The sequence below is a fragment of the Curtobacterium sp. C1 genome (genome assembly GCF_021049325.1).
Classification (GTDB): domain Bacteria; phylum Actinomycetota; class Actinomycetes; order Actinomycetales; family Microbacteriaceae; genus Curtobacterium; species Curtobacterium citreum.
In genome coordinates this window covers 2832295-2886740 of the sequence record NZ_CP088076.1, presented here as the reverse complement: position 1 = coordinate 2886740, position 54446 = coordinate 2832295, and the positions used below count along the sequence as shown (strand labels likewise).

The window sequence follows — 54446 nt, the reverse complement described above, 5'->3', positions numbered from 1 at the left end:
GACGTCGGGGAGCAGGCCGACCGGGCTCTCGACCGCGGGGACGGCGCCCTCGACCCGGCGGGCGATCCACTCCAGCACGCGGGCGTTCTCGCGGAAGCCCGGCCACAGGAAGCTGCCGTCCTGGTCCTTGCGGAACCAGTTCACCTGGAAGACCGCGGGGGCACCGGCGCCGAGATGCTCGCCGATGTCGAGCCAGTGCGACCAGTGCTCGGCCATGTCGTAGCCGCAGAACGGCAGCATCGCGAACGGGTCGCGGCGGAGCTCGCCGACCGTCCCCTCGGCCGCGGCGGTGCGCTCGGACGACACGGTCGCGCCCATGAACACGCCCTCGGCCCACGTCGGTGCCTGGGCCACGAGCGGCACGTTCGTCGAGCGTCGGCCGCCGAACACGACGGCGTCGATCGGCACGCTCGTCTCGACGTCGACCGCGAGCGACGGGCAGCGGTCGAGCGCGACGGTGAACCGGGCGTTCGGGTGCGCGGCCGGGGTCCCGCTGGCCGGGGTCCAGTCCGCACCCGTCCAGTCGACGAGGTGCGCGGGCGGCTCCGGCGTCAGACCCTCCCACCAGACGTCGCCGTCGTCGGTCAGGGCGACGTTCGTGAAGATCGTGTCGGCGGCGATCGTCTCGACGGCGACCGGGTTCGTGTCGGCGCCGGTACCGGGTGCGACGCCGAACAGTCCCGCCTCGGGGTTGATCGCGTGGAGCCGGCCGTCGGAACCCGGCCGCAGCCAGGCGATGTCGTCGCCGATGGTCTCGACGGACCACCCGGGCAGCGCGGGCTGGAGCATCGCGAGGTTCGTCTTGCCGCAGGCCGACGGGAACGCCGCTGCGACGTGGAACGCCCGGCCCTCCGGCGAGGTCAACCGGATGAGGAGCATGTGCTCGGCGAGCCAGCCCTCGTCGCGGCCCATCACCGACGCGATCCGGAGCGCGAAGCACTTCTTCGCGAGCAGCGCGTTGCCGCCGTAGCCCGAGCCGTACGACCAGACCTCCCGCGTCTCGGGGAACTGCACGATGTACTTCGTCTCGGCGCAGGGCCACGCCACGTCCGACCGCTCGGTGCCGGCCGCGTCGCGCAGGGGCATCCCGACGCTGTGCACGGTCGCGACCCACGGCACGCCGGCCCCGATCGCGCGGAGCACCTCCGGCCCGAGGCGCGTGGTCTTGCCCATGCTGAGCACGACGTACGCCGAGTCGGTGACCTCGACCCCGAGCTGCGAGATGGGACCGCCCACCGGACCCATCGAGAACGGCACGACGTACATCGTCCGGCCGCGCATGCTCCCGGCGAACAGACCGTCCAGCTCCGCACGCATGGCGTCCGGGTCCCGCCAGAGGTTGGTCGGGCCGGCGTCCTCCGGGGTGCGGGAGCACGTGAAGGTCCGACCCTCGACCCGTGCGACGTCGTCGGGCGCCGAGCGGGCGAGGTAGCTGTTCGGTCGGCGCTCCGGGTCGAGGGCGATCAGCTTGCCCTCGTCGACGAGCTGCTGCGTGAGGCGAGCGGTCTCGTCCGGTGACCCGTCGCACCAGACGACGGCGTCGGGGCAGGTGAGGGACGCGACCCGGGCGACCCACGCCTCCAGGGCGACACGGGGTGAGCCGGGGACGGTGGCGGGGGCGGGCGTCGTGTGGTTGGGGTTCGTGATCATCGTCGATCTCCTCGTGTCGGGGGGACTACCGGCGGGTGGCGGCCTGGCGCTCGGGCTGGACGATGGTGCGGACGGCCTCGGTCGAGATGCGCTCCTGCTGGTCCGCCGCCGACGCCGACGCCGACGCGGCCGGTGCGCCGTGCTCGTCGGCGGACATCGTCCGCTCGTCGAACGGCGCGGCACCGGACAGCACCCGCTCGACCTGCTCCTTGTCGATCTGGCGCGTCCAGGTGCCGACCAGGACGGTCGCGACGGCGTTGCCGGTGAAGTTCGTCAGGGCGCGGGCCTCGGACATGAACCGGTCGATGCCGACGATCAGCCCGACGCCGTTCACCAGGTCGGGACGGTGCGCCTGGAGACCGCCGGCGAGGGTCGCGAGGCCGGCGCCGGTGACGCCCGCCGCGCCCTTCGAAGCGATGATCATGAAGACCAAGAGCGAGATCTGCTCCGGGATGTTCAGCGGGGTCCCGAGGGCGTTCGCGATGAACAGCGACGACATCGTCAGGTAGATGGCCGTGCCGTCGAGGTTGAACGAGTAGCCGGTCGGCACGGTGACGCCGACGACGGGCTTCGAGACGCCGAGGTGCTCCATCTTGGCGATGAGGCGGGGCAGGCTGACCTCGCTCGAGGACGTCGACACGATGAGCAGGTACTCGCGGCCGAGGTACTTCATGAGCCGGAAGATGTTGACGCCGGTGACGAGCCGGAGCAGGAGCCCGAGCACCCCGACGACGAAGACGATGCAGGTGATGTAGAAGGCGACCATGAGCGTGCCGAGGGCGACGAGCGCCGCGACACCGGTGGCACCGACGACCGCCGCGATCGCTCCGAAGGCGCCGACCGGGGCGACCCACATCACCATCGCGAGGATGCGGAACACCAGGGCCTGCAGGTGCCGGATGCCGGTCAGGATCGGCGCACCCTTCTCGCCCATCGCCTGGAGCGCGAAGCCGACGAGCAGGGCGACGAAGAGCGTCTGCAGGATGCTGCCGCTCGTGAGCGACGACACCAGGGTCGCGGGGATGATCCCGAGCAGGAACCCGGACGTCGACGACGCGTCCTCTGTCGAGCCCGACGGCGGGTCGTACTTCGCGGTGGACATGTCGAGGTGGTCGCCGGGGTGGATCAGGTTGCCGACCACGAGGCCGATCGCGAGGGCGAACGTGGACATCGCGATGAAGTACCCGAGCGCGAGCCCACCGACCTTGCCGACCGTCGCCGCCTTGGCGATCGAGCCGACGCCGAGGACGATCGTGCAGAAGATGACGGGGGCGATCATCATCTTGATGAGGGCGATGAAGCCGTCCCCGATGGGCTTGAGGCCGACCGCGAACGTCGGGGCGGTGAGCCCGACCACGATGCCGGCGAGCACGGCCACGATGACCGCGATGTAGAGCCAGTGCGAACGGTCCAGCCCGCGCCGCCGGACGGGGCGTGCGGTGGACGAGTGCGTCGATGCCATGAGACTTCCTTGTCGTCAGGACCGGGGCGTCGTCACCTCGGTCGGCTCGTTCCCCGGGGGGACGGGCCCACCCTGCCGCGGACCGTGGGCCGGGCGTGACTTGCGTTCATTGCGTTCACGGATGCCCCCCACACCGCCGTGCGGTGTCGCAGAATGGTGGTCCCGCGACGAGGCGAGGAGGGTCGGACCGTGGCACCGAGACGGTGGAGCATCGCCAGACGGCTCTTCGCGCTGCAGCTGCTGTTCGTCGTGGTCGGCGTCGCGGTGGGCGGCGCGTGGAGCTGGGCCTCGGCTCGGTCGGACCTGCAGGCCGACGCCGCCGAGAAGAGCACCGCGCTCGCCGTGTCGATCGCCCGGAACCCCTTCGTGGTCGAGCAGGCGGCCACCGCCGATCCCTCGGCGCGGCTCGAGCCCTACGCGCTCGACCTGATGCGCCGCACGCACACGGACTTCATCACGATCATGGCGCCGGACCGCACCAGGTGGACGCACCCGGACCGTGCCGAGATCGGTCGGCCGTTCCGCGGGACGATCGCGCCGGCGCTGGACGGGCAGACCTTCACGGAGACGTTCGCCGGGACGCTCGGCCCCTCCGTCCGGGCCGTCACGCCGATCACCGACCAGGACGGGAAGGTCGTCGGGCTCGTCGCCGCGGGCGTCACCGTCGCGAACATCTCCACCGCGCTCGTCCCGCGGCTCGGGTCCGTCGTGGTGCTTGCCATGGCCGTGGTGGCCGTGTCCGCGATGTTCTCGTGGCTGCTCAGCCGGTACCTCGGCCGGGTGACCGCCGGCCGCGGGCCCGAGGAGCTCGCGCGGGTCTTCGCCTCGTACGAGGGCGTGCTCCACTCGGTGCACGAGGGACTCGTCGTGATCGACCGGAGCGGGGCCGTCGTCCTGCACAACGACCGCGCCGCCGAGCTCCTGCACCTGCCCCCGCCCGCCGAGCGTCAGGAGCCGTTCCCGCTCGCCGCGCTCGACGTCCCGGACGGACTCCGCACGCTGCTGGCGTCGGGGGACCGCGCCGTCGACGAGACCCACGTGACCGCGGACCGGGTGCTCGTCGTGAACCAGGAGCTGGCGTTCCCGCGGGGCTCCGCGAAGCCGATCGGCACGGTCGCGACGATCCGCGACCAGACCGAGCTGCTGCACCTGTCCGGCGAGCTCGCGGCGACCCGGACGCTCACCGGGGCGCTCCGGTCGCAGACGCACGAGTTCGCGAACCGGCTGCACACCGTCGTGGCCCTGCTGGAGCTCGGGCGGGTCGACGAGGCGATCCGGTTCGCGTCCGACGAGATCGACCGGCACCAGGTCGACCGGCAGGCGGTGCAAGCACCTGATCCGGCATGGCACGCCGACGACGACGGCCCCCTGGTCGTGACCCCGGAGGTGCTGGCCGCCGTCCTGCACGCCAAGCGCGCGCAGGCCCACGAGCGCGGGGTCGTGCTCGTGGCCGACACCGACGGCCTGCACGCTCCGGTGGCCGCGCCGGCGAGCGACGTCATCACGGTGCTCGGGAACCTCGTCGACAACGCCGTCGACGCGGTGGCCGAGCACCCCGGCGGTCCGGGTGGGCCGCGGGTTGCCGTCACCGTCACGACGCAGGACGACGGACGCACCCGGATCGTCGTCGCGGACAACGGCCCCGGGATCGCCGACGTCGCCGCGGCCGCCGAGCGGGGCTGGTCGACGAAGCCGTCCGGGCCGGAGGGGCGCGGCCTCGGACTCGACCTCGTCCGCTCCGCGCTCGCCGACATCGGCGGGACGATGACCGTCGACACCGGCCCGACCGGCAGCACCTTCGTGGTCGACGTCGAGCCACGGCAGGTGCCCGCGTGACGGACGTGATCCGCGTCCTGATCGTCGAGGACGAGCCGTTCACCGCCGAGGCCCACGCCGCGTACGTCGGCCGCGTCGACGGCTTCACCGTCGTCGCGTCCGCCGCCACCGGTCGGGAGATGCTCGCCGCGGTCGCTGCGGAGAAGCCGGACCTGGTGCTGCTCGACTTCAACCTGCCCGACGCGCACGGACTCCAGCTCGTCCGCGCGCTGCGCACCGCCGGATCCGCCGTCGACGTCATCGCCGTGACCGCCGCGAACGACGTCCGGGGCGTGCGGAACGCGATCGCGCTCGGGATCGTGCAGTACCTCGTCAAGCCGTTCAGCTTCCGCACCTTCGCGGACCGGCTCACGACGTACCGGGAGTACCGCCGGGGCTTCGAGGACCGGCGGTCGCTCACGCAGGCGGACATCGACGCGCGGCTCGGGACACTGCGACCGGCTGCGCCGGCCGAGTCTGAGAAGGGCATCGCCCCGGAGACGCTCGAGACGGTCCGGTCCGTGCTGATCGGCGCGGACGGAGGCGCGTCCGCCACCGAGGTCGCGCAGGCCACGGGGACCTCGCGCGTCACCGCGCGGCGGTACCTCGAGCACCTGATCGCCGCCGGCCAGGTCGACAAGGACGTGCGGCACAGCGGGCCGGGTCGGCCCGAGTACGAGTACCGCTGGTTGCGCTGACCCGACACCGGCGCTGACGCGCCACGGGACGGACGGGAGGATCGTGGCGGCGCCGCCACGATCCTCCCGTCCGTCGTGCGGTCCCGTCTACAGACCGACGCTGCCCTGCGAGATGCCGCCGTCGATCGTGACGGTGGTGCTCGTCATGTAGGCGGCCTTGCCGGAGGCGAGGAAGACGACCACCTCGGCGATCTCGTGCGGCTTCGCGGGTCGACCGAGCGGGATGGCGTCGTCGAGCTTCCGCAGCTTGTCGGGGTCGGACGTCGTCGCCGTGTTGATCGGGGTGTCGACGGCGCCGGGGGCGATGTTCACGATCCGGACGCCGTGCGGGCCGAGTTCGACGCCGCCGCTCCGGGCGAGCATGCGCATGCCGCCCTTGGCGACGCAGTACGCCAGGTTGCCGGGCATCGGCCAGTCCTCGTGGACGCTCGAGATGTTCAGGACGAGGCCGCCGTGGCCCTGCGCGATGAACTGCTTCGCGGCCGCCTGGGTGCCGAAGAACGCACTCTTCATGTTCACGGCCATGACCTTGTCGTAGCCGTCCTCGGTCTCCTCGAGCAGCGACTTGCGGTCCTCGATCCCGGCGTTGTTCACGAGGACGTCGAGCGAGCCGAAGGCGTCGACGGCCTTCTGGACCATCCGGTGCAGGCCGTCGGCGCGGGTGATGTCCGCGTCGACGCCGACCGCGTGGCCGCCCGCGTGCTCGATGCGGTCGATCAGGGACTCGGTCTCCTCGGGGTGGGCGACGTAGTCGATGACGATGTTCGCGCCCTCGGCTGCGGCGGCGAGGCAGATCTGCTCGCCGATGCCGCTGTTGCCGCCGGTGACGACGATGGTCTTGCCCTCGAGCAGCATGGGTCCTCCTGGTGGGGCGGGGGTCGGGTGTGTCGCCCACGGTGCTCCGGAGTGGCTGGCGGCGTCCGGCGGATGTGCTGAGGTCTCGCGCAGGGTGGGCGGGTGGTCTGGGGCGCCCGGGCCGGGCCGGGGCCGGGCGCCGGGGCCGGGGCCGGGGCCCGTCGATGGAGCAGAAGACGTCGGGTCGCCCGAGCACACCCGACGTCGTCTGCTCACTCGACGGGCGGAGGAACCACGAACGAGCGGTTGAACGCGCTCGTGTCGTACCGGACGAGCCAGGGGCTGGTCCCGTCGAGGAACGCCGGGAGCTCCGACAGGGGCAGCCACGTGCCGTCGACCGGCTGCGGGGCGAACACCCCGCCGTCCCCGCTGCGCAGGAGTGCCTCGACGGCGCGGCCGCTCGGGTGGAAGCTCTTCGACACGTGGACGTCGCGGCCGCCGAGCGCCCGGACACGGTCCAGCGCGTCCCGCTTGCCGTCCGCGACGAGCACGACGGAGACGATGAACGGGTCGAACACGGTCACCTCCACCACGGTGCGGCCGTCGGGCAGCCGCGTGGCGAACTGCGCGAAGGGCTTGCCGGAGCGGGACACGGACCGATCGTACGGCCGCGCGGGCGCCGAGCGGCCGTCGATGGAGCAGCAGACGTCGGGTCGCCCGAGCGCACCCGACTTCGTCTGCTCACTCGACGGCCCTGGGCAGCGAAGCCCCGGGACGCGGACCCCCGGCTACTCGAACATCTCGGCGAGGGCCGCGTGCGGGTCCCCGTCGAACCGGTGGGCCGACGGTGGCGAGGGCCAGTGGGTCGTGCCGTCGTCCGCCCAGCAGGGGACCACGTGGACGTGGAGGTGCTCGACGCTCTGGCCGGCATCCGCTCCGGAGGCCTGCAGCAGCACCGTACCCGTGGCCCCGAGGGCGCCGCGCATCGCCCGGGCGACCCGCTGCGCGAGCGCCGTCGTCGCGGCGAGGGCGACCGGCCCGGCGCTGAGCAGGTCCCGGGTGTGCTCGACCGGGACGACGAGGGTGTGCCCGGGTGCGAGCGACGAGTCGGGCAGGGGAGCGAAGGCGACGGCGTGCTCCTCGCGTTCGACCCAGACGGCGGGTGCGGAGCCCTCGATGATGCGGCAGAACGGGCACGGGTCCATCGGCCCAGTCTGCCGTCGCTCCGGTCAGTCCGCGAGGACGAGGTCGACCGAGCGCTCACCGACGAACCGTTCGACGACCTGGTCGAGCCCAGCGGCGTGCTGCTGGTCGCGTCGGACGGAGGCCAGGCCGTCGGGTGCGCGGGCGCGCGGTTCCTCGGGAACGTCGCGGAGCTCACGAAGGTCTTCGTGTCGCCGACGCGCCGCGGGACGGGCCTGGGCGCCGCACTGCTGCGCGCTGTCGAGGCCGCCTGCCGAGAACAGGGCGTCGCGGTGCTCCGCCTCGACACCCGCGCCGCGCTGGCTGAGGCATGCGCACTCTACGAGCGCTCGGGATTCGAACGGGTCGCGCCCTTCAACGCAGACCCCTACGCGGACCGGTGGTACCGCAAGGTGCTGGAGCCGTGACCCACGACCGGACGGGAGGCACGTGGCGGACCCGCCACGTGCCTCCCGTCCGCTCGTGTCGGCGGGTACGGTGCGGACCATGACGGTGACCGGGATCGGTGGGCTCTTCTTCCGCAGTCGCGACCCGGAGGGTCGCGCCGCGTGGTACCGCGAGCACCTCGGGATCGACGCGGGGTCGGACACGGTGTGGCAGCAGGAGGCGGGTGCGACCGTGTTCGCGCCGTTCCCGGCCGACAGCGGGTACTTCCCCGCCGACAGCCCCTTCATGCTGAACCTGCGCGTGACCGGGCTCGACGACCTGGTGGCGCGGCTCGAGGCCTCGGGCACCGCGGTGGAGCGTCGACCGGAGTGGGACACCGAGTACGGGCGCTTCGTACGGATCCACGACCCGGAGGGGCTGCCGCTCGAGCTGTGGGAGGCCGCCGGCTGACGAGCCCCGTGGCCAGGGTGTCTACCCGCCCTGCTCCTCGCGCCCGACGCCGGCGAACACCTCGGGGTGGTCGTCGAGCCACGACCACCGGGCGACCGGCCACGTCACGGCCACGGCCCGCCCGACGACGTCGGACTCCCGGACGAACCCCTTCGAGGGCAGGTCCTGGTGGAAGCGCGAGTCGGCCGAGCCGTACCGGTTGTCGCCCATCACCCACAGCCGTCCGGCGGGGACCGTGACGTCGAAGGGGACACCCGACGCGGGGTCGCCCTCGGGTGCGAGGACGTACGGCTCGACGAGCGGGACGCCGTTCACCGACATCCGCCCCTGCGCGTCGCAGCACTCGACGTGGTCGCCCGGCAGTCCGATGAGCCGTTTGATCAGGTGGCCGTCGGTGTCCGGCCCGAAGCCGACCGTGCTGAGCGTCCGACCGAGGAGCGTCGGCGTCCGCACGGCGGCCCGCTCGGGGGAACCCGGGGCGTCGAGCCACCCGTCGGCGTCCCGGAAGACGACGACGTCGCCCCGATGCAGACCGGCGAGCTCGTTCACGACGACGTGATCGCCCACCTGCAGGGTGTTCGTCATCGAACCGGAGGGGATCGAGAAGCTGCGGATGACGAAGGTCTTGACCAGGAACGACGCGAGCAGGGCTGCGAGCAGGATCACCACCACGTCCCGGAGGAACCGCAGCACCCCGTTCCGCGGTCCCGCGCGCCGTGCCGTCCGTGCCCCCATGCGAGCAGCGTAGGGCAGCGCGCGGGCGACGAGCGCCACCGTGCGCTGCCCCGTCTCCCTATGCTGACCCGGTGGATCTCGCAGCGTTGGTCGATCGAGCGCGCCAGGCGCGGGACGAGGCCGGGCACCCGATCGTCATCGGCATCTCCGGGTTCTGCGGCGCAGGCAAGTCCACCTTGGCTCGCTCCGTGGTCTCGGCGCTGCCCGGCGCGGTCCGGATCCGCGGGGACGACTTCCTCGATCCGGCGCGGTCTCACCGACGTTCGATCGATTGGGACGGTGTGGAGCGCCGACGACTCGTCGAGACGGTCCTGGAGCCGCACCGATCCGCCCGTCCCGGGGTCTTCCGACGCTTCGACTGGTCGACGCGGGCGCTCGGTCCCGAGGAGGCGCTGCCTCGGGCGGAGGTGATCGTGGTCGACCTGATCGGGCTCTTCCACCCAGAGGCGCTGTCGTCCATCGACCTTGCTGTCTGGTGCGACGTCGACCTGGAGCTCGCCGTCGCGCGTGGTACTGCCCGCGACGCGGCCCTCGGCCGCAGTCATGACACGCTCTGGCGCGAGGTCTGGGTGCCGAACGAACGCGACTTCGTCGCGCGCTTCGCGCCGCGCGACCAGGCCGACGTCCACTGGGTCGGCTGACGCGACCAGGCCGCCTGCGTGACGTGCGCGTCGGGCGCGCACCGCGCCTCCAGGCCGCCTGGGAGGCACGGATCACCGCCGGCCGACGCGTGCGGTGGGTGCAGATGGCCGGTACGTTCGGTGCAAGGGGGTCGCGATGCGCTTCATCAACTGGCTGGTCGGGGTGTTGGGTGTGGTCGCGCGCGGCGTGGACGCGAGCAACGGGGCGGGACCGGGTGTGCCGCCGAACGCGGCGAGCTGGCTCGCGGCCAACGAGAGCGACCACCAGCGGAGGCGCGACTAACGGCCCTGACGCGCGCCCCGGAGGGCCCGCAGGTCGCGGCCCGACAGGGCGTCGCTCCACGTCGCGGTGTCGCCACCGCCGCCCGCGCAGTGCAGGCCGTCGTGACCGGCCTCACGCTGACACCGCCAGCGGTCGAAGGTGCTCTGGCACGGTCCTGTGGTCCGGTCGGTCCGGTCGGTCCGGGAGTCGCGTGAGGTCCTGATCGCACTCATGACACTGCTGGGACGAGTCGAACGCCCGGATCGTCACGCTTCTTCGACGTTTCTTGGGGAACCTGCCGTCGGATGTCCGAGTGACCAGCCCACTGCCCGTGTCCCCAGCCCGTCCGACCCGGCGTCGCGCCGTCGAGCGGGCGGTGGTCGGCGTCGTGCTCCTCGTGGTCGTCGGCTTCGTCCTCCGTGCGCACCCGGTGGACGCCGGCCTCGCCCGGGCGCTCAACAGCCTGCACGTCGGGGTCCTCGGCGCCGTCGGCTCAGCGGTGTACACCGTGTTCGAGCCGGTGCCGGCGGTGCTCCTGACCATGGTCCTGACCGGGCTGGTGTGGGCGCGGACCCGCCGCCTGGTGACGGCGGCGGCGTTCGCCGGCGTCGTCGCGCTGACGTGGATCCCGTCCGACCTGCTCAAGGTGGTCGTCGGGCGGCCGCGACCCGACGGGTCCGTGCTGCCGCACCCGTTCGTCCCCGTGCAGCCCGACGCGTCGTTCCCGAGCGGGCACACCGTCTTCGTGGTGGCGCTCGTGCTCGCCGGACTGATGCTCGTGCCGGCAGGTCCCCGCCGCCGGGTGCTCGCGGTGCTCGGCGGGGTCGTCGTGCTGGTCGTGGCGACGGCGCTCGCCGTGGACGGGGTGCACTGGCCGACGGACGTCGTCGCGTCGGTGGTGTGGGCGCTCGCGGTGGCGCCGGTCGCCCGGATCGTCTGGGTCGACCTGGTGCTGACGCGGGTGGTGCAGCGCGGAGCGGCCCGCGTCGAGCGCTTCCGGACGCCGGACGAGCGCGCGGCGGTCGTGGGGGAGCAGACTGGGCGCCACCGCGCGGACGAGGAGGACGCTTCGTGAAGCCCTGGCTGACCCGGATCGGCACAGCGGTCGGCCTCGGCTCCGACCAGGACCCCGACCGCCGCGAGTACCGACGGTCCGCCGTGCGCATCGGCCTGCGGGTCGCGGTCGTCTCCGCGGCGCTCGTGGTGTCCGTCGTCGCGCTCGTCGTGGCCTACGTGGCGTGGCAGCTCACCCCCGCGCAGCAGCTCGAGCGGCACGGGGCCGAGGACGTCCACGTCTACCTGGACACCGTCGACCTGCTCATCGCGGTCCTGGTCGTCGGCGGTGCGGCCGTCGTGCTCGCAGGGGTGGCGACCTGGCTCATCGCCGCGCGGGCGGTCCGGCCGCTCGCCGAGGCGTACCGGCTGCAGCGGACGTTCGTCGCGGACGCGAGCCACGAGCTGCGGACGCCGCTGACGGTGCTGAGCGCCCGGGTGCAGCAGCTCCAGGCGATGCTCCCCGCGACGAGCACCGAGCGCGCGGTCGCGGACGAGCTCCGCACGGACACCCGCGCCCTGGCCGAGGTCGTCGAGGACCTGCTCGCCACCGCGGCCGGCCGGACCGACGAAGCCGCCGTGGCGGAACTCGACGCCGGTCTCGCGGCGGCGGCGAACGACATGGCGGTCCTGGCCCGCGACCGGCAGGTGCACCTCGTGGTCACCCCGGGCGAGGGCGTCCTGGCCGTCACGCCGACGCAGCTCCGGCGGTGCCTCGTCGCGCTCGTCGACAACGCGGTCGGGCACAGTCCGACGGGCGGCGCGGTGTGGGTGGAGAACGAGGTCGTCGGCGACCGCGTGGTGATCCGGGTCCGCGACGAGGGGCAGGGCATCACCGGGATCGCGCCGCGGCGGGTGTTCGATCGGTTCGCCCACGGCGACGCCCCGGCCACCGGCGGGCCGACCCGGACGAGCAACGGCATCGGACTCGCGCTGGTGAAGGACGTCGCCGTCCGCGCGGGCGGCGACGTGCGGGTGGAGCGCACCGGTCCGTCCGGCACCGTGTTCGCGCTGACCCTGCCGCTCGCCGGCGTGAGCGGACGGCGGCGGCGCGGATGAGCGGCGGACGGGTCCTGCTCGTGGAGGACGACCCGCGCCTCGGGCCGATCGTGCGGGACGTGCTGTCGGCGTCGTGGGAGGTCGAACTCGTCACCACGCGGGTGGACGCGCTCGAGGCCGCGCTGCACCGGCTGTTCGACGTGCTCGTGGTCGACCGTCGCCTGCCGGACGGCGACGGCTTGGACGTGGTCCGGGAGCTCCGGCGCTTCCGGGTCGCCACCCCGGCGCTCGTGCTCACCGCGCTCGGCGAGGTGCACGACCGGGTGTCCGGGCTCGACGCCGGCGCGAACGACTACCTGGTGAAGCCGTTCGACTTCGACGAGCTGAACGCCCGGCTCCGGGCGCTCACCCGCGCGCCGGTGGACCTCGGGCCCGCGTTCGAGATCGGCGGCTGGTCGTTCCGGCCGGACGACCACACCGTGCACTCGCCCTACAGCGGCCGGGTGGCCCTGACCGACCGGGAGTCCGACCTGCTCGCGGTGCTCGCCGCTGAGCCGGACCGGGTGTTCTCGCGCGAGCAGCTGCTGTCCGCGGTGTTCGAGCACGGCGAGCAGCTCGGGACGGTCGACACGTACGTGCACTACCTCCGGAAGAAGACCGAGCGGGACCTCATCGCGACCGTGCGGGGCAAGGGCTACCGGCTCGGCACCCCGGCCTGACGCGGAGCGGACGGCGCCCGCGCGTCCGCGGAGCCCTGCGCTCGGTGCCCGGCACCCTCGTCACTCGGGGTCGAGCAGCCCCTCGCGCTCCGCCTCGACCGCCACCGCGAGCAGGGCGGCCCCCGCACTCACCACACCGAGTACCGCGATCCCCGCCGCTGCCACACCGATCCACACGCCCATGACGCCTCCTCGTCCGACAGCGTGGAGCGGATCGCCCCAGAAAGCAGCAAGGCTGCACGGATCGTCAGCCTTGGTCGTTCCTGGGAGACCCGGTCCGACGCTGGTGCCATGCGCACCACACCACGGACCCGCGAGCGCTGGTTCGACCTGGTCTTCCTGGTCGGCTTCGCGCTCAAGGCGGTCGACGGGCTCGTCGAGCTCCTCGTCGGCCTGCCGCTGCTCGTGCTCCGGCCGGCGCAGGTCGAGGCGGTCGCGCGGCTCCTGACCGCCGGCGAGCTCCGCGAGGACCCGGGCGACCCGGTCGCGCACCTCGTCCGCCACGGGGTCGCGGCGCTGAGCGCGGACGCGACGCTGTTCGCCGCGGTGTACCTGGTCGTGCACGGCCTGGTGAAGCTCGGCATCGTCGCGGCGATCTTCCGCGGGTCACGACGGCTGTACCCGTGGGCGATCGCGGCACTCGGCGGCTTCGTGGTCTGGCAGGGCGTCGAGTTCGTGCAGCACCCCGGCGTCGGGCTCGCACTCCTGACCCTGTTCGACGTCGTCATCGTCGTGCTCACCGTGCGCGAGTGGCGGCACCACCGCAGCCTCGGTGACGCCGTGCGCAGCGTGCTCGGACGGAGCGCCCGTCGAGCCCCGTCCGACCGATCCACCGACCCCGCCTGGAGGACCGCCCAGTGACCCCTGCCGCCCTGCACCTGTTCGACGCCGCCTCGGTCCTGCACGCCTTCGGGCCGTGGGTCCTGGCCGGGATCGCACTCCTCGTCGTCGTGGAGTCCGGCGTCCTGTTCCCGTTCCTGCCCGGGGACTCGCTGCTCGTCACCGCCGCGATCCTCAGTGCCACCGTCGGCGTCACACCCGGCGAGGTCGCGCTCGTCGCCGTGACCGCCGCCGTCGTGGGCGACTTCGTCGGGTACGCCCTCGGCGCGCGTGTCGGCCGGCGGCTGTTCCGCCCCGGCGCGCGGCTGCTCACCCCCGCGCGGCTGCACGAGTCCGAGGCGTTCTTCGCCCGGTGGGGTGCCGCGTCGCTCGTGCTCGGCCGGTTCGTCCCGGTGGTCCGCACCTACGTCCCGCTCGCCGCGGGCACCGCGCGCATGCCGCTCGGGAGCTTCGCCACCTGGAACGTCGTCGGTGCCGTGGCCTGGGTCGGGGTGCTCGTCACCGCCGGGGTCCTGCTCGGTGGTGTCCCGCTCGTGGCGGACCACATCGACGCGGTGATGGTCGTCGTGGTCGTCGTCTCGGTGCTTCCGCTGGTCGTGGGCGCCCTCGTCCGCCGCCGTCGCACGGCCCGGGTCGAACGGTGACCGCCGTGACGCAGGCACCCGGCTGGTGGCGCAGGAAGTTCACCCCGGAGCGCCGGACCGTCGGGCGCACCGAGCGGGCCGTCCTGCTCCGCGGGGCCGTCGTGCTCGCCGTCGTCGGGTCCGCCGTCTTCTCGGCGATGCTCGTCGGGGTGCTCGGCCACGGCGGCGTGCAGCACCTGGACCGACCGGTCGAGCAGTGGTTCGACGCGCACCGCGACCGGGACCTGACCGGGGTGTCGGCGTTCTTCGCGACCGTGTTCGGGCCGGTCGGGATGCCGATCATCGTGCTCGTGGTCACCGTGGTGTGGGCGCTCGTTTCGCAGCACGCGTGGCGGCCGCTGCTGCTGGCGTGCGGGATGGTGCTCGGCGTCGCCACCGCGCAACTGCTCGCACCGATCGTGCGGCACCCGAGGCCGCCCGTCGGGCTCATGCTGCTCGCCCCCGACCACACGTTCTCGTTCCCGTCCGGACACGTGCTCGGGGCGAGTGACTTCTTCCTGATCGGGGCGTTCCTCGTCGCCTCGCGCACGCACCGTCGGTGGGTCACGGTCCTGCTGTTCGCGCTCGCGGCGCTGATGATCACGGCGCAGGTCGTCACCCGGCTGTACCTGGGCTACCACTGGCTGACGGACACGCTCGCGTCGGTCGGGTTGTCGATGATGATCACCGCGCTGGCGATCGCGGTCGACACGCACGTGACGGTGCGCGTCCCCGAGCTGGCGGACGCGACCCGCTGACGGCCTGGAGGCACGTGGCGGGCCCGCCACGTGCCTCCAGTCCGTCGCCTGGTCGCGTGGACGGGGGACAAGCCGCGGACCGCACGCTCCGGACCCCGCAGGGGCCGGAGCCTAGCGTGGACGTGTCATGGCAGCCGAACACCGCAAACCCGTCGAGCCCGATGGGGCTCCCTCCGTCGCACACCACGGCGCGCACCACGTCGCCACCGCCGCCCCCACGGCGACCCCACCGGAAGCCCCGAAGGACACCACCCCGGACCGCGCCCGCCCGTCGGGCGGTGGCGGCGGTGGCGACGAATACGAGCCGGACCCGAACCGCTGGAAGGCGCTCGTCATCTGCCTGCTCGGCGGCGGGATCGTGCTGCTCGACGTGTCGATCGTCAACGTCGCGCTGGAGTCCATCTCGAGCGGCCTGCCCGGTGCCTCGCCCGAGGCCGTGCAGTGGATCCTGTCCGGCTACGCGCTCGCGTTCGGCCTGCTGCTCGTGCCCGGAGGCCGGCTCGGGGACGCCTCCGGCCGGCGACGGATGTTCATCGTCGGCGTCGCGCTCTTCACGCTCGCGAGTGCCCTCTGCGGCTTCGCGCCGAACGGCCTCGTGCTCGTGATCGCCCGCCTGGTGCAGGGCTTCGCTGGTGGTCTGCTCACGCCGCAGGTCACCGCGCTCATCCAGCAGCTGTTCCGCGGGAAGGAGCGCGGCACCGCGTTCGGCCTGTTCGGAGCGACGGTCGGCATCGCCACCGCGATCGGCCCGCTCGTCGGTGGGCTGCTCATCACGGCGTTCGGGACCGAGAACGGCTGGCGGTTCGTCTTCTTCGTGAACCTGCCCGTCGGACTCGTCACGATCCTCCTGTCCTTCCGCTACCTGCCCGCCACCGCGAAGGCCGAGCGCGGGCGGAAGCACGACTTCGACCCCGTGGGGATCGTCCTGCTCGGCGCCGCGGTCGTCGCGCTGCTGCTGCCGTTCGTGCAGTCCGAGGAGTGGAAGAGCAACGCGAAGTGGTGGCTCGTCGTCGCTGCGGTCGTGTTCGCCGTGCTGTTCGTGCTCTGGGAACGGCGGTACGCGCGGACGAAGGAGCCCGTGATCGACCTCGGGCTGTTCCGCCGCCGGTCGTTCTCGCTCGGTGTCGGGCTCGCGACCGTGTACTTCGCGGGCTTCACCCCGCTGTTCTTCGTGCTGACGCTCGCGCTGCAGTCCGGCCTGCACTACTCGGCGCTGCTGGCGGGGGCGTCCTCGGTGCCGTTCGCGATCGGGTCCGGCGTCGCGTCGACGATCGGCGGTCGGGTCGTGTCCCGGTTCGGACGGCAGCTCATCGTGTTCGGCACGATCCTGGTGCTGCTCGGGCTCGGCGGCGTGATCTGGGTGGTCGCGAACCACTACGGGCCGTCGCTCGGCTGGTGGCTCGTGGTGCCGCTGCTCGTCGCCGGCGTCGGCTCCGGCCTGACGATCTCGCCGAACCAGACCCTGACGCTGTCCGAGGTCCCCGTCCAGCAGGGCGGCTCGGCCGGTGGGCTCATCCAGGTCGGTGCCCGGGTCGGGTCGGCCATCGGGATCGCGGCCGTGGGCAGTGTGTTCTACTCGGCGCTCGCCAGCTCGAAGGGCGACTACGCGCAGGGGCTGCCGCTCGGACTCGGGGTGTCGCTCGCGTTCGTGGGGGCGGCGCTGTTGGCCGGGATCGTGGACGTCGTCGTGGGGCGGGTGCGGGGGACGCAGGCGTCGGTGTGAGGCGGGGCGGCGGCTTCGTCGCTCGGCGCTCGGCGCTCGGCGCTCGGCTGGTCGGCTGGTCGGCGCTCGGCTGGTCTGCTGCCGCGGTGACCTTTCGCGCTGAGCGACAGGTCAAGCGCCGCTGCCCGTGAGGTGTCGCTGGGCGCGTGAGGTCGGGCGACGGCGACCGCCACCGACCGCGCTACCGGGACCGGTCGAGCGCGGCGGCGGCGCGTCCGAGCAGCCAGTTCACCGCCCAGCCGACGACGCCGATCACCGGCACCGCCAGGATGACGACCGTCCACACGGCCTTGACGACGTCGCTCCGACGACGATCACGCCACATCTGCACGAGCGCCACCACGTCGAGCGCCAGGATCACGACGATCACCAGCAGGTGCGCCCCACTCATGTTCTGCAGCACGGCTGCCTCCCCTCCTCGCACGGTCGCGCGACGGGTCCACGGTAGGTCGGCGCTCGGGCCCGGGTCGTCAACCGGGAGGACGACATCCAAGCGTCCCGACACCGCCACCCCTACGCTGACGGGATGGCACCGCGCGTCCGACCCGTCCGACCGTCCGACGAGCAGGCGTGGGCGAAACTGTACGCCGGGTACCGCGCCTTCTACCGACTGCCCGACGACCCCGACGCCGCCGCTGCGACGTGGCGATGGGTGTCCGGCGGCGAGCACGGCCTGCTCGGGCTCGTCGCCGTGGACGACGACGACCGCCCGGTCGGACTGGCGAACCTGCGGCGCTTCGCGCGTCCGTCGACCGCCACGATCGGGCTGTACCTCGACGACCTGTTCACCGCACCGACCGCCCGGGGAGCCGGCATCGCGACCGCGCTCCTGCACGAGGCGGCCGCCGTCGCCGCTGCCGAGGGGGCGAGCGTGGTGCGGTGGATCACGGCGCAGGACAACGCGGCGGCACGACGGGTGTACGACGCCGTGGCCACCGCGACGCCGTGGGTGACGTACGACCTCGCCCCCGCTGCTCCCGCCGCCGAGACCGGCGCCGGGTCGCAGGCCACCGCGACCGCCGTCGACTGAGCACGGCGGGCCCGGAGCTGTCGGAGCCCTCATGGACCGCGACGGGTCGTTCGCCATACGATCGTCTTGCGGAAGCGCCCCGCGGTGGGACCGGTTCGGGTCCGGTCCCGCCGCGGGTCCCGCGTCGCCCTTCTCCGCCGTCGTCGTGCCGCCGTGGGCACCTCGTCGCACCGGGCCGACGCGTCCGCGCACCGGTGCCCCGGTCGCCCGTCGCGCGCACCGACGCGGTGGCCGGGGCACTGCCACGACCGGTCCCGAGCGAGCAGGAGGCGCCGTGCACTGGTTCGCGGGAGTCCTCGTCCTGGTCCTCGCCGTCGCCGCGGTCGGCGTGCTCGTCTGGGAGACGCTCCCGATCGACCGGCACCGCCGGGTCGCGATCGCCTGGACGGTGTGCGGCGCCGCTGCGGTGTCCGCCCTGCTCGTGACGATGCTGCTCCTGCGCTGATCCCGTGCCCGCGGATGCACCGCCCGCGGGTTCAGCGCCCCCGGGCGTACGCGCTGCCGTCCCACGTGTGCACGGCGTCGTCGTCCCAGAGCATCCGGAGGTCGTACGCGGCGCAGTCGACGAACGTCCCGATGCTGATCCAGTGCCGCGACCGGCGGAGCTCGCCGCGCGACGGCCCGTCCGAACCGATGCCGGCCCGGTGCACCATCCACTCCAGGTCCCGGGCCTGCTCGTCGAGGTACCGCATCACGGCCTCGTTGTCCCGGTGCTGCCCGTCGTAGGACTTCGCGATCGTGCGGCGGACGATCCGGAGCGGCAGGGCCAGATGTCGCCCGGGCACCGCGCTGAGTCCGCCCGCCTGGTACAGGAACCGCCGTGTGCCGCTGCGGCGCATCGCGGGCACGAGGCGCTGCACGAACTCGGTGTTCACCAGGCGGTCCTGCTGTGTCGCCCGGTCCCCGAGCATCGCGACGACCCCGTCGACCCCGTCGAGCAGCCGGTCGAGGTCGAGTTGGTCGTCGGTGATCGAGCCGGCGACCACCTCGAGCCGCTCGTGCCGGACCGCGAGCTTGGTGGGCGTGCGGGCGAGGGCGCGCACGTGGTGGCCCTGCTCGAGCGCGAGGCGGGTGAGGTGTTGCCCGGTCTGCCCGGTGGCGCCGAGCACGAGGAGGGATCGTCCGCTGGTCATGCCCACAATCTAGACACTGACTACTATCTAGTCAATGCCTGGTTTGGGTACGATGACGGCATGACCGAGCGGCCGTTCCACCACGGGAACCTCCGCGCGGTGCTCCTGGACGAGGCCGTCGCCGTCCTGCGCGACTCGGGCGTCGAGGGGCTGTCGCTCCGGGACCTCGCACGCCGCGCCGGGGTCAGTCACGGTGCGCCGCGGAGCCACTTCGTCGACCGCCAGGCCCTGCTCGACGCCCTCGCGGTGGTCGGCTTCGAACGCCTCCGGACCGCGGTCGAGCGGGCGATGACGGCGTCGACGGACCTGCCCGACCGCTTCCGCCGCGTCGCGCACGCCTACGTCGACTTCGCCATCGACGACGCCGCCCTGATGGACCTGATGTTCCAGGCGAAGTCGAGCCCCCGAACCGGTGCCGTGGGGGAGGCCGCCGGGGCGCTGTTCGGCCTGCTCGACCAGGCGGCGGGGCCCCGGGGCGCCGACACCGACGAGGCCGCCCGCGAATCGTTCAAGATGCTCTTCGCCGCCACGATGCAGGGCCTCGCCGCACTCGTGGTGTCCGGGCGGATCCCGCGTGCGCAGGGCGAGCGGCTCGTCGACGACGCCGCCGACGTGATGCTCGCCTCGGACCTGGCGCGACGCTCCGTCACCGACCGCTGACGGTCCGGCCCGGTAGCGTGCGACCATGAGCCCCGCTGCGCCGGACCTGCCCGGCCTCCCGCCGTTGTCCTGGACGGGCGTCGACGGTGTCGCCATGTACGACGACCGCACCGGCGCGCTGACGCTCGAGTCCGCGCCCGGCGTCGACTGGACGAACGACGCGGGCGGCGGCCCGCAGCAGCACGGCGCCACCGCGCTCGCGTTCGCGGCTCCGGACGGCGACTTCGTGCTGTCGGCCCATGTCCGCGTGCCCGGCGAGCGGACGACCTTCGACGCCGGCGCGCTCGCGCTCTGGGCGGATCCGGACCACTGGGCGAAGCTCTGCGACGAGCACGCTCCGCAGGGTGATGACATGGTCGTCAGCGTCGTCACGAACGACTGGTCGGACGACTGCAACAGCAGGCTGCTCGACGCACCGGCCGTCCACCTCCGGGTCGCACGGGTGGGCAGCGCCTTCGCCTTCCACGCCTCGTCGGACGGTCGGACGTGGGACTTCGTCCGCACGTTCCGCCTGGGGACCGGCTCGGCGCCCCTGTCGGTCGGCTTCCTCGCGCAGGCACCCACCGGCGACGGTTGCACGGCCGTCTTCGACGAGATCGCCTACGCCGAACGCACCCTGCCGGACCTGCGGGACGGTCGCTGACGGCCCGGACGCGACCAGCGGACGGACGGGAGGATCGTGGCTGCCCCGCCACGCGCCTCCCGTCCGGTCCTGGTCGCCACCAGATCCGCGCGCGTCAGACGCCGGCGGGCACCGCCACCCGCGTCAGACGCACCGGGACGGCCTTCGACACCGGGGTGTTGCTGCCCTTCGCCGCGCTGTCCAACGGCACGAGCACGTTCGCCTCGGGGAAGTAGGCGGCGGCGCAGCCGCGCGCACTCGGGTACGCGACGACCCGGTAGTCCCGCAGCACGCGCTCGACGTCGTCGTCCCAGACCGTCTCGACGTCGACGTGGTCGCCGTCGGTCAGCCCGAGCTCGGCCAGGTCGTCGGGGTTGACGAAGACGACGTGCCGGCCCTTCTTGATGCCGCGGTAGCGGTCGTTCAGGCTGTAGATCGTCGTGTTGTACTGGTCGTGCGAGCGCAGGGTCTGCAGCAGCAGCGTGCCCTCGGGGCGCTCGACGTGCTCGAGCTCGTTCACCGTGATCATCGCCTTGCCGGTCTTCGTCGCGAACGTCCGTGAGTCACGCGGGCCGTTCGGCAGCACGAAGCCCTCCTTGCTGCCGGCGCGGCGGGAGTAGTCCTCGAAGCCGGGGACGACGTGGCTGATGTGGTCGCGGATCACGTCGTAGTCGTCCCGCATGGCCTGCCAGTCGATCGACACGCGGTCGCCGAGGGTGGCCTTCGCGAGCTCGCACACGATCGCGACCTCGGAGAGCAGGCCGGGGGCGACCGGCGGGACCTGCCCGTGGCTGCCGTGCACGGAGCAGACGGTGTCCTCGACCGAGACGAACTGCGGGCCGGCAGCCTGGACGTCGATCTCGGTGCGGCCCATCGTCGGCAGGATCAGGGCCTCCCGCCCGACGACGGCGTGCGAGCGGTTGAGCTTCGTGGACACCTGGACGGTCATCTCGGTGCCGCGGAACGCCTGCTCGGCGAGCTGGCTGTCCGAGATCGCGGCGACGAGGTTGCCGCCCATGCCCATCCAGAACCGGATGTCGCCGCGCTGCATCGCGTGGATGCCCTTGAGGGCGTCGACCCCGTGCTCGCGGGGCGGCTCGAAGTGGAACTCCTTCGCCAGGGCGTCGAGGAACGAGTCCGGCATCTGCTCCCAGATGCCCATCGTCCGGTCGCCCTGCACGTTGCTGTGCCCGCGGATCGGCGAGGCGCCGGCGCCGGGTCGGCCGATGTTCCCGCGGAGGAGCAGGAGGTTGATGATCTCCTTGATCGTGTCGACGGCCTTGGTGTGCTGCGTGATGCCCATCGCCCACGTGATGATCGTGCGCTCGGACCGCAGGTACCGCTCCGCGAGCTCGTCGATCTCCTCGATCCTCAGGCCGGTGGCGCGGACGACCTCGTCGTCGTCGACCTGCAGGATGTGCTCGACGAACGCGTCGTACCCACTCGTGTGCTTCTCGATGAACGCGTGGTCCACGACGGACCCGGGCGTGCGCTGCTCGGCGAGGACCACGCGCTTCGCGATCGCCTGCAGCAGCGCCATGTCGCCGCCGAGCCGGATCTGCAGGAACTGGTCGGCGATCTCGGTGCCGTGCCCGACGACGCCGCGGACGCGCTGCGGGTTCTTGTAGCGGCGCAGGCCGGCCTCGGGCAGGGGGTTCACCGCGACGATCTCGGCGCCGTTGCGCTTGGCGTCCTCGAGTGCGGTGAGCATGCGGGGGTGGTTCGTGCCGGGGTTCTGGCCCATCACGATGATGAGCTCGGTGTGCTCGAAGTCGTCGTACGCGATGGTCGACTTCCCGATGCCGACGGTCTCGGCCATCGCCAGGCTGGTGGACTCGTGGCACATGTTCGAGCAGTCGGGCAGGTTGTTCGTGCCGAAGGCCCGGACGAACAGCTGGTAGACGAACGCCGCCTCGTTCGAGGTGCGCCCGGAGGTGTAGAACGACGCCTGGTCGGGGGAGTCGAGCCCGTTGAGCTTGTCGGCGATGATCCGGAACGCCCGCTCCCAGCTGACCGGTTCGTAGTGGTCCTTCCCGGCGGGCTTCCACACCGGTTCGGTCAGCCGGCCCTGCATGCCGAGCCAGTACTCGGTCTTGTCGGCGAGGTCGTCGACGGAGTGCTCGGCCCAGAACTCCCGCGGGACGAGCACGGGCGTCGCCTCCCAGACCACGGCCTTGCCGCCGTTCTCGCAGAACTCGGCCGTCTTGCGCTTGTCCGGGTCCGGCCAGGCGCAGCTCATGCAGTCGAAGCCGCCCTTCTGGTTCAGGGAGAGCATGAGCTTGGCGGTGCGCGCGAGCCCGAGCTGCTCGATCGCGGGGCCCATCGAGTGCAGGACGCCGGGGACGCCGGCCGCCCAGTCCTTGGGCTCGCCGACCGTCATCTCGGCGTCGGTCACGTCGTCCTTCGGGGGCTGCTCGGTCACTGGGCGCTCACTGTCTCTCGGGACTGCTCGGACTGTTCGGAAGGCTGGGACTGCTGGGTGGCGGGCGCTGCTGCTCCCGCGGTCGCGGCGTCGGCCGGCGCGAGCGCCGGTTCGACGATCCGCTCGGGTCGGCTGTAGACGACCATGCTCTGGCCGCGCAGGAAGCCGACGATCGTGATGCCGACCTCCTTCGCCAGGTCGACGGCGAGCGACGAGGGCGCCGACACCGCCGCCAGGACCGGGATCCCCGCCATCGACGCCTTCTGTGTCAACTCGAAGCTCGCTCGGCCCGACACCATCAGGACGGTGCCGCTCAGGGGCAGTCTGCCTTCCTTGACAGCCCACCCGACGACCTTGTCGACCGCGTTGTGGCGCCCGACGTCCTCGCGGAGCACGAGCATCTCGCCGCTCCGCCCGTCGAACAGCGCCGCGGCGTGCAGCCCACCGGTCTTCTCGAACACTTCCTGCGCCGCCCGGAGCCGGTCGGGGAACGTCGCGAGGAGCGCCGGGTCGAGCACCAGGTCGTCGTGGTGCACCGCGTGCTGCGAGGTCGTCCGCACCGCATCGATGCTCGCCTTGCCGCACAGCCCGCAGGAGCTCGTCGTGTAGAACGCCCGCTCCAGGCTGGGGTCCGGGGCGGGGACGCCCGCCGCGAGCGTGACGTCGAGCACGTTGTAGGTGTTCAGGCCCTCGTCCGTGGCACCCGCGCAGTACCGCGCGGCGGCGAAGTCCTCGCTTCGGGCGATGACCCCCTCGGACACCAGGAACCCCGCCGCCAGGTCGACGTCGTTGCCCGGCGTCCGCATCGTGATCGCGAGCGAGTTCCCGCCGACGCGGATCTCCAGAGGTTCCTCGACGGCGAGCAGGTCGTCACGCACCGACCGGGACGTCGCGACGGTGATGCGGGTGACGCGCTTCCGCGCCGTGATCCGGCTCATACTCCGGGTCTACCACCCGCGTCGGTGACCCCGCCAGCGTGGTGCGGTTCGCGGTGGGAACGCGCGGTTCTCCACAGGGCCGTTCTCACCGAGCTGCGGTCACCGCGTCCACGGCAGCCGGACGGGAGGCACGGCCTCGCCCGCCACGCGGCCCCCGGACCCGACGACCATCAGTCCGTCGGCGTCGGCCAGGCCCCGGAGCATCGCCGACGTCTGGTGCGCGGCCGGCACGGCTCCCCCGGGGGTGTCCCGGTAGGCGAGGACGAGGTCACCCGGACGTTCGTTCGGGACGTCGACGGCCAGTCGGACGGACCCCGTCGGCTCCGGCGCGCGTCCGAGCACACCGGCGACGAGCGGGCCGCCGAGCAGCACCGCCCCGACCATCGCCGCCATCGGGTTGCCCGGCAGGCACAGGTAGACGGTCGCCCCGCGACGGGCGAGGAGCATCGGCCGACCGGGGCGGACGGCGACCCGGTCGATCAGCAGCTCGGCGCCGATCCGGGCGAGCGCGCCGCGGACGTGGTCCGTCGAGGACCCCGCCGTGCCGCCGGTCGTGACGACGATCCGCTCCTGCGCGGCGTCGAGCACGGTGGCGGTGGCGTCGGCGTCGTCGGACACGCGCTCGGCCGCGATCGGGTCGGCCCCGAAGGCCCGGAGCACGGTCGGCAGCGTGTGGGTGAACACGTCGCGGACCTGGCCGGGGCGTGGGACCCCCGCGCCGACGATCTCGTCGCCGAGCACCGCGACCCGGGCCGTCGGGGCCGGGGCGACGAGCACGTCGTCGACGCCGGACGCCGCCGCGAGGGCCGCCCGCGGCGGGGTCAGCACCGTGCCCGCGGGGAACAGCGTGCTGTGCCGGGCGACCTCCTCGCCGGCGGGGCGGACGTGGCGGCGGTCCGAGGGGGTGTGCCGGACGAGACGGCCGTCGGCGTCGACCGCGGCGTCCTCCGAGCGCACCACGGCGGTCGTCCCGGGCGGCACCGGTGCACCGGTTGTGATCGGGCGTGCGTGCCCGGCGGCCAGGGGTTCCGTCGACGGCACGGCCCCCGCGACGATGCCCGCGCCGAGCGTCCACGGCCCGTCGCCCGCGACCGCCCACCCGTCCATCGCGGCCCCGTCGTGGCCGGGGACGTCCCCCGGGGCGACGAGGTCCCCGACGAGCGTCCGGCCGATCGCCGCTGCGAGGTCGAGTCGCAGGGGATCCGACCCGAACCCGGGGCCGGACGCCGCGAGGTCCGCCGTCAGTCGGACGCCCTGCCGGTGCGCCTCGGTGCGCGCGGCCTGCCAGGGGAGCAGGACCGCCGTCACCGGGCGCCGGCGTCGGTGCCGGGGGTGGTGCTCGTGTCGCTGCCCGCGCCGCTGCTGTCGGTGCCGCGGGCGAGGGCGGAGCGGGTCGCGGTCGCCGCGGCGGCCTGGACGTCCGCCGGTGAGCCGCCCCGGAGCCCCGCGGCGTAGCCGACCAGGAACGTCGTGAGCGGTGCTGCGGGCCGGGCGACCCCGTGCGCGGCGTCCCGGGCGAGGTCGAGCACGACGTCGCGGTCGAGCGTGAAGTCCTCGGGGAACCCGAGCGCCTCGGCGAGCTCCGCGGTCCATGCGGCGAGGACGTCGTCTGTGGTCATGCGGTCAGTCAAGCATCCCGCTCGTTCCCGTGACCCGGGCGGCGTCCGCCGGTTCGTCCACGTCCGCACAGAGACCGTCCGACAGCGGCACCTCGACGAGCCGGAGTCCCGCGGTCAGCCGTCGCACAGCAGCGTCGGTCGGGTCACCGAGCGCCCGGACGGCCTCACGCAGGGCGGACGACCGGTAGAGGGCGAGGAGTGGCTGCCGGCGCCCGTCCTCGTCCACGGCGACGAAGCCGTCGGCGTCGGCGGTGTCGTCCGCCGCCCACAGCAGCGCGTCGACCGCCCGCTCGGGCCGCACGAGGTCGCACGCGAGCACGAGCGTCCACGGCGCGGGCTCTGCGATCGCCTCGAGCCCCGCGGCGATCCCGGCCACCGGTCCGCCGAACGGCGGGTCCTCGCGCGTGACGACGATCCCGTCCGGTGCGGACCGGCCGTCCCGGAGCCCGACGAGCACGACGCTGCGGGCCCTGGCTGCCGCGGCGACCGCGTGGTCCGACAGCGCCAGGCCGTCGGCGACCAGGGCCGTCTTGTCGATGCCGCTCATCCGCGACGCCCGACCCCCGGCGAGCAGGACGGCGTCGTGTTCCACGCTCGCGGGCTCGACCATCCCTGCACCCTACGTTCACCACTCCCCGCCCCGCTCGACCGGGGATCGCCACTAGCGTGACGGGTGTGACCCTCCGAACCCGACGGCGTGCGACGTGAGCGGCCTGCACGCCGTGCCGACGATCCACGACGTGGCGGCGCTCGCCGGGGTGTCGAAGTCCGTGGTGTCCCGGGCGCTCGCCGGGGCGTACGGGGTGGCGCCGGCGACCGTCGAGCGGGTCAAGCGCGCCGCGGTCGAGCTCGGGTACGTCGCGAACGCGAACGCCCGCGGGATGTCCGCCCACCGCACGCACACGGTCGGGGTGTTCGTCCGCGACGCCGCGACGCCGTTCTACGGGCACCTGCTCACGGCGTTCCAGCTGCAGGCGGCGGCCCGCGGCTACCGGGCGGTGACGGCGACGGGCGCCGGGTCGTTCCCGCTCGCCGAGGAACGCCGCGCGCTCGAGACCCTCGTGTCGCTCCGGGTCGAGGGGCTCATCGTCTGCAGCGGCGCCCTGCCGGTCGAGGACGTCCTGCCGTTCGCCCGACGCATCCCCACGGTGATCGCCGGGCGTCCGGAGCGCGACCCGTCGGTCAGCAGCGTCTACTGCGACGAGCGCGGCGGCGGCCGGGCCCTGGCGGACCACGTGGCCGACGCCGGGCACGTGCGCGTCGCGGTGCTCACGATCAGCGCCGTGGGGTCCCTCACCCAGTCGGCCCGGACGGACGCGATGGCCCGACGGCTCCGGTCCCGCGGGGTCGACGTCCTGCGGATCCGTGCCGAGGACCACGGCAACGACCCCCGCGCGCTCGACTCCTTCGTCGCGGCCGTGATCTCGGCGGGCGGGGTGTCGGCGATCATGGCGCCGAGCGACCACTACGCCGTCGGGGTCCTCGAGGCGCTGCGGCGCCGCGGGCTCTCGGCGCCGCAGGACTTCTCGGTCACGGGCTACGACGGCATCCGGCCGTACGACACGGAGCTGTTCGGGATCACCTCGTGGCGGCAGCCGCTCGACGTGATCGGCACGATGGCGGTCGACGCCGTCGTCGACCAGGTCGACGCCAGCCGGGCGAACGCCGCGCACGTCGCCGTCGACGGGGAGTTCGTCCCCGGCCGCACGCTCGCCAGCGCCTGACACCGGTCGTTCACCGCTTCGTCACCGCGGGGAGGGGTGCGCTCGGGAACGATCCCCACCACGATGGGGAACGTTCCCTAATCCGCCACGAACAGGAAGAGCATGCCGACCCCCACCACCCTCGACGCCCTCGCGACGACCGCCCCCGCCGTCACCGCCAAGGGCGCCCGCGACGACAGCGACCCCTACCGCTACGGCGTCTACCTGCGCCCGGACCCCCGGACCTGCCGCGCGGTCACCGTCGTCACCGACCAGCTCCGCGCCCAGTACGGCCTGGTGTCCTCCGGCGCGTTCCCGCCCCACGCCACCCTGGTCGGCAGCCAGCCGTTCGGGTCCGCCGAGTCCGAGGTGATCGACGCCCTGACCGCGCTGCTCGACGGGCGACCCGGCTTCCCGGTGCACAACGCCGGGGTCCGCGAGCAGGGCATCGGCTACGTGTACGACGTCGCCACGAACCCGGACGGTTCGCGGAACACCGCGTTCGACCAGCTCGCGATCGACGTCGACGCGGCCGTGGCACCGTTCCGCCGGCCGATGAACGCGCCGCTGCCGAACGACCACGACCCGGAGCACTACCGCCCGCACCTGTCGCTCGCATCGCACGACCTGTACGTCCGGCCGGACCTGCACGACGAGGTCGGCGAGTTCATCCGCGGCCTCGACGTCCCGGTGCCGTCGGACTTCGCCGGCGACACCGTCGTCCTCTACCGCACCGCGAGCCCCGACTGGACGGGTCGCTGGTGGCAGACGATGACGTGGGAGCACGTCCGGACCTGGAAGCTCCGCACGCCGTGACCGCGACGCTGCGCGACGTCGCGCGCCGGACCGGCATGTCCCGCTCGCTGGTGTCGCTCGCCCTGCGGGGCGACGACGGCGTGTCCGCACCACGTCGGGAACTGGCCGTGCGCGCCGCGGACGAGCTGGGCCTCCCGGTCGGGTCGCTGGCGCGACGTCGTGCAGCCGGCGCACCGCTCGTGCTGGGCATCCTGCTGACCGAGCGCGCGAACCCGTTCCACGCGGAGGTCCTGCGCAGCGCGCAGGCCACCGCGGACACCCTGGGGTTCGCGCTCCGGGTCGTCGACGCGTTCCGTGACGACGACCGCCTGGCATCCGGCCTGGAGGCACTGCACACGTCCACAGGGTCGGCCGACGGGGTGCTCGGGGTCGCGGTGGTCAGCAGCCGGCTCCCGCCGGCCGCGCTCGCCGCGGCCGCGGCGGACCTGCCGGTCGCGGTCCTCGGCTCAGCCGGCGAGGCGCTCGCCGGCCGCGGGGTGGACACGGTCCGCTCGGACGAGGAGTCCGGCATGCGGGAGCTCGTGCTGCACCTGGCGGCGGCGGGCCACGTGCGCACGTGCTTCGTCGGCGAGAGCGACCACCCGTCGACCACCCGGCGCGGGCGTGCGTACGCCGCGGCCGTGGCGCTGCTGCCGACCGACGGCCGCACTGAGGACGTCGGGTCGCTCGTCGCCGACCCGGCGCGGATCGCCCGACTGCTCGGCGACGGCGTGACGGCGTTCGTGACCGCCAACGACGCCACGGCCGCGCGGCTCGTCTCCGCGGCCGCCGGCGTCGGCCTCCGGTTGCCGGGCATCGCCTCGGTGACGGGGTTCGACGGGACCGCCCTCGCCGGGCGGCTCGACCTGACGACCGTCGACCAACCGCGTGCCCGGATGGGTGCCCGCGTGGTGGAGCTCGTCGTCGAGCGGCTCCGCGGGCGCCGGGTCGAGCGGCACGAGGTGCTCCCGACCCGGCTCGAGCAGCGGGGGTCCGTCCGTGCGGCCCCGCTCCTCCTCAGCCCGCGCGGGTGACGGTGGCGGAGAGGGCCGCGACCCGGGCGGCGAGTCGCTCGTGGGGGTCGCCGGCCCCGACCGCGACGTAGTCCTCGGCGTCGACCGCCCGGTCCGTCGGGACGCCGTGGCGGAAGCCGCGGAACCGGCCGCCGGCGCGCTCGAGCACCAGCGCGCCGGCGGCGACGTCCCAGGGGTGCGTCGCGAAGCCCAGCGTGACGTCCGACCAACCGGCGGCGACGTGCACCAGGTTGAGCGCGCCGCTCCCGGTGCTGTGGTGGTGCCGGAAGTCCAGGGTCAGGTCCCGGAGCAGGCCGAACGCGGCGGTCTCGCCGAGCAGCTCGAGGTCCTGCTGCACCGGGAAGCTCGTGAGCACCGTGGCGTCCCGCGGCGGTGCGGAGACGGACCGCATCGGTCGGCCGTCCAGGAACGCGCCGGTGTCGTCCGCACCGAACGCGTGGTCCGCGACGGGGTCGAGCACCACGCCGGCGACGACCGTCCCGTCCACCTCGGCCGCGATCGAGACGCACCAGTACGCCAGGCCCCGGGCGAAGTTGGCGGTGCCGTCGATCGGGTCGACGATCCAGCGCACGCGGGCGCCGTCGGGAGCGGGACCGGCCGTGCCCTCCTCGCCCAGGACCGTCGACCCGGGGACGGCCGTGGTCAGGAGTCCGGTCAGGGCGCGCTCGGCGGCCCGGTCGTGCTCGGTCACGGCGTCGTGGGCGTCGCGTTTCGTGTGCACGACGACGTCGGAGCGGAAGGCACCCAGGAGCGACGGGGCGACGGCGCGTGCGGCGTCCTCGGCGGCGCGGCGGAGGACGGCGGGTGCCGGCGGGTCGGTGCGGGGGAGTTCGGTGCGGAGGCGCCCGGCGCGAGGGGGCACGGTCGGCGTGGGTTCGGTCATGTCCCCGGTGTACGACGTCCGCTGCGCTGGACGCGGAACCCTCGGCGTCGCGCGGCCGTCCCACGGGTGAACTCCGGCGGTGCTCCGGGGTCCACGGTGCCCCGTCCGGGCCCGGTGTCGAACACTGCGTGAACGGCGGGCGGCGGGACGTCGACCTCGCTTGCGACCGCCGCGGCCGCGCCTCCACAGTGGTGTCGTCCCCAGATCGGGAACGTTCCCTAACCCGAGGAGTCCCCACCATGACGGTCTCCGTCCGGCCCGGCCTCGTCGCCGGTCGCCAGCGGTCCGCCCCGGCCACCCGCTCCTGGCACCGAGCCGACCGACGCGTCGGCGTCGTGCTGCTCCTGCCAGCGCTGCTCGTCTTCGCGGTCTTCGTCTTCTGGCCGCTCGGCCGCGTGCTCCTCCTCAGCACGCAGGGCACCGACATCTTCGGGCAGCCTGCCGGCTCGGTCGGCCTGCAGAACTACGTCAGGACCTTCACCGACCCGGCGTTCGGTCGGACGATGCTCAACACCGCGGTGTTCTGCGCCGGGGTCGTCGCCGCCCGGGTGGTGTTCGGGCTGCTCATCGTGGTGCCGCTCACCGCGAAGCTCCGCGGCATGCCGGTCTACCGGGCGCTCCTGACGTCCCCGATGGTCGTCTCGGTGTCGGCCGCGTCCGTCGCCTTCGCCGCGATGCTCGCGCCCGGGACCGGTCTCGTCGACACCGTGGTGCAGCAGTTCGGCGGGACCCCGGTGCCGTGGCTGACGAGCACGCACTGGGCGCTGTTCAGCGTGATCGTCGTCACCGCGTGGGGGTCGCTCGGCTTCACCGTCCTGCTGCTCCTCGGGGCGTTCGGGGCGATCGACCCCGAGGTCGTCGAGGCGGCACAGCTCGACGGTGCCGGACCCCTCCGGGCGTTCTGGTCGGTGTCGCTGCCGCTCGTCACGCCGACGCTGTTCTTCGTCGTCGTCACCGGCACGGTCGAGGCCCTGACGACGTTCGGGCAGATCCAGATCCTGACCGGCGGGGGACCGGCGGACTCGTCGAAGACCCTCGTCTACGCGATCTACCAGCAGGCGTTCGGGTCGGCGAGTGCGAACTTCGGGCTCGCCGCGGCGCTCGGGATCGTGCTCTTCCTGCTCGTCCTCGCGCTGTCGCTCGTACAGTTCGGCGTGCTCGAGAAGCGGGTGCACTACTGATGGGCCCGCGCACCGCACGTCGCGTCCGCAGCACCCTGCTGCACCTGTGGCTGATCGCCGCCGTCGTGGTCGTCTGCTTCCCGCTGTACTACGTCTTCGAGGGGGCGCTCACCCCGTCCGAGTACCTGCACCAGGGGCTTCCCGGACTCGTTCCGATCCACCTCGACCTCGGGAACGTCGAGCGCGCCCTGCAGGTCGCGCCGCTCGGTCGGCAGTTCCTCAACAGCATCGTCGTCACGCTCGCACAGACGACGCTGCAGGTCGTCATCGGCATCGTCACCGCGTACGCCCTGGTGTTCTGCCGGCTCCGCGGGACCCGGGCGATCTTCCTCGTGCTGCTCGCGAGCATGATGATCCCCGGCGAGACGACCCTGATCGCGAACTACCTCACGGTCGCGTCCTGGCACCTCATCGACACCCTGCTCGTCGTGTTCCTGCCGTTCGTCGCCTCGGCGCTGACGATCTTCCTGTTCCGGCAGGCGTTCCTGTCCTTCCCCGCCGAACTGCACGAGGCCGCCGTGCTCGACGGCGCCGGGCACTTCCGGTTCATCCGGTCGATGCTCCTGCCCGTCACCCGTCCGACGCTCGTCTCCGTGACGCTCGTCAGCGCGACCGCCGCCTGGAACGGGTTCTTCTGGCCGCTCCTCGTGACGAACTCGCCCGAGAACCGGACCGTGCAGGTCGGCATCGCGCAGCTGTCCAACGCCGAGGCCTCGGACGTCGGCGTCGTGCTCGCCGGCGCGGCGATGGTCACGCTCCCCGTGCTGCTGCTGGTCCTGGTGGCCCAGCGCTTCCTCGCCGGCGGGATCACCGCCGGCGCCCTCAAGTAGCCCCGGCCGCACGACCCCGCGCGCACGACCTGGCCCGCCCGCACGACGCCCACCACTCCCGCCCCATCCCGACTCCGTCCCCACAGGAAGGCCCTCCCATGCCCGCTCGTCGCTCCTCCGTGCTCGCGGTCGCCGCCGTGTCCGCCGCGGCACTGCTCGCCCTCACCGGCTGCTCCGCCTCCGGCTCCGCCACCCCCGTCGCGTCCTCGGGACCGGTCACCGTCGACTTCTGGCACGCCATGACCGGCCCCGCCGCGACCGAGCTGGACAAGCTCGTCAGCCAGTACAACGGCTCGAACGAGCAGGGCGTGACGGTGAAGGCCACGTTCCAGGGCCAGTACGCCGACGTCCAGACGAAGTACACCGCCGCGGTGCAGTCCGGTTCGACCCCGGACCTGCTCATGATGAACGACGTCTCGACCGGCTTCATGGTCGACTCCGGGCAGACCGTCGCACCGTCGACCTTCGCGAAGGAGACCACCACGGGCGGGAGCATCGTCCCCGCCGCGAAGGCGTACTACAGCGCCGGCGACGGCCTCGCCGCGATGCCGTTCTCGGTCTCGATGCCCGTGCTGTACCTCGACAAGGCGATCGTCCAGCGCGCCGGACTCGACGTGACGAAGCCGCCGACGACCCTCGACCAGGTCGCGCAGTGGGCCGATCAGATCCACCGCACGACCGGCCTGTACGGCATGAGCATGAACATGGCCGACTCGTGGATGCTCGAGGAGCTCAGCGCCTCGGGCGGCCAGCCGTTCTGCACCCCGTCGAACGGCCGCACGGGCAAGGCCGTCACCGGCGTCTCGCTCACCTCGGACACGCAGGTCGCCTTCATGACGACGCTGCAGGGGCTGTACCAGGACGGTGCCGCGCTCAACCCGGGCACCGACTCGGCGGCGCAGAACTCGGCGTTCTCGAGCGGCAAGGTCGGCATGGTCCTCACCTCGTCCGGCGCCTACACGACCCTCGACCCGACCGGTACGAAGTCCGTCGTGTCCACCTTCCCGACCACCTCCGGCGCGAAGGACGCCGGCGCGGTCATCGGTGGCAACGCCCTGTGGATCTCCGGCAAGGGCCACTCGTCCGCCGAGCAGCGCGCCTCCTACGACTTCGCCGCGTGGCTCGAGACCCCCGAGGTGCAGGCCGAGTGGGCGAAGGCGACCGGCTACCTCGCGGTGAACACGGCCTCGAAGGACACCGCGGTCGGCAAGCAGTCGCTCGCCGACCCGAACGTCGCGACGATGTACCGCCAGCTCAGCGACGACCCGACGAGCACCGCGAGCGCGGGCTGCGTCACCGGCGCCTTCCCGACCGTGCGCTCGACCGTGATCGGCGCGTTCGACAAGGTGGTCGAGGGCGCGGACGTGCGGTCCACGATGCGGGCTGCGGAGACGCAGGCGAAGTCGCAGATCGCGTCGTACAACGCGGCCGCCGGCAAGTGACGCTGCCGGACTGACGGACGGGAGGCACGGGGCGCGTCCGCCCCGTACCTCCCGTCGTGCGTCGGCGGGTGCCATGATGTCGCTGTGTCGGACACGAGCGCGCTCCTGGTCATCGATCTCCAGCGCGGGGTCGTGCGGGACTGCTTCGACGCGGACGGAGTCCTCGCCCGCACGGCGATCCTCGTCGACCGCGCTCGGGCGAGCGGTGCGCCGGTGGTCTGGGTGCAGGACCACGGCGACTTCGCCGAGGGCTCCGCGGACTGGGAACTGGCAGCGCCGTTGCACCGTCTGACGGACGAACCCCTCGTTCGGAAGGAGTACCGCGACTCGTTCTCGGACACCGATCTCGGCGATGTCCTCCGGTCACTGGGTGTGCACCACCTCGTGGTGGCGGGAGCGCAGAGCGACTACTGCGTCCGGACGACGACCCAGGCCGCTGCCGTCCGCGGCTTCGACGTGACCCTGGTCTCCGACGCGCACACGACGACGGACGCCGAGCACGACGGGGTCCGCATCAGCGGCGAACAGATCGTCGCGCACACGAACATGTACTTCAGCGGTCTCCGGTACCCGGGGCAGCAGCACGCGGTCGAGCGGCACGACCGCGTGCAGTTCACACCGCTCGGCTGACGAGGCGCACCCAGCGCTCCTCGTCGAGCCCCGTGCCGGGGTCGGTCCGGGGCTCCCCACGCCGCGAGAAGCCGTGGCGAGCGTAGAAGCGCTTGGCTCGCTCGTTCACCGAGAAGACGAGCAGATGGGCTGCAGCTCGCCCGAGCGCAGCATCGAGCAGCTGGTCCGACATCCCGGTGCCCTGTGCGGCTGCATCGACGTAGAGCGTGCAGAGTTCCATCGCGGGCAGGCCGGGCTCGCTCGTCCGTGCTGTGCTCGACACCCCGAGGACGACGTCGCGGGCGCTGGCGAGCAGGACGCGACGCTCGCCACGGCGGATCCGTCCAGCCCAGCGCGCGCGGCGGTCCTGCGAGCTCGGGGCGTCGAGGAACGTGTCGGGGACGAGCCCTCGGTACGTCTGCTCCCACGCCCGGACCTGGAAGGCCGCGACGGCCTCGGCGTCGTCGAGTTCGGCCACGCGGATCTCCATCGTCCGATCCTGCCGTACCGCACGACGCGTCAGGAGCAGCGCTCGAGCGCGAAGGACGTGCCGCGCCCGCCGAAGGACCGACCGGGGGCCGCGTCGGCGAAGGTCGAGCCCCAGCGCTGCACGACCCGGCAGCCGAGGTCGTCGGCGGCGCGACGGACGGGATCGGTGGCGGCGGCGCTCGACGCGACGACGAGCAGGTGGGTCCGACCCGACCGGACGATCGACTCCACCTGCGCTGCGGTGAAGACCGGGACCCGGCCGGAGAACCCGCCGTCGGTCAGGACCTCGTCGCCGGTGTCGCCGATGACGTCGGCGGCGATCCGCCACGAGTCGGTGAGGAACAGCGGCGCCCCGTCCTGACCACCACCGGCACGCCGGGCCGCGGCGACGAGGGCGGCCTCGTCGGCGGGCAGCCGGGTGTGGCCGCCGACCACGTCCGGAGCGGAGACCGTGAACGCCGCGGTGCCGGCGGACCGACCGCCGGCGGACGAGCCGCCGCCGCGGCCGAGCGCGAACGCCCGCTCCGGGGTGCCGCCGCGGGCGAAGGCGCCCTGCCCGACACCGACCGACGCGTCGCCGCCGCTGCCGTCCCGTGCGGCGTCGAGGACCTGCAGCGAGAAGCACGCCGGTCCGAGCACCACCGCGGCGACGAGCAGCCCCGCCGCCGTCCGCCGCCCGCGGGTCGACGCCACGGTCGGGTCGCTCCGACGCCAGCGGACGACGAGCAGCACGAGCGCCACCACGGTCACCCCGACGGCGACCGTGCCGAGGAGCGCCGGCTCGGACGATGCTCGAGCCAGCCACGCCCACCACGCGCCCTGGACCACGAGCAGGCCGACGGGCACGAGCCGCAGCCGGCGGTCGGTCGCGTCGACGAGGCTCGCGGCACCCCACCAGCCGAGCGCGCCGAGCGCCGCGAGCTGCACGCCGATCCCGGCGACGTAGGCGGTGTGCGGGAGCCGCAGGACGGACAGCACCGCGACCGCCGTGACCAGCCACACGACCAGGGCGACGAGCGTGGCGGCGGCCACCCGTGCCTCCCGTCCGGCGGTCCGGCGCCACCACCGGGCCGCACCGATCCCGATGCCGGTGAGCGCTGCGGGCCACGACCAACCGACCTGCGACGCGTAGCGCGGCGAGAAGAGCTGCAGCAGCGAGTGTCCGCCGCCGCGGCCGGCGGTCGCCGTGCGCCACGCATCCGCGACGTGCGTCCCGGCGTGCCCGACGGCGGCACCCAGTGCGCCGACGGCTCCCGGCCACAGCCCGGGCAGGAAACGGTCGACACCGTTGTAGCCGAACACCATCGCGAACACGCTGTCGTCGGTCGACCCGTCGAAGTACGGGTGGTCACCGGTCGGCAGCAGGCCGAGCACGACCGACCACGCGAGGCTCGCGACGACCGCGGCGCCGAGCAGCGCGGCGACGTGACCGGTGGCCCGGCGCCACCGCGATCCCGGGCCCGCGGTGGCGACCACGGTGGCGAGCACCAGGGCGGGCAGCACCATCCAGGCCTGCAGCATCTTCGCCTGGAAGCCGACCCCGACGAACAGCCCGGCGAGCAGCATCGGCCACCACGTCCGGGTCAGCGCGGCCCGCTGCCACCACACCAGCGCGACGGCGAGCGACATCGTGAGGAGGCCGTCCTCCATCGGGTGGCCGAACATCGACACGAAGATCGGGGTGCTCGCGGCCAGTGCCGCGGCGACCAGGCCGGCCCGGGCGCCGAGCCAGCGGAGGGCGACCACGGCGACGGCGAGCGTCGTGACCGCGCCCTCGACCACCTGCGGCAGGGCGAGCGACGCGGTGGACATCCCGAACAGGTGGATGCTGATCGCCTGCGGCACCGCGAAGCCGGCGAGCTTGTCGAGGGTCACGGTCGCGCCGGGGTCGAACGAGCCGGACAGGAACGCGGGCAGCGACTCGGACATCGACCGCGCGGCTGCGGCGTAGAAGGACATGTCGCCGCCGCGGGCGAGGTTCCAGCTCGTCAGGACCGCGCCGAGCACGACGATCGCGGCCAGTGTCGTGCGCTGGGGGACGGTCTGGTGCCACCACCGTGCGGGGCGCGCGGCGGCGGGGGCGCCCGACGTCGGGGCGGGGTGGTTCGGGTCCATGCGCCGAACATCGCGCCGGAGTCGATGAAGGAGCCTGGGGTCACCGGTCCGCAGGACTCCGGTTCGTTCAGGAGCGGTACCAGGATGCCGGACGGTAGGGTTCCCGGATGCGTCCTCGTCACTCCGCTCGTCGTGCCGCGCTCCTGCTCGCCGGCCTCGCTGCCGGGTCGGTCGTGGTCGCCGCGGCCGCCGAGCACCTGGCCTGGCCGGTCGCGCCGGCGTTCCCGTGGGCACACAGCGGGTCGTACTCGTACGTCGCGGGCCGGCGGGGCGAGGCCGTCGCGCACGTCGCCCAGGTGGTGGCGTGGGGGTCGTCGGCGCTCGCCGTGGTGCTGTCGCTGGCCGCGGTGGTGGCGGGTGCGGTCGCCAGCATCGCTCGGCGGACAGACGGGGCAGCGCGCTCCTGACGGCGCGCCGATCCGCTGCTATGTTTGGGTGCGCAACAAATCCCGCCCGACGCCGGTGTCGACGGGTGTCGGGGAGTGGTCGGGATGCACGGAGTGGTCGGTTCTGAGGGAGCACCGCAGCACGCGGTCGCGCACCGCACGGGCACGGCGGTCCTGACCGTCGTCGACCACCACGGCGAGCCGCTCCGCGACGCCGAGGTCACCGTCGAGCAGACCCGGCACGCCTTCACGTTCGGCAACATCGGGTTCGACTTCATCGGCCTGGCGAACGGCGAGCGGGACCCGATCGGCACGGCCGACCCCGACCACCTCGCGGACCTGTTCACCGACGTGTTCACCACGGCGACGCTGCCGCTCTACTGGGGCACCTTCGAGCCGGAGCCCGGCCGTCCCGCGACCGACCGCCTGCGTCGCACCGCGGCGTGGTTCCGCGACCGCGGTCTCGACGTCAAGGGCCACCCGCTCGTCTGGCACACCGTGCAGCCGGACTGGCTGCTCGGCCGGCCCCTCGACGAGGTCGAACGACTCCTCCGCGAGCGCATCCGCCGCGAGGTCGGCACCTTCGACGAGCTCGTCGACACGTGGGACGCGATCAACGAGGTCGTCATCATGCCCGTGTTCGACAACGGGCCGAACGCGATCACCCCGCTCGCCCGGGCGAAGGGCCGCATCCCGATGATCCGGTTGGCGTTCGAGGAGGCCCGCGCGGCGAACCCCCGGGCGACGCTCCTGCTCAACGACTTCGACCTGTCCAGCGCGTACGAGTGCCTGATCGAGGGCGTGCTCGAGGCCGGGGTGCAGCTCGACGCGATCGGTCTCCAGACCCACATGCACCAGGGCTACTGGGGCGAGGAGACGATGCTCGCGATGGTCGACCGCTTCGCCCGGTACGACCTGCCGCTGCACCTGACCGAGACGTCCCTCGTCTCCGGCGAGCTCATGCCCGCGGACGTCGTCGACCTGAACGACCACCGCGTCGACTCGTGGCCGTCCACCCCGGAGGGCGAGGCACGACAGGCCGACGAGCTCGAGCGGCACTACCGCAGCCTGGTCGGGCACCCCGCGGTCGAGGCGATGACCTACTGGGGCATCACCGACGCCGGGGCCTGGCTCGGGGCACCGATCGGCCTGGTGCGGGCGGACGGGACGCCGAAGCCGTCGTACGAGGCGCTCCGTCGTCTCGTCAAGGACGAGTGGTGGACGCCGCCGACCGTGCTGCGCACGGACGACCGCGGGCAGGTGCAGGCCACCGGGTTCCGCGGCGAGTACCGGGCGACCGTCCGCGGGACGGCGACGGACTTCTGGATCGGTCGGCAGTCGACGGAGGTCACGCTCACGACGTGACCGGATGACGGACGGGAGGCACGTGGCAGGCCCGCCACGTGCCTCCCGTCCGTCCCGAGGTGCGCCATGGTCGACGGTGCAGACGACTCCCGATCCTCAGCGGTCGCCGTCCGCGGCGGCGATCGCCGTGTGTGCGAGGTCCCGTGCTGCGGAGGCCCAGGGGCGGGCGGGATCGGCCTGCGCGCTCGCCATCGCTCCGTCGTAGAGCAGGCAGAGCTGGAGGGCGACGCTTTCCGGGCTCGCGATGCCGGCTTCTGTGAGGAGCCGGACGAAGAGGCCGCGGACCCACTCCCGGTGATCGAGTGTCACCGCGTGGGTCGGATGGCCGACCCCGTACTCCGCCTCCACGTTGATGAACGGGCAGCCACGGTAGCCGGGCTCCGCGAACCACTCGCCGAGCAGGTCGAAGACAGCGAGGACCCGCTCCCGAGCGTCGGCGCCGCGACCAGGGAGCTCGGCGGCGACGTGCGCCTGCCATGCGTCGCTGCGTCCGCGGAGGTAGCCCAGGACGAGGTCGTCCTTCGTGCGGAAGTGCGTGTAGAGGCTGGCCTTCGAGATGCCCGCCTCCGCCGCGACCTGATCGACCCCGACGGCGTGGATGCCCTGCTCGTAGAAGAGACGGTCGGCGGTCGCCACCGCCCGTTCGTACGCGGGGCGGCGACGCTTCGACGTGGTTGCGGTCATGGTTTGACAATACTGCACCGATCTGTACAGTTGCGATCAACCTGAACAGATCTGTTCAGCCAAAGTCAGGAGCAGCACATGAGCAAGACCGCCCTCATCACCGGATCCACGAGCGGCATCGGTCGCGCCACTGCAGAGATCCTCGCCACGCGGGGGATGCACGTGATCGTGTCGGGCAGAGATGCCACGCGCGGAGAAGCCGTCGTGGCCGAGATCCGCGCCGCAGGTGGACAGTCCGACTTCGTGCGAGCGGACCTCCGCGACGCGGCCAGTGCGACCGGCCTCGCGACCGAGGCGCTCCGTCTCGGCGGCGGGGCGGTCGACGTCCTCGTCAACAGCGCCGGGATCTTCCCGTTCGGACCCACCGCCGACACCACGGAGGATGGCTTCGACACCGTCTACGCCCTCAACGTCAAGGCGCCCTACTTCTTGGTCGCCGCGCTCGCTCCCGGCATGGCCGAGCGAGGCGCCGGGTCGATCGTCAACGTGACGACCATGGTCGCCGAGTTCGGTGCCGCGGGCATGGGGCTGTACGGCTCGACGAAGGCAGCGCTCGTCCTGCTGACGAAGTCGTGGGCAGCCGAGTTCGGGCCCGCTGGTGTGCGCGTGAACGCGGTCAGCCCCGGGCCGACGCGGACCGAGGGGACCGCCGCGATGGGCGAGGCCTTGGACCAGCTGGCGGCGGCGGGTCCCGCCGGACGACCGGGGACGGCACACGAAGTCGCGGAGGCGATCGCGTTCCTCGCCTCGGACGCGGCCTCGTTCGTCCACGGAGCCGTGCTCCCTGCGGACGGAGGCCGGATCGCGGTCTGACCCGGAACGTCGCGACCGGATCGTCGCGACCGGACCGGGCGGGCATGCGGGACGGCGGTCCGCCCGGTCGCCGAAGGTGGGCGTACCGTCCGCTCCGTGGACGAGACGCTGATCGGGATCGAGGAACACTGGACGTCGGAGCCGGTCGACCGGGCGCTGCGGGCGCTGTCCGGGGACGCCGCCGACGCGAGCCTCGTGCTCAACGACCACGGGGACGTCGCTCGACGGCTGGCCGACCTGGGCGGGCTGCGGCTCGAGGCGATGGACCGCCAGGGCGTCGACGTGCAGGTGCTCTCGCTCGCGCCGCCCGGGGCGCAGGTGCCCTCGGCGGCCGACGCGGTCGCGCTCAGCCGTGACGCGAACGACCGCGCGGCCGATGCGGTCCGGGCGCACCCCGACCGGTTCCGGGCGATGGCGACGCTGCCGCTCGTCGACCCGGCAGCGGCAGCGGCCGAGCTCGAGCGCGCGGTCGCGTCGGGCCTGACCGGCGTGATGGTCTACGGCCGCGTCGGCGACATCATGCTCGACGACCCGCGGTACGACGACCTCTGGGCCGTGGCCGAGCGACTCCGGCAGCCGGTGTTCATCCACCCGCAGGTCCCGCCACGAGCTGTGCGGGACGCGGTCTACGGCGGACTCGGGGAACCGGTCGACCTGGCGCTCGCGACGTTCGGGTGGGGGTGGCACCTCGAGGCCGGCACCGCCGCGCTCCGCTTGATGGCGAGCGGTGCGCTCGACCGGCACCCCGACCTGCAGCTCGTGCTCGGACACTGGGGCGAGCTCCTGCTGTTCTGGCACGGCCGGGCGGACGGCGTGGCCCGGATGGCGGGCCTCGACCGCACGGTGACCGAGTACCTCCGGCAGAACGTGTGGATCACGGCGTCCGGCATGCTCGACCCGGCGCTGCTGCACCACGCGCTCGCGGTCACCTCGGCCGACCGACTGCTGTTCTCGACCGACCACCCGTTCCAGGACCCGTCCGCGACGGAGATCGCGGCGTTCCTCGACGCCTTCCCGGACGACGACGGCCGGCGGGCATTCGCCTCGGGGAACGCCCGCCGGCTGTTCGACCTCAGCTGAGGTCGAGCGTCCGCTCGAAGGTCCGGGTCACCGGCGGTCCGGCGAGGACCTGGGCGAGGGCGTTCGCGGCCCCCTCCGGGGTGGCGCGCCAGGCGACGTAGGCGTCATGGTCGGCGGCCGTCGTCCAGCGCTCGAGCACGACCACGCGGTGGGCGTCGGCGTCGTCGACGAGCACCTCGAGGGACTCGTTGCCGGGGAAGCCCGCCGTCTGTGCGAGGGTCTCGCGGACTGCCGAGGCGATGGTGTCGTGGTCGACGTCGTCGCGGAACTGAACCTCGAGGAAGACCGTCTGGGTCACGGGTGCACCTTTCGTCTGCGGGCGGCCGGCGCTCGGCCACCCGTCGAGCCAACCGCACGGTGCTCCGCGGTGTTCCACGTCGGCGTACGCTGCCGCCGTGACCGCTGCGGACGAGACCGGCCCCTTCTTCCACGGCACCCGTGCTGAGCTCCGCCCGGGGGACCTGCTCGTGCCCGGACGGCCGTCGAACTACCGGCCCGAGGTGGTGATGCGGCACGTGTACTGCACCGCACTGCCGGACGGCGCCGGACTCGCGGCCGAGGTCGCCGTGCTCCTGGTGGAGATCGCCGGCGGCGACGCATCCACGGTCGCTCCCCATGTCTACGAGGTCGAGCCCCTGGGGGCGCTCGAGGACGACCCGAACGTCACCGACCAGAAGTTCCCCGGCAACCCGACCCGCTCCTACCGCTCGACCGAGCCGCTCCGGGTCCTCCGCGAGGTCGACGACTGGACGCCCCTGACACCCGAGTCCCGCGCGCTCTGGCGCACTCGACTCCTGCGGATGCGCGACGACCCCGCCGCCGTCATCCGCAACTGAGGCGCCCCGGTCCCTCCTCCTCGCAACACGCAACGTGGGCGGTTCCTCGCAGCGACATCCCGCTGCGAGGAACCGCCCACGTTGCGTTTCGCGGTCTGCCAGGACGTCCGGACACAAAATCCTTCCGTTGCAAGGTTTTCGGTGCTAGCTTCTGCTTCACCTAGTAGCACTAGGTATTCAGAGGGCCTCGCGCCCCCGATGACTCGAGGAGGAGTCATGTCGACACCGACGTCGAAGGAAGAGCCCCAGACCGGGCTCGCCGGAACCGCCAACCCGCCGGTCACCGCGGCCGCCGGGGCGACGAGCACCGACCCCGCAGCCGCGTCCCGCGCGTTCTCGGTCGAGGGCATCACGCAGTCCGTCAGCACCATGCGCGTCGGCGCCGGGTACATGTGGGCGCTCAGCCTCGCGCAGTTCGGCCTCTTCGCCGCACTGCTCACCCCGGTCTTCGTGAGCATGTCGATCAAGGCGACGGTGCTCAACCCGACCAGCCCCGAGACGATCGTCGGCTCGGTCCTGCCGTTCGGTGCGCTCGGTGCCCTGCTCGCGAACCCGCTCGCCGGTGCGCTGTCCGACCGCACCAGGACCCGCTGGGGTCGTCGCCGGCCGTGGATGGTCATCGGCGTCGTCGTCTTCGTCGTCGCGCTCGCCTGGCTCGCCTTCTCGCCGAACGTGCTGCAGCTGACCTTCGCGTGGGTCCTGGCGCAGGTCGCCGCGAACGCGGTCCTCGCCACCCTGACCGCGAGCTTCGCGGACAACGTGCCCGAGTTCCAGCGCGGCAAGGCGTCGAGCGTCATCGCCCTCGCGCAGAACATCGCGATCCTCGCGGGCCTCTACCTCGCGGTGTACCTGACCGGGAACCTGCCGGTGCTCTTCATCGCGCCGGGCGTGCTCGCGATCGTGGTCATCCTCGTCTACGCGTTCGTCGCCCGTGACGAGCTGCCGACCCGCGCGATCAAGCCGTTCAGCTGGGTCAACCTCATCTCGTCGTTCTGGACGAACCCGATCAAGCACCCGGACTTCGGGCTCGCCTGGTGGGGCCGCTTCCTCATCACCTTCGGCACGTTCATGTTCACGACGTACCGCGTGCTGTACATGCAGGAGCACCTCGGCATCAAGAGCCTGGCGGAGGCCACCGCGACCGTCGCCTTCGGCGTGCTGCTCTACACGATCGCCCTCCTCGTCAGCGCCGCCGTATCGGGCTGGGTGTCGGACCGCGTCCGTCGCCGCAAGGTCTTCGTCTGGGGCTCCACGGCGCTGACCGCGGTCGGCCTGGTGATCCTCGCCCACGTCGACTCCGTCGGCGGGTTCTACTTCGCCGAGATCGTGCTCGGCTTCGCGTTCGGCATCTACGCCGCGATCGACACGGCGCTCGTCGTCGACGTGCTGCCGGACCCGGAGCGCCCGGGCAAGGACCTCGGCGTCATCAACATCGCCAACGCCCTGCCCCAGTCGCTCGCACCCGCGGTCGGCCTGTTCCTGCTCGGCATCGGCGGTGGGCAGAACTACACGCTCATGCTCTGGGGTGCCGGTGTCGCCGTGCTCCTCGGCGCCCTCGTCATCCTCCCGATCAAGAAGGTCCGGTGACACCCGTGATCCCCACCGTCTCCCTGCAGCTCTACACGGTGAACGCCGCCCTGGAGCCCGACCTCGACGCCGGCGTCGCCCGGCTCGCCGCGATCGGCTTCGACACCGTCGAGGCGTTCGCCTTCGTCGACCGGGCCCCGCAGCTCAAGCAGGCGTTCGACGCGCACGGCATCAGCGCGAAGACCGGCCACGCCTTCCTCGTCGAGGAGTCCGTCCCGCTGCCGGACGGTTCCGTGATGACCGCCCCGTCGCACATGGAAACGTTCGCCGCGGCGGCGGTGCTCGGCATCGAGATCGTCATCGACCCCTTCGTCGGTCCGGACGCCTGGACGACCCGCGAGGGCGTCGAGCGCGTCGCCGCCCGGCTGAACGCCGCCGCCGAGGAGGCAGCGGCGCAGGGCATGCGCGTCGGCTACCACAACCACGACCACGAGCTCCGTCCGCGCATCGACGGCAAGCCCGCGCTCCAGGTGCTCGCCGAGCTGCTCGACCCGCGCGTCGTGCTCGAGCTCGACCTGTACTGGGCGTCCGCCGCCGGCATCGACGTCCCCGCCTTCGTCGCCGAGCTCGGGGACCGCGTCGTCGCCGTGCACGTGAAGGACGGCCCGATGCGCGAGGGCATCTCGACCGCGTCGGTCCCGACCGACCAGACCCCGGCCGGCCAGGGCGACGTCCGGCTCGCCGAGGCCCTGGCCGCTGCGACCGCGCTCGAGTACGCCGTCATCGAGTTCGACGGCTTCGACGGGGAGATCTTCGACGGTGTCGCGCAGTCCCACCGGTGGCTGACGGAGACGCTCAGCGCGGCGGACACCCCGAGCAAGGACGAGGTGCACGCATGACCCGCACCGGCCGCGTCGGCGTCGGCTTCATCGGCGCCGGCATGATCAGCGAGCAGTACCTGACGAACCTCACGACGTTCCCCGACGTCGAGGTCGTCCGGATCGGCGACATCGACACGGCCCGCGCCGCCGAGTCCGCCGCGAAGTGGGGCGTCCCCGCGTCGGGCACCGGCGAGGACGTCCTCGCCGACCCGGACGTCGAGATCGTCGTGAACCTCACGCTGCCGGCCACCCACGTCGAGGTCTCGACCGCGGCCCTGCGCGCGGGCAAGCACGTGTGGAGCGAGAAGCCGATCGGTGTCGACCGCGAGAGCGCCGCCGGCCTGGTCGCCCTCGCCGACGAGCTCGGCCTCCGCCTCGGCATCGCCCCCGACACCGTCCTCGGCACCGGTTGGCAGACTGCCAAGCGTGCGATCGAGGCGGGCGTGATCGGCACCCCGCTCACCGCCGTCACGAGCATGCAGTGGCAGGGTCCGGACGTCTTCCACCCGAACGCGTCGTTCCTGTACGCGAAGGGCGCCGGTCCGCTCTTCGACATCGGCCCGTACTACTTCACCGCGCTCGTGCACCTGCTCGGCCCCGTCGAATCGGTCGTCGCGACCGGGTCGCGGTCGCGGGAGACCCGGCAGCTGGTCGTCGGGCCGAACGCCGGGCAGGAGTTCCCGGTCGAGGTCCCGACGCACGTGTCGGTCCTGACGTCGTTCGAGCAGGGCGGGAACGCGCAGTCGCTGCTGTCGTTCGACACGCCGCTGTTCCGGCACGGAGTGTTCGAGGTGAACGGGACCGAGGGCACGATCGTCCTGCCGGACCCGAACACGTTCGGTGGCGGTCACCCGATCCGCATCGCCCGCCCGCTCGGGAAGGACGTCTCGTTCCCGTTCGAGCAGGACTGGGAGACGCTCTCGGACGAGGAGCCGACGGTCGGTCGCGGCCTCGGTGTGCTCGACATGGCCCGTGCGATCCGCGGTGGCGGCTCGCACGTCGCCACCGGCGAGGTCGGGTACCACGTCCTCGACACGATGGTCGCCGTCGAGGAGTCGATCGCGCGCCGCGCGTTCGTCCCGGTCGCGTCGACGGTCGCGCCGATCGCGTCGCTGCCCGAGGACTTCGACCCGCTCGCCGCGACCCTGGAAGGCGCGCCCGCCGCGGTGTAGGTGAGCGGTGACGGACGGGAGGCACGGTGTCGGCCGGCACCGTGCCTCCCGTCCGTCAGGTGGTCCGCTGCGGACGGAGGACGGTCTCGTAGACCGCCACCAGGTCGTCGACCCGCTGCTCGACGCGGCCACGCGCCGCGACGAGCGCGGCACTCGCCCGCTCGAGCCGCTCCGGCTCGTCGTGCAGCGTGCGGACCACCGCGGCGATGCCCGCAGCGTCCGGGGTGGGGGTGGTCCACCCGCCGCCCGCGGGGACGACCTCGGCCAGGTCGGGGTCGCAGTGCACGACCGGCAGCCCGGTCGCGACCGCCTCGAGCATCACCATCGGCTGGTTGTCGAAGTCCAGGGAGCTCGAGACGAGCACGTGCGCGTCGCGCATGGCCGCGAGCACCCGGTCGTGCGGGGTCGAGCCGTGCAGCGTCACCGGGGTCTCGGACGCCGCACGGGCGACCGCGGTGCGCGCGACCCCGTCGCCGAGCACGTCGACGACCGTGCCCGCGGGGAAGGAGCGGGCGGCCGCGACGAGGACCTCCGGTCGCTTCTCCGGCGACAGCCGACCGACCCACAGCACCCGCAGCGGCTCGCCGGGTGCGCGCGTGCGGACCCGGGCCGGCCCGATCGCGTCGAGGACCGTCGGCTCGATGCCGTTCGACAGCACCGACACGGACGTGCGAACGCCGCGGTCCACGAGCTTGTCCGCGAAGTGCTGCGACGGGACGACCACGTGCGCGCTCGCCCGGGACTGCGCGAGCATGACCCGCCACATCCGCCGGGCCGTGCGCGTCCGGGTGAACGGCCGGTCCGGGGCGACGCGGATCCCACGGTGGTCGACCTGGGTGCGGTGCAGGAACGCGAGCAGCGCGGTGGTCACGGCCGGGACGGGCAGCACGTTCCGCGTGTAGACGTCGATGCGGCCGTGCATCGTGTGCACCACCGGCAGGTCCAGGTCCTGCGCGGCGCGGATGCCGGCGAGGGCCGCGAACATCTCGGAGTGGGTGTGCACGACCTCGGTGCGCCGGGCGGTGAGCTCGCGGCGCAGCACGGCACGGACCCGGCGGGGCGGCCAGGCGAACGGGTAGCCGTCCGGCCGGAACACCCGGGAGACGGGCAGACCGACGACCTCGTGGGCGCCCTCGTGCCGCGGGACCGCGGGGTCGTCCGGGCAGTAGACGGTGACCTCGTGCCCGGCGGTGGTGAGCGCCTCGGCGAGGGAGCGCACCGCCGTCTGGACGCCACCGAGCGTCGGCAGGTAGTAGTCGGTGACGAGGGCGATCCGCACGTGCCGAGCCTAGGGGCCGGGCGGCAGGGCAGCCGGGTGCCCCTAGGATCGGTCGGCATGAGGCCAGGGTCGTCGGAACGTGTCCTGGTCACCGGTGCGAGCGGGTTCGTCGGCGGGCACGTCGTCCGGACGCTCCGCGAGCACGGCTACCGGGTCACCGCCGCCGGCCGACGGGCCGCCGCACTCCCCGAGGGCGACGTGTTCGTCGGGGACCTCGACGACCTCGGTCGTGCCGAGGTGCCGGCGGACGTCGTCGTGCACTGCGCTGCCCTGTCGTCGCCGTGGGGGCGGTGGGCGGAGTTCGAGCACGCCAACGTCACCGGCACCGCGCAGGTCCTGCGGTACGCCCGCCGGGTCGGGGCGCGGAGGATCGTGCACGTCTCGTCGCCCGGGATCTACGCAGCACCCCGCGACCGGCTCGCCATCCGCGAGGACCAGGTCGACCCGAGCCGCCCGATGAACCACTACATCCGCTCGAAGCTGCACGCCGAGGCGCTCCTGCGCGCCGCGGTCGGCGACCCCGACGGGCCGGAGGTCGTGGTGCTGCGGCCCCGCGGGGTGATCGGCGCCGGCGACACCGGGCTCGTCCCACGGCTGCTCCGGGTGCACGAGCGCGTCGGGGTGCCCCTGTTGCGCGGCGGTCGCGGGCTCGTCGACCTGACCGCCGTCGAGAACGTCGCGCACGCCGTCCGGCTCGCGGTCGAGGTGCCCGGGGCGGCGGGCCTGGCGTTCAACGTCACGAACGGCGATCCCCGGCCCTTCGTCGACCTGCTCGACCAGCTGCTCGCCGGACTCGGGCTCGACCCACGCCACCGGTCCCTGCCTGCCCGTCCCGTGGCCGCGCTCGCCGGGGCGCTCGAGGCGGTCTGCGCCGTGCTGCCCGGCCACCCCGAGCCGCCGGTCACGCGGTACACGGTGTCCACGATCACGCACTCGCAGACGCTCGACATCACCCGGGCCCGCAGGGTCCTCGGGTACGCGCCGCAGGTGTCCCTCGACGACGCCCTCGCGTGCTACGCCGGTGCCCGTGGCTGAGGCGACGCTCCACGCGTTCGCGTGCGGGTCCACGACGCACGACATCGGGCAGCTGCTCCGCGGGGCCCCGCGGCAGCGTCGGGTGTTCCCGGCGACCGTGTTCCTGTTCCGCACGGGGGACCGGCAGGTGCTGTTCGACACCGGGTACGCACCGCTGCCGTGGCGGACCGGGATCGCCGGACGCCTGTACCGACGCCTCCTGCCGCCCGTGGTACCGGCGGGGGCGACCCTCGCCGACGTCGTCGACACCGCTGCCGTGACGGACGTCGTGCTCTCGCACCCGCACCCGGACCACGTCGGCGGCCTCGCGGCGGTGCCGCACGCGCGGGTGCTCGTCAGCGAGGGGACCCGCAGCCTGCTCGCACGGCCGAGGGTCCGGGACGGGGTCCTGCGCGGCCTGCTGCCCGACGACCTGGCGGACCGCCTCGTGGTCGTCCCGGACGCCGCGTTCCACCCGGGGCCCGCCGCGCTGGCCGGACTCGGGCTCGCCGACCCGTTCGGCGACGGGCACTTCCGGCTCGTGCGGCTCCCCGGGCACACCGACGGACAGCTCGGCGCCCTCGTCGACGGCCGGGTGCTGCTCGCCGCCGACGCCGCGTGGTCCCGGGACCTGCTCGGACACGAGGACCGCATCCGTGCCCTGCCCCGCGCCGTCGCCCACGACGCCGGAGCCCAGCGCGACACCGCGCAGCGGCTCCTGGCGCTCGAGCGCGCGGGTGTCAGACTGCTCTTCAGCCACGACGAGCATCCGACCGGGGTGGACCTGCTCGCCGAGGACGACCGAGGGGGATCATGAAGCACTGCGCCATCGCCGGCTGGGGGACCGTCCTGCCGGAGCGGACCGTGACGTTCGGCAGCGGGGACCGCACGGTCACCCGGCACCGGATCGCGGACGACGTCTCGCACCTCGACATGCTCGTCGGGGCCGCCGAGCGGGCGATCACCCACGCCGGGATCGCCGCCGACGACCTCGACCTGGTCGTCGCCGCGTGCGCCGCCGGGGTCCAGCCGATCCCGTGCACCGCGGCACTCGTGCAGGAGCGCGTCGCACCGGGGGCCCGGGCGGCCGCGTTCGACGTGAACTCGACGTGCACGAGCTTCGTCACGGCGCTCGACGTCGCCTCGCGCTACCTGGAGGACGGCGACCACGAGCGTGTGCTCGTGGTCTCGGGCGACGTCGGCTCGCGGTTCCTCGACCCGGCGCAGCGCGAGTCCGCCGAGCTGTTCTCGGACGCCGCGGCCGCCGTCGTCCTCACCCGCGGCGACGGCACGCAGGGGGTCCTGTCGGCGCTGCAGCAGACCTGGCCCGAGCACGCCCACGACACCGAGCTCCGGGGTGGGCTGTCGCGGTTCCCGGCGCAGGCCTTCGCGGACGGTGACCCGGCGGACTACCTGTTCGACATGCACGGGCGGCGGGCGCTCATGGGGATGCTCCGCGTCCTGCCGGGGTTCTTCGAGCGGTTCTTCGCGCGCAGCGGCCTGACGCTCGACGACGTCGACCTCGTGGTGCCGCACCAGGCGAGCGGCGCACTCGGCATCGCGATGCGCCGGATCGGCATCCCGGATGGGAAGTACGTCGACGCGGTGGCCGAGTACGGGAACATGGTGTCGTCATCGGTGCCGTACACGCTCGCCCGGTGCCTGGACGACGGACGGCTGCGGCGCGGGGACACCGTGCTGCTGTGCGGGACCGCCGCGGGCCTGACCGCGAACGCCCTGGCCCTGCGGCTCTGACCGCCGCTGCGGCAGCGCGCCGCCGACCGTCGACGCCGACACCGGCCACGATCGCGTCCGCGACGTCGCGCCCGGACGCGACGACGCCCCCGTCGCGTCCACGACGAAGGCGTCCCGGTGGCCCCTGATCCCCGGCCACCGCTCGCGCGGGGGCGTCCTGCACCGGACGGCCCCCGCGGGGTCAGCGGGTCAGCGGGTGGCGCGACCGGCGCGCGGCAGGAGCACACCGAGCACGATCATCGCGACGGCGAGGACCGCGTGCAGGGCGTTGTCCGCGACGTTCAGCGGCACGAAGTTCGCGCCACCGGCCATGCCGGCGGTGAACAGGCCGTAGACGAAGAGGACGGCGTAGACGATGCCGCCGATGAGCAGGTAGGAGCGAGCCCCGCCGGCGGTGCGCGCGGCGAGCAGGCCGACGACGCCGAAGAGCAGGTGCACGATGTTGTGGAGCACCGAGACCTGGAACAGGCCGAGGAGCATCGCCATCGAGCCGTGGCCGGCCACCGACATCGTGCCCATGTCCATGGTGAGGCCGGGGATGAAGCCGGCGATGCCGACGATCAGGAACACGACCCCGAACAGCAGGGCGCCCTTCTGCGTCAGCGTCGAGCCGTAGCCGGTGTTCCGCGTTGCTGCATTGCTGGTCATGATGAGTCCTTCCGGAGGTGTTCGTCGGTGCCCGGTCCCTTCCGTTCGGGGAAGGCGCACCGTCGTACAGGGGTTTCGGAGTCCCTGTGTAGACGGTTTGGGTCGACTTGCCAGCGATTGTCCATCCTGCGCTGCACATCGCGACCGATCGCCCCCGAGCTGGGGGAGGCGGGACGGGTCATCCCAGGGGATGATGCCCGGTCTCCCCCCTGCGGGGGACGCGTTGGCCACCGGCGCGGCAATAGCGTGACGACGTGATCGAGATCGAGCATCTTTCCAAGCGGTACGGCGCCAAGCTCGCCGTCGACGACATCTCGTTCGTCGTGCGGCCCGGCAGCGTGACGGGCTTCCTCGGCCCGAACGGCGCCGGCAAGTCCACGACGATGCGGATGATCATGGGCCTCGACCAGCCCACGGCGGGACGCGCAACGGTGAACGGTCGCCCGTACACCTCGTTCCGTGACCCGCTCCGGCAGGTCGGGGCCCTGCTCGAGGCGAAGGCCGTGCACTCCGGTCGCAGCGCGTACAACCACCTGCTGTCCCTGGCTGCGACGCACGGCATCCCGAAGTCCCGGGTGCACGAGGTCATCGAGCTCACCGGTCTCGAGTCCGTCGCGAAGAAGCGCGTCGGCGGGTTCTCGCTCGGCATGGGGCAGCGCCTCGGCATCGCGGCGGCACTCATCGGCGACCCGAAGACCCTCATCCTGGACGAGCCGGTCAACGGCCTCGACCCGGACGGCGTGGTGTGGGTCCGCCAGCTCGCCCGGCGCCTCGCCGCCGACGGTCGCACGGTCTTCCTGTCGAGCCACCTCATGAGCGAGATGGCGCAGACCGCCGACCGCGTGGTCGTGCTCGGCCGCGGCCGCGTGCTCGCCGACGCCCCGATCGCCGAGTTCGTCGCCGGGGGATCCGCCGGCGGCGCCGCACGGACGCTCGTGCGCACCCCGCAGCCCGACCAGCTCTTCCGCGCGCTCGGCTCCGCCGCGTCCGGGATCACGCAGCGTGAGGACGGCGCCTTCGAGGTCGTCGGCCCGGACGCGCAGCACATCGGCACCGTCGCGGCGCAGACCGGTTCGGTGCTCCACGAACTCACCCCGATGGGTGCGAGCCTCGAGGAGGCGTACATGGCCCTCACGAGGGACGACGTCGAGTACCGGGCGGAGGCCACCCGATGAGCGCCGCGACGACGACGGCGCCGGGCAAGGTCGGCCTCGGCTTCCCGCGCCTGGTCCGCAGCGAGTGGATCAAGTTCCGCAGCATCCGGTCGACGATCTGGTGCTTCGCGATCCTCGTCGCCCTGACGATCGGTCTCGCCGCGCTCCTCGGGGCGCTCGTCGAGAAGCCCGAGGGCGCCGGGACGGTCCCGCAGGCCGCGGCGAACGCGCAGATCGTCATGATCAACACCGTCGGGGTCGGGTTCTCCGCCCTCGTGGTCGCGGTGCTCGGTGTGCTCATCATCACCGGCGAGTACACGACCGGGCAGATCCGCTCGACGTTCACGGCCGACCCGGGGCGACTCGGCGCGGTCTTCGCGAAGGTCGCGGTGCTCGCCGTTGCCACGTTCCTGGTGAGCGCCGTCGCGACGTGGATCGGCGTCGCGATCTCGGTCCCGCTCCAGGCGGCGAAGGGCGTGCAGGCCGACCTGGCGGATCCGGCGGTGTTCCTGCCGATCCTCGGGTCCTCGGTCTACGTGACGCTCCTGGCCGTCCTCGCGTTCGGCATCGGGCTGATCGTCCGGTCGAGCGCCGGCGGCATCGCGATCACGCTCGGGCTCATGCTCGTCGTGCCGATCATCCTGCAGCTCGTCGGCGGACTGCTCGGCGTGCAGTGGGTGCTCGACTCCATGCAGTTCCTGCCCGAGCAGGCCGGTCGACAGCTGTACGCCTACGAGTCGTCCGGCGCGACGACCGCGGCGCCCGGCACGACGACCGAGGGCCTCGTCCTGAACGGCTGGGGCGGCTTCGGGATCCTCGCGGCGTGGGTCGTCGCCGTCGGTGCCGTCGCGGTGTCGGTCACCAAGTCACGCGACGTCTGAGACGCGACCACGAGACGGACTGGAGGCGCGGTGCCCGCTGGCACCGCGCCTCCCGTCCGTACCGTGGTCGCGTCGGACGCGACCACTCCCGCGGTCAGGACCGACGCGGGAACAGCGCCTGCAGGACGCGCGCCAGCAGGCCCGGCCGCACCTGCGGCGCGACGACCTGCACGGCACGCGTCGGCGTGCGGAACGCCAGGTCGTGCAGCATGTTGCGCTTCGACCCGTCCCAGTTCGCGAACAGGTACGAGCCGCCGATGAACGACATGCTCCGGACCGGGGTGCGCTTCCAGGAGTCGGCGCGCACGTAGTACCCGGCGTGGCCGGCGTGGATGTGGTCGATGACGGTGTCGACGTCGATGACACCGGTCGTGGTGACGACGGCGGTGATGCCCGTCTTGTCGCGGGCGACGTACTCGATGAGGTGTTCGGTCACGGCGTGCTCTTCGGTCTGCTCGACTCGCGGGACCCGTTCGCACGACCCCTGGGTGTCGGGGCACGGCGTCTGCGGGAACGGCGAGCGAGGGCGCTGCTGGATGACTGGAACCGCCGTTGCTTCCGGTATCGATGGTACGCCCCTGCACCGATGCACAGCCGGTCGAGCCGCACAACGCGGGGTACAGCGGTCCGGGTCTCGGCCTGGGCGACGAGTCTCGGGTCCCCGCGGCCGAGTCGCGTCGGCCACCGCGAGACTCGGCCCCACCGCGCCGCACCGCGGCGCGCCCCCGGGTGGTGGGATGCTGGTCCGCATGCCCCTGTCCCGCTCGGCGGTCGCCGCCGCCCTGCCCGGTCTCGCCCTCGCCCTGGTGATCGGCATCGTCGCCACCCTGGTCGGCCGGCTCGTCCCGGTCGTCGGTGGTCCGGTCCCCGCGGTCGTCCTCGGTGCGCTGGTCGGTGCCGTCCTGCGACGACGACGCGGTGCGGGTGACCTCGGCCCCGTGCAGCCCGGCGTGAAGTTCGCCTCGAGCCGGGTCCTGCAGGCCGCCGTCGTCCTGCTCGGCGCGCAGCTCTCGATCGGCGAGGTCGTCCGCATCGGCGGCGAGACCCTCCCCGTGATGGTCACCACCCTGGTCGTCTGCCTGGCGGCCGCGTGGGGCCTCGGTCGGTTGCTCCGGGTCTCGAGCGCGCTCCGCACGCTCATCGGCGTCGGGACCGGCATCTGCGGGGCCTCGGCGATCGCCGCCGTCACGCCCGTCATCGGTGCCGCCAGCGCCGAGGTCGCCTACGCCGTCTCGACGATCTTCCTCTGCAACATCGCGGCCGTCTTCGTCTTCCCCGTCGTCGGGCACGCCCTCGGACTCTCGCAGCACGCGTTCGGGGTCTTCGCCGGGACCGCGGTGAACGACACGTCGTCGGTCGTCGCGACGGCGACCATCTACGGTCGCCAGGCGACCGACACGGCGGTCGTCGTGAAGCTGGTCCGGACGCTCATGATCATCCCGATCGTGGTCGGGCTGGCCGGTCTGGAGGCACGCCGCACCGCCCGCACCGACCTCGCCCCCGCCTCGGGGCCGGGCCGGGCCGGGGGCGTCCGCGTGCTGCGGCTGGTGCCGTGGTTCCTGGTCGGGTTCCTCGTGGTCGTGCTCCTGCGCACCGTCGGGGTGCTCCCGGCCGCGGCCGCCCCGGGGTTCAGCACCGTCGCGACGTTCCTCATCACGGTGGCGCTCGGCGCGATCGGGGTCTCGACGGACTTCGGCGCACTCCGTCGCGCCGGGTTCCGGCCGATGCTGCTCGGGATCGCGCTGTGGGTGCTCGTCGCCGGCACGAGCCTCGCGACCCAGGCCGCCCTCGGTCAGCTCTGAGCTGGCGCAGGCGCGTCCGCGCCGCCATCGGTGGAGCAGGAAACGTCGAGTGGCGCGAGGCAACCCGACGTCGTCTGCTCCATGGACGCGCCCCGCGCGGGGCTCCGCCTCGCCCCTGAGCGGGGCGCGCCCGTCCGACCGGCGGCGTCAGCCGCGCAGCGCCTCCGTGAGCTTCACGCGACCGCCCGTGCGGAGCAGCGCGTTCTCGTAGACGCGGGCTCCCACGAGGACGACCACCACCACCGAGACGGCGACCACGAGCAGCGACAGGACCGGCTCCCACCACTCGGCCGTCCCGAGGAAGATCCGCATGGGCATGCCGATCGGTGCACTGAACGGCACGTAGGACATGATCCCGACGACGGTGGGGTCGTCCGCGGCCACCACGATCAGGATGTACGGGATCATCACGAGCATCATCACCGGCATGGTGACGCTGCCCACGTCCTCCTGCCGGGAGACCAGCACGGCCGAGGCGGCGAACATCGCGGCGATGAGCACGAAGCCGACCGCGAAGAAGGCGACGAACCACAGCACGCTCGGTCCGAGCATCGAGAACATGTTGTCCTGGCCGGTGACCGCGAGGGCGACGGCCGCGGCGATCGCCACCGCGACGATCTGCGCGAGGGCCATCACGCTGTTGCCGAGCACCTTGCCGGCCAGCAGGGCCCGCGCCGGGATCGCCGCCATCAGGATCTCGACCACGCGGGTCGACTTCTCCTCGACCACGCTCTGCGCGATCGACGAGCCGAACGTCACCGCCGAGGCGAAGAACACCACGCCGAACATGATCCCGATGAGCGAGACGAGCCCGGCGGGCAGTGCGGCCGGGTCGAGCAGCTCCACCCGTG

Annotated in this window: 61 protein-coding genes (2 of these 61 only partly in view); 38 read left to right on the top strand and 23 right to left on the bottom strand. The window is 73.1% G+C overall.

What is annotated here, in order from left to right:
• Positions 1-1650 carry the 5' portion of a phosphoenolpyruvate carboxykinase (GTP) gene (locus tag LQK89_RS13835; RefSeq protein ID WP_231049456.1) on the bottom strand. The gene continues 222 nt to the left of window position 1, outside the view, so only the first 1650 of its 1872 coding nucleotides appear in the window; it begins with the start codon at positions 1648-1650; its stop codon lies off the left edge, out of view.
• 25 nt (positions 1651-1675) lie between these two features.
• Complete coding sequence (locus LQK89_RS13830) at positions 1676-3112, bottom strand: cation:dicarboxylate symporter family transporter (protein ID WP_231049455.1); 1437 nt, start codon at positions 3110-3112, stop codon at positions 1676-1678.
• A gap of 189 nt (positions 3113-3301) precedes the next feature.
• Here LQK89_RS13830 and LQK89_RS13825 point away from each other — a divergent pair, with 189 nt between their 5' ends.
• Both LQK89_RS13825 and LQK89_RS13820 read left to right on the top strand, forming a co-directional pair.
• Positions 3302-4948 carry a sensor histidine kinase gene (locus tag LQK89_RS13825; RefSeq protein ID WP_231049454.1) on the top strand — a complete coding sequence of 549 codons (1647 nt, stop codon included), beginning with the start codon at positions 3302-3304 and terminating at the stop codon, positions 4946-4948.
• The gene (locus tag LQK89_RS13820) at positions 4945-5625 is read left to right on the top strand and encodes a response regulator (RefSeq protein ID WP_331000552.1); all 681 of its coding nucleotides are present in this window, start codon (positions 4945-4947) and stop codon (positions 5623-5625) included. Before LQK89_RS13825 ends, LQK89_RS13820 begins: the two co-directional genes overlap by 4 nt.
• 87 nt (positions 5626-5712) lie before the next feature.
• Here LQK89_RS13820 and LQK89_RS13815 read toward each other — a convergent pair whose 3' ends face one another.
• From LQK89_RS13815 to LQK89_RS13805, 3 genes are all read right to left on the bottom strand, one after another.
• Complete coding sequence (locus LQK89_RS13815) at positions 5713-6480, bottom strand: SDR family NAD(P)-dependent oxidoreductase (protein ID WP_231049453.1); 768 nt, start codon at positions 6478-6480, stop codon at positions 5713-5715.
• 212 nt (positions 6481-6692) lie between these two features.
• A complete protein-coding gene (locus LQK89_RS13810; RefSeq protein WP_144804788.1) occupies positions 6693-7073 on the bottom strand; it encodes a hypothetical protein in 381 nt (126 codons plus the stop codon).
• Between the two features lie 135 nt (positions 7074-7208).
• Positions 7209-7625, bottom strand: a complete 417-nt coding sequence (locus tag LQK89_RS13805) for an HIT family protein (RefSeq protein WP_231049452.1) — start codon at positions 7623-7625, stop codon at positions 7209-7211.
• Here LQK89_RS13805 and LQK89_RS18060 point away from each other — a divergent pair.
• Positions 7506-8030 (top strand): GNAT family N-acetyltransferase, encoded by a 525-nt coding sequence (locus tag LQK89_RS18060; RefSeq protein WP_269145900.1) that lies wholly within the window; start codon positions 7506-7508, stop codon positions 8028-8030. The two genes, LQK89_RS13805 and LQK89_RS18060, sit on opposite strands and share 120 nt — an antisense overlap.
• 79 nt (positions 8031-8109) lie before the next feature.
• Entirely contained in the window at positions 8110-8460 is a 351-nt protein-coding gene (locus LQK89_RS13795) for a VOC family protein (protein WP_174777230.1), read from the top strand.
• A 21-nt stretch (positions 8461-8481) separates the two neighbouring features.
• Here the strand turns inward: LQK89_RS13795 and lepB are convergent, their stop codons facing one another.
• A complete protein-coding gene (lepB, locus tag LQK89_RS13790; protein ID WP_175325628.1) occupies positions 8482-9195 on the bottom strand; it encodes a signal peptidase I in 714 nt (237 codons plus the stop codon).
• 71 nt (positions 9196-9266) lie between these two features.
• Between lepB and LQK89_RS13785 the strand changes: the two genes are divergently transcribed.
• The 5 genes from LQK89_RS13785 to LQK89_RS13765 all read left to right on the top strand — a co-directional run bounded on the left by LQK89_RS13785 (position 9267) and on the right by LQK89_RS13765 (position 12869).
• Complete coding sequence (locus tag LQK89_RS13785) at positions 9267-9836, top strand: uridine kinase family protein (RefSeq protein WP_231049450.1); 570 nt, start codon at positions 9267-9269, stop codon at positions 9834-9836.
• Between the two features lie 136 nt (positions 9837-9972).
• Positions 9973-10119: a hypothetical protein gene (locus LQK89_RS13780; RefSeq protein WP_231049449.1), complete on the top strand. Its 147-nt coding sequence runs from the start codon at positions 9973-9975 to the stop codon at positions 10117-10119.
• A 292-nt stretch (positions 10120-10411) separates the two neighbouring features.
• On the top strand, positions 10412-11173 hold the full coding sequence (locus LQK89_RS13775; protein WP_231049448.1) for a phosphatase PAP2 family protein: 762 nt from the start codon (positions 10412-10414) through the stop codon (positions 11171-11173).
• Complete coding sequence (locus LQK89_RS13770; RefSeq protein ID WP_175325626.1) at positions 11170-12210, top strand: sensor histidine kinase; 1041 nt, start codon at positions 11170-11172, stop codon at positions 12208-12210. Before LQK89_RS13775 ends, LQK89_RS13770 begins: the two co-directional genes overlap by 4 nt.
• The gene (locus LQK89_RS13765; RefSeq protein WP_231049447.1) at positions 12207-12869 is read left to right on the top strand and encodes a response regulator transcription factor; all 663 of its coding nucleotides are present in this window, start codon (positions 12207-12209) and stop codon (positions 12867-12869) included. Before LQK89_RS13770 ends, LQK89_RS13765 begins: the two co-directional genes overlap by 4 nt.
• Before the next feature lie 60 nt (positions 12870-12929).
• Here the strand turns inward: LQK89_RS13765 and LQK89_RS18055 are convergent, their stop codons facing one another.
• On the bottom strand, positions 12930-13052 hold the full coding sequence (locus tag LQK89_RS18055; RefSeq protein ID WP_257222049.1) for a hypothetical protein: 123 nt from the start codon (positions 13050-13052) through the stop codon (positions 12930-12932).
• A gap of 108 nt (positions 13053-13160) precedes the next feature.
• On the opposite strand from LQK89_RS18055, the gene LQK89_RS13760 reads away from it, so the two are divergent.
• From LQK89_RS13760 to LQK89_RS13745, 4 genes are all read left to right on the top strand, one after another.
• Positions 13161-13730 carry a DUF2127 domain-containing protein gene (locus LQK89_RS13760; RefSeq protein ID WP_231049446.1) on the top strand — a complete coding sequence of 190 codons (570 nt, stop codon included), beginning with the start codon at positions 13161-13163 and terminating at the stop codon, positions 13728-13730.
• Entirely contained in the window at positions 13727-14353 is a 627-nt protein-coding gene (locus tag LQK89_RS13755; protein ID WP_231049445.1) for a DedA family protein, read from the top strand. Before LQK89_RS13760 ends, LQK89_RS13755 begins: the two co-directional genes overlap by 4 nt.
• A gap of 5 nt (positions 14354-14358) precedes the next feature.
• Entirely contained in the window at positions 14359-15090 is a 732-nt protein-coding gene (locus LQK89_RS13750; protein WP_231049444.1) for a phosphatase PAP2 family protein, read from the top strand.
• Positions 15091-15217: 127 nt separating this feature from the next.
• On the top strand, positions 15218-16813 hold the full coding sequence (locus LQK89_RS13745) for an MFS transporter (RefSeq protein WP_231049443.1): 1596 nt from the start codon (positions 15218-15220) through the stop codon (positions 16811-16813).
• A gap of 181 nt (positions 16814-16994) precedes the next feature.
• Here LQK89_RS13745 and LQK89_RS13740 read toward each other — a convergent pair whose 3' ends face one another.
• A complete protein-coding gene (locus LQK89_RS13740) occupies positions 16995-17216 on the bottom strand; it encodes a PLDc N-terminal domain-containing protein (RefSeq protein ID WP_231049442.1) in 222 nt (73 codons plus the stop codon).
• A 123-nt stretch (positions 17217-17339) separates the two neighbouring features.
• Here LQK89_RS13740 and LQK89_RS13735 point away from each other — a divergent pair, with 123 nt between their 5' ends.
• The gene (locus LQK89_RS13735; protein WP_231049441.1) at positions 17340-17843 is read left to right on the top strand and encodes a GNAT family N-acetyltransferase; all 504 of its coding nucleotides are present in this window, start codon (positions 17340-17342) and stop codon (positions 17841-17843) included.
• A 274-nt stretch (positions 17844-18117) separates the two neighbouring features.
• Positions 18118-18288: a hypothetical protein gene (locus LQK89_RS13730; protein ID WP_231049440.1), complete on the top strand. Its 171-nt coding sequence runs from the start codon at positions 18118-18120 to the stop codon at positions 18286-18288.
• Between the two features lie 31 nt (positions 18289-18319).
• Here LQK89_RS13730 and LQK89_RS13725 read toward each other — a convergent pair whose 3' ends face one another.
• Positions 18320-18976: an NAD(P)-dependent oxidoreductase gene (locus LQK89_RS13725; RefSeq protein ID WP_231049439.1), complete on the bottom strand. Its 657-nt coding sequence runs from the start codon at positions 18974-18976 to the stop codon at positions 18320-18322.
• 60 nt (positions 18977-19036) lie between these two features.
• Here LQK89_RS13725 and LQK89_RS13720 point away from each other — a divergent pair, with 60 nt between their 5' ends.
• Positions 19037-19636: a TetR/AcrR family transcriptional regulator gene (locus tag LQK89_RS13720; RefSeq protein WP_175325619.1), complete on the top strand. Its 600-nt coding sequence runs from the start codon at positions 19037-19039 to the stop codon at positions 19634-19636.
• A gap of 25 nt (positions 19637-19661) precedes the next feature.
• On the top strand, positions 19662-20279 hold the full coding sequence (locus LQK89_RS13715) for a DUF1349 domain-containing protein (RefSeq protein WP_231049438.1): 618 nt from the start codon (positions 19662-19664) through the stop codon (positions 20277-20279).
• A 94-nt stretch (positions 20280-20373) separates the two neighbouring features.
• On the opposite strand, the gene LQK89_RS13710 is transcribed toward LQK89_RS13715, so the two are convergent.
• The 5 genes from LQK89_RS13710 to mobA form a co-directional block, all read right to left on the bottom strand.
• Entirely contained in the window at positions 20374-22638 is a 2265-nt protein-coding gene (locus tag LQK89_RS13710; RefSeq protein ID WP_058740556.1) for an FdhF/YdeP family oxidoreductase, read from the bottom strand.
• Positions 22639-22676: 38 nt separating this feature from the next.
• Positions 22677-23618 carry a formate dehydrogenase accessory sulfurtransferase FdhD gene (gene fdhD, locus LQK89_RS13705; RefSeq protein ID WP_231049437.1) on the bottom strand — a complete coding sequence of 314 codons (942 nt, stop codon included), beginning with the start codon at positions 23616-23618 and terminating at the stop codon, positions 22677-22679.
• A 99-nt stretch (positions 23619-23717) separates the two neighbouring features.
• On the bottom strand, positions 23718-24926 hold the full coding sequence (locus tag LQK89_RS13700; RefSeq protein WP_231049436.1) for a molybdopterin molybdotransferase MoeA: 1209 nt from the start codon (positions 24924-24926) through the stop codon (positions 23718-23720).
• Positions 24923-25237: a DUF6457 domain-containing protein gene (locus LQK89_RS13695; RefSeq protein WP_231049435.1), complete on the bottom strand. Its 315-nt coding sequence runs from the start codon at positions 25235-25237 to the stop codon at positions 24923-24925. Before LQK89_RS13695 ends, LQK89_RS13700 begins: the two co-directional genes overlap by 4 nt.
• Before the next feature lie 4 nt (positions 25238-25241).
• On the bottom strand, positions 25242-25847 hold the full coding sequence (gene mobA, locus LQK89_RS13690) for a molybdenum cofactor guanylyltransferase (protein WP_231049434.1): 606 nt from the start codon (positions 25845-25847) through the stop codon (positions 25242-25244).
• A gap of 94 nt (positions 25848-25941) precedes the next feature.
• Here mobA and LQK89_RS13685 point away from each other — a divergent pair, with 94 nt between their 5' ends.
• From LQK89_RS13685 to LQK89_RS13675, 3 genes are all read left to right on the top strand, one after another.
• The gene (locus tag LQK89_RS13685; protein WP_231049433.1) at positions 25942-26961 is read left to right on the top strand and encodes a LacI family DNA-binding transcriptional regulator; all 1020 of its coding nucleotides are present in this window, start codon (positions 25942-25944) and stop codon (positions 26959-26961) included.
• Between the two features lie 102 nt (positions 26962-27063).
• Positions 27064-27756: a 2'-5' RNA ligase family protein gene (locus LQK89_RS13680; RefSeq protein ID WP_175325613.1), complete on the top strand. Its 693-nt coding sequence runs from the start codon at positions 27064-27066 to the stop codon at positions 27754-27756.
• A complete protein-coding gene (locus LQK89_RS13675) occupies positions 27753-28769 on the top strand; it encodes a LacI family DNA-binding transcriptional regulator (protein WP_231049432.1) in 1017 nt (338 codons plus the stop codon). The genes LQK89_RS13680 and LQK89_RS13675 overlap by 4 nt, the downstream gene beginning before the upstream one ends.
• Here the strand turns inward: LQK89_RS13675 and LQK89_RS13670 are convergent.
• Positions 28753-29652, bottom strand: a complete 900-nt coding sequence (locus LQK89_RS13670; protein ID WP_231049431.1) for an inositol monophosphatase family protein — start codon at positions 29650-29652, stop codon at positions 28753-28755. The genes LQK89_RS13675 and LQK89_RS13670 overlap by 17 nt on opposite strands.
• 239 nt (positions 29653-29891) lie before the next feature.
• On the opposite strand from LQK89_RS13670, the gene LQK89_RS13665 reads away from it, so the two are divergent.
• The 4 genes from LQK89_RS13665 (at position 29892) to LQK89_RS13650 (ending at position 33735) form a co-directional block, all read left to right on the top strand.
• Entirely contained in the window at positions 29892-30833 is a 942-nt protein-coding gene (locus LQK89_RS13665) for a carbohydrate ABC transporter permease (RefSeq protein ID WP_231049430.1), read from the top strand.
• Positions 30833-31663, top strand: coding sequence for a carbohydrate ABC transporter permease (locus LQK89_RS13660; RefSeq protein WP_175325609.1), 831 nt, complete (start codon positions 30833-30835; stop codon positions 31661-31663). Before LQK89_RS13665 ends, LQK89_RS13660 begins: the two co-directional genes overlap by 1 nt.
• Positions 31664-31761: 98 nt before the next feature.
• Complete coding sequence (locus tag LQK89_RS13655; RefSeq protein WP_231049429.1) at positions 31762-33105, top strand: extracellular solute-binding protein; 1344 nt, start codon at positions 31762-31764, stop codon at positions 33103-33105.
• Between the two features lie 84 nt (positions 33106-33189).
• Positions 33190-33735, top strand: a complete 546-nt coding sequence (locus LQK89_RS13650) for a cysteine hydrolase family protein (protein ID WP_058740825.1) — start codon at positions 33190-33192, stop codon at positions 33733-33735.
• On the opposite strand, the gene LQK89_RS13645 is transcribed toward LQK89_RS13650, so the two are convergent.
• The gene (locus LQK89_RS13645) at positions 33719-34204 is read right to left on the bottom strand and encodes a GNAT family N-acetyltransferase (protein ID WP_114851364.1); all 486 of its coding nucleotides are present in this window, start codon (positions 34202-34204) and stop codon (positions 33719-33721) included. The genes LQK89_RS13650 and LQK89_RS13645 overlap by 17 nt on opposite strands.
• 29 nt (positions 34205-34233) lie before the next feature.
• The gene (locus tag LQK89_RS13640) at positions 34234-36318 is read right to left on the bottom strand and encodes an ArnT family glycosyltransferase (protein ID WP_231049428.1); all 2085 of its coding nucleotides are present in this window, start codon (positions 36316-36318) and stop codon (positions 34234-34236) included.
• A gap of 107 nt (positions 36319-36425) precedes the next feature.
• On the opposite strand from LQK89_RS13640, the gene LQK89_RS13635 reads away from it, so the two are divergent.
• Together LQK89_RS13635 and LQK89_RS13630 are read left to right on the top strand one after the other, a co-directional pair.
• Positions 36426-36725: a hypothetical protein gene (locus tag LQK89_RS13635; protein WP_231049427.1), complete on the top strand. Its 300-nt coding sequence runs from the start codon at positions 36426-36428 to the stop codon at positions 36723-36725.
• 84 nt (positions 36726-36809) lie between these two features.
• Positions 36810-38069 carry an endo-1,4-beta-xylanase gene (locus tag LQK89_RS13630; protein ID WP_231049426.1) on the top strand — a complete coding sequence of 420 codons (1260 nt, stop codon included), beginning with the start codon at positions 36810-36812 and terminating at the stop codon, positions 38067-38069.
• A gap of 96 nt (positions 38070-38165) precedes the next feature.
• On the opposite strand, the gene LQK89_RS13625 is transcribed toward LQK89_RS13630, so the two are convergent.
• The gene (locus LQK89_RS13625; RefSeq protein ID WP_231049425.1) at positions 38166-38753 is read right to left on the bottom strand and encodes a TetR/AcrR family transcriptional regulator; all 588 of its coding nucleotides are present in this window, start codon (positions 38751-38753) and stop codon (positions 38166-38168) included.
• 78 nt (positions 38754-38831) lie between these two features.
• On the opposite strand from LQK89_RS13625, the gene LQK89_RS13620 reads away from it, so the two are divergent.
• Positions 38832-39566 carry an SDR family NAD(P)-dependent oxidoreductase gene (locus LQK89_RS13620; protein WP_174777556.1) on the top strand — a complete coding sequence of 245 codons (735 nt, stop codon included), beginning with the start codon at positions 38832-38834 and terminating at the stop codon, positions 39564-39566.
• 96 nt (positions 39567-39662) lie between these two features.
• On the top strand, positions 39663-40646 hold the full coding sequence (locus LQK89_RS13615; RefSeq protein WP_231049424.1) for an amidohydrolase family protein: 984 nt from the start codon (positions 39663-39665) through the stop codon (positions 40644-40646).
• Here the strand turns inward: LQK89_RS13615 and LQK89_RS13610 are convergent.
• Complete coding sequence (locus LQK89_RS13610) at positions 40639-40944, bottom strand: putative quinol monooxygenase (protein ID WP_231049423.1); 306 nt, start codon at positions 40942-40944, stop codon at positions 40639-40641. The genes LQK89_RS13615 and LQK89_RS13610 overlap by 8 nt on opposite strands.
• A 97-nt stretch (positions 40945-41041) precedes the next feature.
• On the opposite strand from LQK89_RS13610, the gene LQK89_RS13605 reads away from it, so the two are divergent.
• The 4 genes from LQK89_RS13605 to LQK89_RS13590 all read left to right on the top strand — a co-directional run bounded on the left by LQK89_RS13605 (position 41042) and on the right by LQK89_RS13590 (position 45062).
• Positions 41042-41482 carry an NAD(+)--rifampin ADP-ribosyltransferase gene (locus tag LQK89_RS13605; RefSeq protein WP_231049422.1) on the top strand — a complete coding sequence of 147 codons (441 nt, stop codon included), beginning with the start codon at positions 41042-41044 and terminating at the stop codon, positions 41480-41482.
• A 216-nt stretch (positions 41483-41698) separates the two neighbouring features.
• Positions 41699-43069 (top strand): MFS transporter, encoded by a 1371-nt coding sequence (locus LQK89_RS13600; RefSeq protein ID WP_231049421.1) that lies wholly within the window; start codon positions 41699-41701, stop codon positions 43067-43069.
• 5 nt (positions 43070-43074) lie between these two features.
• Positions 43075-43908: a sugar phosphate isomerase/epimerase family protein gene (locus tag LQK89_RS13595; RefSeq protein WP_231049420.1), complete on the top strand. Its 834-nt coding sequence runs from the start codon at positions 43075-43077 to the stop codon at positions 43906-43908.
• Positions 43905-45062 (top strand): Gfo/Idh/MocA family protein, encoded by a 1158-nt coding sequence (locus tag LQK89_RS13590; RefSeq protein ID WP_231049419.1) that lies wholly within the window; start codon positions 43905-43907, stop codon positions 45060-45062. Before LQK89_RS13595 ends, LQK89_RS13590 begins: the two co-directional genes overlap by 4 nt.
• A gap of 55 nt (positions 45063-45117) precedes the next feature.
• Here LQK89_RS13590 and LQK89_RS13585 read toward each other — a convergent pair whose 3' ends face one another.
• Complete coding sequence (locus tag LQK89_RS13585; RefSeq protein ID WP_231049418.1) at positions 45118-46341, bottom strand: glycosyltransferase; 1224 nt, start codon at positions 46339-46341, stop codon at positions 45118-45120.
• Between the two features lie 57 nt (positions 46342-46398).
• Between LQK89_RS13585 and LQK89_RS13580 the strand changes: the two genes are divergently transcribed.
• Genes LQK89_RS13580 through LQK89_RS13570 form a run of 3 tightly spaced genes read left to right on the top strand, consistent with a single transcriptional unit; the run spans position 46399 to position 49110 of the window.
• Positions 46399-47376: an NAD-dependent epimerase/dehydratase family protein gene (locus LQK89_RS13580; RefSeq protein ID WP_231049417.1), complete on the top strand. Its 978-nt coding sequence runs from the start codon at positions 46399-46401 to the stop codon at positions 47374-47376.
• The gene (locus LQK89_RS13575; RefSeq protein ID WP_231049416.1) at positions 47369-48172 is read left to right on the top strand and encodes an MBL fold metallo-hydrolase; all 804 of its coding nucleotides are present in this window, start codon (positions 47369-47371) and stop codon (positions 48170-48172) included. The genes LQK89_RS13580 and LQK89_RS13575 overlap by 8 nt, the downstream gene beginning before the upstream one ends.
• The gene (locus tag LQK89_RS13570; protein WP_231049415.1) at positions 48169-49110 is read left to right on the top strand and encodes a 3-oxoacyl-[acyl-carrier-protein] synthase III C-terminal domain-containing protein; all 942 of its coding nucleotides are present in this window, start codon (positions 48169-48171) and stop codon (positions 49108-49110) included. Before LQK89_RS13575 ends, LQK89_RS13570 begins: the two co-directional genes overlap by 4 nt.
• Positions 49111-49299: 189 nt before the next feature.
• Here LQK89_RS13570 and LQK89_RS13565 read toward each other — a convergent pair whose 3' ends face one another.
• Positions 49300-49758, bottom strand: coding sequence for a DUF4383 domain-containing protein (locus LQK89_RS13565; RefSeq protein WP_058740836.1), 459 nt, complete (start codon positions 49756-49758; stop codon positions 49300-49302).
• 254 nt (positions 49759-50012) lie between these two features.
• Here LQK89_RS13565 and LQK89_RS13560 point away from each other — a divergent pair, with 254 nt between their 5' ends.
• Entirely contained in the window at positions 50013-50933 is a 921-nt protein-coding gene (locus LQK89_RS13560) for an ABC transporter ATP-binding protein (protein ID WP_175325593.1), read from the top strand.
• Positions 50930-51793 carry an ABC transporter permease gene (locus LQK89_RS13555; protein WP_231049414.1) on the top strand — a complete coding sequence of 288 codons (864 nt, stop codon included), beginning with the start codon at positions 50930-50932 and terminating at the stop codon, positions 51791-51793. Before LQK89_RS13560 ends, LQK89_RS13555 begins: the two co-directional genes overlap by 4 nt.
• Before the next feature lie 94 nt (positions 51794-51887).
• Here the strand turns inward: LQK89_RS13555 and LQK89_RS13550 are convergent, their stop codons facing one another.
• Complete coding sequence (locus tag LQK89_RS13550) at positions 51888-52229, bottom strand: hypothetical protein (protein WP_175325591.1); 342 nt, start codon at positions 52227-52229, stop codon at positions 51888-51890.
• A 313-nt stretch (positions 52230-52542) separates the two neighbouring features.
• Between LQK89_RS13550 and LQK89_RS13545 the strand changes: the two genes are divergently transcribed.
• Entirely contained in the window at positions 52543-53595 is a 1053-nt protein-coding gene (locus tag LQK89_RS13545) for a YeiH family protein (RefSeq protein WP_231049413.1), read from the top strand.
• A gap of 147 nt (positions 53596-53742) precedes the next feature.
• Here the strand turns inward: LQK89_RS13545 and LQK89_RS13540 are convergent, their stop codons facing one another.
• Positions 53743-54446 carry the 3' portion of an ABC transporter permease gene (locus tag LQK89_RS13540; protein WP_231049412.1) on the bottom strand. Its footprint extends 373 nt past the window's final position, so 704 of the gene's 1077 nt are visible here — the last part of the coding sequence; the start codon falls outside the window, past its right edge — the gene reads right to left on this strand; it ends in the stop codon at positions 53743-53745.

Bases quoted from the DNA above. Each gene is read 5' to 3' on its own strand.
- LQK89_RS13830 (WP_231049455.1), bottom strand. From the start codon at position 3,112: ATGGCATCGACGCACTCGTCCACCGCACGCCCCGTCCGGCGGCGCGGG.
- LQK89_RS13815 (WP_231049453.1), bottom strand. From the start codon at position 6,480: ATGCTGCTCGAGGGCAAGACCATCGTCGTCACCGGCGGCAACAGCGGC.
- LQK89_RS13805 (WP_231049452.1), bottom strand. From the start codon at position 7,625: ATGGACCCGTGCCCGTTCTGCCGCATCATCGAGGGCTCCGCACCCGCC.
- LQK89_RS13795 (WP_174777230.1), top strand. From the start codon at position 8,110: ATGACGGTGACCGGGATCGGTGGGCTCTTCTTCCGCAGTCGCGACCCG.
- lepB (WP_175325628.1), bottom strand. From the start codon at position 9,195: ATGGGGGCACGGACGGCACGGCGCGCGGGACCGCGGAACGGGGTGCTG.
- LQK89_RS13780 (WP_231049449.1), top strand. From the start codon at position 9,973: ATGCGCTTCATCAACTGGCTGGTCGGGGTGTTGGGTGTGGTCGCGCGC.
- LQK89_RS13765 (WP_231049447.1), top strand. From the start codon at position 12,207: ATGAGCGGCGGACGGGTCCTGCTCGTGGAGGACGACCCGCGCCTCGGG.
- LQK89_RS18055 (WP_257222049.1), bottom strand. From the start codon at position 13,052: ATGGGCGTGTGGATCGGTGTGGCAGCGGCGGGGATCGCGGTACTCGGT.
- LQK89_RS13760 (WP_231049446.1), top strand. From the start codon at position 13,161: ATGCGCACCACACCACGGACCCGCGAGCGCTGGTTCGACCTGGTCTTC.
- LQK89_RS13745 (WP_231049443.1), top strand. From the start codon at position 15,218: ATGGCAGCCGAACACCGCAAACCCGTCGAGCCCGATGGGGCTCCCTCC.
- LQK89_RS13735 (WP_231049441.1), top strand. From the start codon at position 17,340: ATGGCACCGCGCGTCCGACCCGTCCGACCGTCCGACGAGCAGGCGTGG.
- LQK89_RS13725 (WP_231049439.1), bottom strand. From the start codon at position 18,976: ATGACCAGCGGACGATCCCTCCTCGTGCTCGGCGCCACCGGGCAGACC.
- LQK89_RS13720 (WP_175325619.1), top strand. From the start codon at position 19,037: ATGACCGAGCGGCCGTTCCACCACGGGAACCTCCGCGCGGTGCTCCTG.
- LQK89_RS13715 (WP_231049438.1), top strand. From the start codon at position 19,662: ATGAGCCCCGCTGCGCCGGACCTGCCCGGCCTCCCGCCGTTGTCCTGG.
- LQK89_RS13710 (WP_058740556.1), bottom strand. From the start codon at position 22,638: ATGACGGTCGGCGAGCCCAAGGACTGGGCGGCCGGCGTCCCCGGCGTC.
- fdhD (WP_231049437.1), bottom strand. From the start codon at position 23,618: ATGAGCCGGATCACGGCGCGGAAGCGCGTCACCCGCATCACCGTCGCG.
- LQK89_RS13695 (WP_231049435.1), bottom strand. From the start codon at position 25,237: ATGACCACAGACGACGTCCTCGCCGCATGGACCGCGGAGCTCGCCGAG.
- mobA (WP_231049434.1), bottom strand. From the start codon at position 25,847: ATGGTCGAGCCCGCGAGCGTGGAACACGACGCCGTCCTGCTCGCCGGG.
- LQK89_RS13680 (WP_175325613.1), top strand. From the start codon at position 27,064: ATGCCGACCCCCACCACCCTCGACGCCCTCGCGACGACCGCCCCCGCC.
- LQK89_RS13670 (WP_231049431.1), bottom strand. From the start codon at position 29,652: ATGACCGAACCCACGCCGACCGTGCCCCCTCGCGCCGGGCGCCTCCGC.
- LQK89_RS13665 (WP_231049430.1), top strand. From the start codon at position 29,892: ATGACGGTCTCCGTCCGGCCCGGCCTCGTCGCCGGTCGCCAGCGGTCC.
- LQK89_RS13660 (WP_175325609.1), top strand. From the start codon at position 30,833: ATGGGCCCGCGCACCGCACGTCGCGTCCGCAGCACCCTGCTGCACCTG.
- LQK89_RS13655 (WP_231049429.1), top strand. From the start codon at position 31,762: ATGCCCGCTCGTCGCTCCTCCGTGCTCGCGGTCGCCGCCGTGTCCGCC.
- LQK89_RS13645 (WP_114851364.1), bottom strand. From the start codon at position 34,204: ATGGAGATCCGCGTGGCCGAACTCGACGACGCCGAGGCCGTCGCGGCC.
- LQK89_RS13640 (WP_231049428.1), bottom strand. From the start codon at position 36,318: ATGGACCCGAACCACCCCGCCCCGACGTCGGGCGCCCCCGCCGCCGCG.
- LQK89_RS13635 (WP_231049427.1), top strand. From the start codon at position 36,426: ATGCGTCCTCGTCACTCCGCTCGTCGTGCCGCGCTCCTGCTCGCCGGC.
- LQK89_RS13630 (WP_231049426.1), top strand. From the start codon at position 36,810: ATGCACGGAGTGGTCGGTTCTGAGGGAGCACCGCAGCACGCGGTCGCG.
- LQK89_RS13625 (WP_231049425.1), bottom strand. From the start codon at position 38,753: ATGACCGCAACCACGTCGAAGCGTCGCCGCCCCGCGTACGAACGGGCG.
- LQK89_RS13620 (WP_174777556.1), top strand. From the start codon at position 38,832: ATGAGCAAGACCGCCCTCATCACCGGATCCACGAGCGGCATCGGTCGC.
- LQK89_RS13600 (WP_231049421.1), top strand. From the start codon at position 41,699: ATGTCGACACCGACGTCGAAGGAAGAGCCCCAGACCGGGCTCGCCGGA.
- LQK89_RS13590 (WP_231049419.1), top strand. From the start codon at position 43,905: ATGACCCGCACCGGCCGCGTCGGCGTCGGCTTCATCGGCGCCGGCATG.
- LQK89_RS13580 (WP_231049417.1), top strand. From the start codon at position 46,399: ATGAGGCCAGGGTCGTCGGAACGTGTCCTGGTCACCGGTGCGAGCGGG.
- LQK89_RS13570 (WP_231049415.1), top strand. From the start codon at position 48,169: ATGAAGCACTGCGCCATCGCCGGCTGGGGGACCGTCCTGCCGGAGCGG.
- LQK89_RS13565 (WP_058740836.1), bottom strand. From the start codon at position 49,758: ATGACCAGCAATGCAGCAACGCGGAACACCGGCTACGGCTCGACGCTG.
- LQK89_RS13555 (WP_231049414.1), top strand. From the start codon at position 50,930: ATGAGCGCCGCGACGACGACGGCGCCGGGCAAGGTCGGCCTCGGCTTC.
- LQK89_RS13545 (WP_231049413.1), top strand. From the start codon at position 52,543: ATGCCCCTGTCCCGCTCGGCGGTCGCCGCCGCCCTGCCCGGTCTCGCC.